Origin of the sequence: Pseudomonas sp. PS02288 (assembly GCF_029959715.1) — a bacterium.
GTDB classification, from domain to species: Bacteria; Pseudomonadota; Gammaproteobacteria; order Pseudomonadales; family Pseudomonadaceae; genus Pseudomonas_O; species Pseudomonas_O kuykendallii.
On record NZ_JASCPA010000033.1, the window covers coordinates 1 to 52,831 of the forward strand.

Annotated in this window: 49 protein-coding genes; 26 read left to right on the top strand and 23 right to left on the bottom strand. The window is 68.3% G+C overall.

Annotated features, from left to right (window positions below):
- From QMX85_RS14000 to QMX85_RS14050, 11 genes are all read right to left on the bottom strand, one after another.
- A partial coding sequence (locus QMX85_RS14000; RefSeq protein WP_282341824.1) for an alpha-hydroxy-acid oxidizing protein occupies nucleotides 1-260 on the bottom strand: 260 nt, incomplete at its 3' end.
- Between the two features lie 75 nt (nucleotides 261-335).
- Nucleotides 336-1,805, bottom strand: a complete 1,470-nt coding sequence (locus QMX85_RS14005; RefSeq protein WP_282341826.1) for an aldehyde dehydrogenase family protein — start codon at nucleotides 1,803-1,805, stop codon at nucleotides 336-338.
- A 33-nt stretch (nucleotides 1,806-1,838) separates the two neighbouring features.
- The gene (locus tag QMX85_RS14010) at nucleotides 1,839-2,648 is read right to left on the bottom strand and encodes an ABC transporter permease (protein ID WP_282341828.1); all 810 of its coding nucleotides are present in this window, start codon (nucleotides 2,646-2,648) and stop codon (nucleotides 1,839-1,841) included.
- 1 nt (nucleotide 2,649) lies between these two features.
- Complete coding sequence (locus tag QMX85_RS14015) at nucleotides 2,650-3,543, bottom strand: ABC transporter permease (protein WP_282341830.1); 894 nt, start codon at nucleotides 3,541-3,543, stop codon at nucleotides 2,650-2,652.
- Nucleotides 3,544-3,615: 72 nt separating this feature from the next.
- Nucleotides 3,616-4,758: a spermidine/putrescine ABC transporter substrate-binding protein gene (locus tag QMX85_RS14020; RefSeq protein WP_282341832.1), complete on the bottom strand. Its 1,143-nt coding sequence runs from the start codon at nucleotides 4,756-4,758 to the stop codon at nucleotides 3,616-3,618.
- 49 nt (nucleotides 4,759-4,807) lie between these two features.
- Entirely contained in the window at nucleotides 4,808-5,926 is a 1,119-nt protein-coding gene (locus tag QMX85_RS14025) for an ABC transporter ATP-binding protein (RefSeq protein ID WP_282341833.1), read from the bottom strand.
- An 85-nt stretch (nucleotides 5,927-6,011) separates the two neighbouring features.
- Complete coding sequence (locus QMX85_RS14030; protein WP_282341834.1) at nucleotides 6,012-6,833, bottom strand: LuxR C-terminal-related transcriptional regulator; 822 nt, start codon at nucleotides 6,831-6,833, stop codon at nucleotides 6,012-6,014.
- 574 nt (nucleotides 6,834-7,407) lie between these two features.
- A complete protein-coding gene (locus QMX85_RS14035; protein WP_282341836.1) occupies nucleotides 7,408-8,757 on the bottom strand; it encodes a DEAD/DEAH box helicase in 1,350 nt (449 codons plus the stop codon).
- A 91-nt stretch (nucleotides 8,758-8,848) separates the two neighbouring features.
- Entirely contained in the window at nucleotides 8,849-9,730 is an 882-nt protein-coding gene (yedA, locus tag QMX85_RS14040; protein ID WP_282341838.1) for a drug/metabolite exporter YedA, read from the bottom strand.
- Between the two features lie 96 nt (nucleotides 9,731-9,826).
- Nucleotides 9,827-10,303 (bottom strand): NYN domain-containing protein, encoded by a 477-nt coding sequence (locus QMX85_RS14045; RefSeq protein WP_282341839.1) that lies wholly within the window; start codon nucleotides 10,301-10,303, stop codon nucleotides 9,827-9,829.
- Between the two features lie 75 nt (nucleotides 10,304-10,378).
- Entirely contained in the window at nucleotides 10,379-11,095 is a 717-nt protein-coding gene (locus tag QMX85_RS14050) for a DUF2076 domain-containing protein (RefSeq protein ID WP_282341841.1), read from the bottom strand.
- Nucleotides 11,096-11,290: 195 nt separating this feature from the next.
- Between QMX85_RS14050 and QMX85_RS14055 the strand changes: the two genes are divergently transcribed.
- Nucleotides 11,291-11,944 carry a YciC family protein gene (locus QMX85_RS14055; RefSeq protein ID WP_282341843.1) on the top strand — a complete coding sequence of 218 codons (654 nt, stop codon included), beginning with the start codon at nucleotides 11,291-11,293 and terminating at the stop codon, nucleotides 11,942-11,944.
- A 118-nt stretch (nucleotides 11,945-12,062) separates the two neighbouring features.
- The gene (locus tag QMX85_RS14060; protein WP_282341844.1) at nucleotides 12,063-12,821 is read left to right on the top strand and encodes a transporter substrate-binding domain-containing protein; all 759 of its coding nucleotides are present in this window, start codon (nucleotides 12,063-12,065) and stop codon (nucleotides 12,819-12,821) included.
- Between the two features lie 68 nt (nucleotides 12,822-12,889).
- Here the strand turns inward: QMX85_RS14060 and hrpB are convergent, their stop codons facing one another.
- Entirely contained in the window at nucleotides 12,890-15,409 is a 2,520-nt protein-coding gene (gene hrpB, locus QMX85_RS14065; protein WP_282341847.1) for an ATP-dependent helicase HrpB, read from the bottom strand.
- 208 nt (nucleotides 15,410-15,617) lie between these two features.
- Here hrpB and QMX85_RS14070 point away from each other — a divergent pair, with 208 nt between their 5' ends.
- From QMX85_RS14070 to QMX85_RS14090, 5 genes are all read left to right on the top strand, one after another.
- Entirely contained in the window at nucleotides 15,618-16,037 is a 420-nt protein-coding gene (locus QMX85_RS14070; protein ID WP_090226064.1) for a polyribonucleotide nucleotidyltransferase, read from the top strand.
- A gap of 49 nt (nucleotides 16,038-16,086) precedes the next feature.
- Nucleotides 16,087-16,980, top strand: coding sequence for a cation diffusion facilitator family transporter (locus QMX85_RS14075; RefSeq protein ID WP_282341853.1), 894 nt, complete (start codon nucleotides 16,087-16,089; stop codon nucleotides 16,978-16,980).
- A gap of 66 nt (nucleotides 16,981-17,046) precedes the next feature.
- On the top strand, nucleotides 17,047-18,579 hold the full coding sequence (locus QMX85_RS14080) for an apoptosis inducing factor family protein (protein WP_282341855.1): 1,533 nt from the start codon (nucleotides 17,047-17,049) through the stop codon (nucleotides 18,577-18,579).
- A 347-nt stretch (nucleotides 18,580-18,926) separates the two neighbouring features.
- Entirely contained in the window at nucleotides 18,927-19,406 is a 480-nt protein-coding gene (locus QMX85_RS14085) for an Lrp/AsnC family transcriptional regulator (protein WP_090226057.1), read from the top strand.
- Between the two features lie 153 nt (nucleotides 19,407-19,559).
- Nucleotides 19,560-19,766: a DUF2788 domain-containing protein gene (locus tag QMX85_RS14090; RefSeq protein WP_090226054.1), complete on the top strand. Its 207-nt coding sequence runs from the start codon at nucleotides 19,560-19,562 to the stop codon at nucleotides 19,764-19,766.
- Nucleotides 19,767-19,952: 186 nt separating this feature from the next.
- On the opposite strand, the gene QMX85_RS14095 is transcribed toward QMX85_RS14090, so the two are convergent.
- Nucleotides 19,953-20,522, bottom strand: coding sequence for a pseudouridine synthase (locus tag QMX85_RS14095; RefSeq protein WP_282341906.1), 570 nt, complete (start codon nucleotides 20,520-20,522; stop codon nucleotides 19,953-19,955).
- 177 nt (nucleotides 20,523-20,699) lie between these two features.
- Between QMX85_RS14095 and QMX85_RS14100 the strand changes: the two genes are divergently transcribed.
- Both QMX85_RS14100 and QMX85_RS14105 read left to right on the top strand, forming a co-directional pair.
- The gene (locus tag QMX85_RS14100; protein ID WP_282341859.1) at nucleotides 20,700-21,734 is read left to right on the top strand and encodes an NAD(P)-dependent alcohol dehydrogenase; all 1,035 of its coding nucleotides are present in this window, start codon (nucleotides 20,700-20,702) and stop codon (nucleotides 21,732-21,734) included.
- A 60-nt stretch (nucleotides 21,735-21,794) separates the two neighbouring features.
- Nucleotides 21,795-22,250: a GNAT family N-acetyltransferase gene (locus QMX85_RS14105; protein ID WP_282341908.1), complete on the top strand. Its 456-nt coding sequence runs from the start codon at nucleotides 21,795-21,797 to the stop codon at nucleotides 22,248-22,250.
- A 21-nt stretch (nucleotides 22,251-22,271) separates the two neighbouring features.
- Here QMX85_RS14105 and amn read toward each other — a convergent pair whose 3' ends face one another.
- Nucleotides 22,272-23,747: an AMP nucleosidase gene (amn, locus tag QMX85_RS14110; protein ID WP_090226042.1), complete on the bottom strand. Its 1,476-nt coding sequence runs from the start codon at nucleotides 23,745-23,747 to the stop codon at nucleotides 22,272-22,274.
- A gap of 99 nt (nucleotides 23,748-23,846) precedes the next feature.
- On the bottom strand, nucleotides 23,847-25,181 hold the full coding sequence (locus QMX85_RS14115) for a PLP-dependent aminotransferase family protein (protein ID WP_282341860.1): 1,335 nt from the start codon (nucleotides 25,179-25,181) through the stop codon (nucleotides 23,847-23,849).
- A gap of 77 nt (nucleotides 25,182-25,258) precedes the next feature.
- Between QMX85_RS14115 and QMX85_RS14120 the strand changes: the two genes are divergently transcribed.
- On the top strand, nucleotides 25,259-26,209 hold the full coding sequence (locus QMX85_RS14120; RefSeq protein WP_282341862.1) for a threonine dehydratase: 951 nt from the start codon (nucleotides 25,259-25,261) through the stop codon (nucleotides 26,207-26,209).
- Nucleotides 26,210-26,349: 140 nt separating this feature from the next.
- Here the strand turns inward: QMX85_RS14120 and ppnN are convergent, their stop codons facing one another.
- Both ppnN and QMX85_RS14130 read right to left on the bottom strand, forming a co-directional pair.
- The gene (gene ppnN, locus QMX85_RS14125; protein ID WP_282341863.1) at nucleotides 26,350-27,723 is read right to left on the bottom strand and encodes a nucleotide 5'-monophosphate nucleosidase PpnN; all 1,374 of its coding nucleotides are present in this window, start codon (nucleotides 27,721-27,723) and stop codon (nucleotides 26,350-26,352) included.
- Nucleotides 27,724-27,906: 183 nt separating this feature from the next.
- Nucleotides 27,907-28,809 (bottom strand): LysR substrate-binding domain-containing protein, encoded by a 903-nt coding sequence (locus QMX85_RS14130; protein WP_282341865.1) that lies wholly within the window; start codon nucleotides 28,807-28,809, stop codon nucleotides 27,907-27,909.
- Nucleotides 28,810-29,035: 226 nt separating this feature from the next.
- Between QMX85_RS14130 and QMX85_RS14135 the strand changes: the two genes are divergently transcribed.
- Genes QMX85_RS14135 through QMX85_RS14155 form a run of 5 tightly spaced genes read left to right on the top strand, consistent with a single transcriptional unit; the run spans nucleotide 29,036 to nucleotide 33,493 of the window.
- Nucleotides 29,036-29,881: a transporter substrate-binding domain-containing protein gene (locus QMX85_RS14135; RefSeq protein WP_282341867.1), complete on the top strand. Its 846-nt coding sequence runs from the start codon at nucleotides 29,036-29,038 to the stop codon at nucleotides 29,879-29,881.
- Between the two features lie 13 nt (nucleotides 29,882-29,894).
- Complete coding sequence (locus tag QMX85_RS14140) at nucleotides 29,895-30,557, top strand: amino acid ABC transporter permease (RefSeq protein WP_282341869.1); 663 nt, start codon at nucleotides 29,895-29,897, stop codon at nucleotides 30,555-30,557.
- A gap of 7 nt (nucleotides 30,558-30,564) precedes the next feature.
- Nucleotides 30,565-31,254 (top strand): amino acid ABC transporter permease, encoded by a 690-nt coding sequence (locus QMX85_RS14145; RefSeq protein WP_090226027.1) that lies wholly within the window; start codon nucleotides 30,565-30,567, stop codon nucleotides 31,252-31,254.
- Nucleotides 31,251-32,756 (top strand): argininosuccinate lyase, encoded by a 1,506-nt coding sequence (gene argH / locus QMX85_RS14150; RefSeq protein WP_282341872.1) that lies wholly within the window; start codon nucleotides 31,251-31,253, stop codon nucleotides 32,754-32,756. The genes QMX85_RS14145 and argH overlap by 4 nt, the downstream gene beginning before the upstream one ends.
- Entirely contained in the window at nucleotides 32,753-33,493 is a 741-nt protein-coding gene (locus QMX85_RS14155; RefSeq protein WP_282341874.1) for an amino acid ABC transporter ATP-binding protein, read from the top strand. Before argH ends, QMX85_RS14155 begins: the two co-directional genes overlap by 4 nt.
- Nucleotides 33,494-33,521: 28 nt before the next feature.
- Here the strand turns inward: QMX85_RS14155 and QMX85_RS14160 are convergent, their stop codons facing one another.
- The 3 genes from QMX85_RS14160 to QMX85_RS14170 all read right to left on the bottom strand — a co-directional run bounded on the left by QMX85_RS14160 (nucleotide 33,522) and on the right by QMX85_RS14170 (nucleotide 38,343).
- Nucleotides 33,522-35,186, bottom strand: coding sequence for an acyl-CoA dehydrogenase family protein (locus QMX85_RS14160; RefSeq protein ID WP_282341875.1), 1,665 nt, complete (start codon nucleotides 35,184-35,186; stop codon nucleotides 33,522-33,524).
- Nucleotides 35,183-35,824 (bottom strand): TetR/AcrR family transcriptional regulator, encoded by a 642-nt coding sequence (locus QMX85_RS14165; protein ID WP_090226020.1) that lies wholly within the window; start codon nucleotides 35,822-35,824, stop codon nucleotides 35,183-35,185. Before QMX85_RS14165 ends, QMX85_RS14160 begins: the two co-directional genes overlap by 4 nt.
- A gap of 98 nt (nucleotides 35,825-35,922) precedes the next feature.
- Nucleotides 35,923-38,343, bottom strand: coding sequence for a 7TM diverse intracellular signaling domain-containing protein (locus tag QMX85_RS14170; RefSeq protein WP_282341876.1), 2,421 nt, complete (start codon nucleotides 38,341-38,343; stop codon nucleotides 35,923-35,925).
- A gap of 188 nt (nucleotides 38,344-38,531) precedes the next feature.
- Here QMX85_RS14170 and QMX85_RS14175 point away from each other — a divergent pair, with 188 nt between their 5' ends.
- From QMX85_RS14175 to QMX85_RS14190, 4 genes are all read left to right on the top strand, one after another.
- Nucleotides 38,532-39,326, top strand: a complete 795-nt coding sequence (locus QMX85_RS14175) for a hydroxymethylpyrimidine/phosphomethylpyrimidine kinase (RefSeq protein WP_282341878.1) — start codon at nucleotides 38,532-38,534, stop codon at nucleotides 39,324-39,326.
- Between the two features lie 10 nt (nucleotides 39,327-39,336).
- Nucleotides 39,337-39,966, top strand: a complete 630-nt coding sequence (thiE, locus tag QMX85_RS14180; RefSeq protein WP_282341882.1) for a thiamine phosphate synthase — start codon at nucleotides 39,337-39,339, stop codon at nucleotides 39,964-39,966.
- Between the two features lie 56 nt (nucleotides 39,967-40,022).
- Nucleotides 40,023-41,312, top strand: a complete 1,290-nt coding sequence (hemL, locus tag QMX85_RS14185) for a glutamate-1-semialdehyde 2,1-aminomutase (RefSeq protein WP_282341884.1) — start codon at nucleotides 40,023-40,025, stop codon at nucleotides 41,310-41,312.
- A gap of 116 nt (nucleotides 41,313-41,428) precedes the next feature.
- On the top strand, nucleotides 41,429-41,980 hold the full coding sequence (locus QMX85_RS14190; RefSeq protein WP_282341886.1) for a tetratricopeptide repeat protein: 552 nt from the start codon (nucleotides 41,429-41,431) through the stop codon (nucleotides 41,978-41,980).
- 33 nt (nucleotides 41,981-42,013) lie between these two features.
- Here QMX85_RS14190 and QMX85_RS14195 read toward each other — a convergent pair whose 3' ends face one another.
- Nucleotides 42,014-42,340 carry a DUF1820 family protein gene (locus QMX85_RS14195; protein ID WP_090226002.1) on the bottom strand — a complete coding sequence of 109 codons (327 nt, stop codon included), beginning with the start codon at nucleotides 42,338-42,340 and terminating at the stop codon, nucleotides 42,014-42,016.
- A gap of 169 nt (nucleotides 42,341-42,509) precedes the next feature.
- Between QMX85_RS14195 and miaB the strand changes: the two genes are divergently transcribed.
- From miaB to lnt, 5 genes are all read left to right on the top strand, one after another.
- Nucleotides 42,510-43,850 carry a tRNA (N6-isopentenyl adenosine(37)-C2)-methylthiotransferase MiaB gene (gene miaB, locus QMX85_RS14200; protein WP_282341889.1) on the top strand — a complete coding sequence of 447 codons (1,341 nt, stop codon included), beginning with the start codon at nucleotides 42,510-42,512 and terminating at the stop codon, nucleotides 43,848-43,850.
- 146 nt (nucleotides 43,851-43,996) lie between these two features.
- The gene (locus QMX85_RS14205) at nucleotides 43,997-45,022 is read left to right on the top strand and encodes a PhoH family protein (RefSeq protein ID WP_090225997.1); all 1,026 of its coding nucleotides are present in this window, start codon (nucleotides 43,997-43,999) and stop codon (nucleotides 45,020-45,022) included.
- Entirely contained in the window at nucleotides 45,015-45,488 is a 474-nt protein-coding gene (gene ybeY / locus QMX85_RS14210) for an rRNA maturation RNase YbeY (RefSeq protein WP_282341892.1), read from the top strand. The genes QMX85_RS14205 and ybeY overlap by 8 nt, the downstream gene beginning before the upstream one ends.
- A gap of 10 nt (nucleotides 45,489-45,498) precedes the next feature.
- On the top strand, nucleotides 45,499-46,338 hold the full coding sequence (locus QMX85_RS14215; RefSeq protein ID WP_282341894.1) for an HlyC/CorC family transporter: 840 nt from the start codon (nucleotides 45,499-45,501) through the stop codon (nucleotides 46,336-46,338).
- Nucleotides 46,339-46,476: 138 nt separating this feature from the next.
- A complete protein-coding gene (gene lnt, locus QMX85_RS14220) occupies nucleotides 46,477-47,997 on the top strand; it encodes an apolipoprotein N-acyltransferase (RefSeq protein ID WP_282341896.1) in 1,521 nt (506 codons plus the stop codon).
- 78 nt (nucleotides 47,998-48,075) lie between these two features.
- Here lnt and QMX85_RS14225 read toward each other — a convergent pair whose 3' ends face one another.
- Both QMX85_RS14225 and QMX85_RS14230 read right to left on the bottom strand, forming a co-directional pair.
- Nucleotides 48,076-48,849: a YdcF family protein gene (locus QMX85_RS14225; RefSeq protein ID WP_282341898.1), complete on the bottom strand. Its 774-nt coding sequence runs from the start codon at nucleotides 48,847-48,849 to the stop codon at nucleotides 48,076-48,078.
- A 25-nt stretch (nucleotides 48,850-48,874) separates the two neighbouring features.
- Entirely contained in the window at nucleotides 48,875-49,177 is a 303-nt protein-coding gene (locus QMX85_RS14230) for a hypothetical protein (RefSeq protein ID WP_282341900.1), read from the bottom strand.
- Between the two features lie 295 nt (nucleotides 49,178-49,472).
- Between QMX85_RS14230 and leuS the strand changes: the two genes are divergently transcribed.
- Entirely contained in the window at nucleotides 49,473-52,079 is a 2,607-nt protein-coding gene (leuS, locus tag QMX85_RS14235; protein WP_282341902.1) for a leucine--tRNA ligase, read from the top strand.
- A 56-nt stretch (nucleotides 52,080-52,135) separates the two neighbouring features.
- On the top strand, nucleotides 52,136-52,747 hold the full coding sequence (gene lptE / locus QMX85_RS14240) for an LPS assembly lipoprotein LptE (RefSeq protein WP_282341904.1): 612 nt from the start codon (nucleotides 52,136-52,138) through the stop codon (nucleotides 52,745-52,747).
- The last annotated feature ends 84 nt before the right edge of the window (nucleotides 52,748-52,831 follow it).

The window sequence follows — 52,831 nt, forward strand, 5'->3', positions numbered from 1 at the left end:
TGCGCCGCCACCGGCGCCAGCAGCAGCGGCATCGACAGCGTCTGGCCGAGCAGATCGCAGCGCGTGCTGGCCCCGCCCAGGTCGGCCAGCACGCGCCCTTGCAGGCGAATCTCGGCGAAGGCTTCGCGGTTGCGCCGCAGCGTCGCCTCGTCCGCCGCACCACCTTGCAGGTACGCCCAATAGCCCGGCTCGATGCAGGCGGCGGCGCGCTGCTCGAAGTCGTCGAGGCTGTACACGGCAGGAATCAGCGACACGGACATGGGAATGGCTCGCAACGGGACGGAAGGCGCATCCTGCCCGCCGCGCCCGCGCCTGTCGATGACCTGCGGCAGCGCCTACTTCAGGTACCAGCCCCAGGGCTCGGGGCTGATGTACTCGGTGACCTGTTTCACTTCCAGGTAGTTGTCCAGCCCCCAGCGGCCCAGTTCACGGCCGATGCCGCTCTGCTTCATGCCGCCCCAGGGCGCCTCGCTGAAGGTCGGCTGCGAGCAGTTGATCCACAGAATGCCAGCGCGCAGCCGGTTGGCGACCCGCGCGGCGCGCGCCGGGTCGGCCGACATCACCGCCGCGGCCAGGCCGAAGCGGCTGTCGTTGGCCAGGCGAATCGCCTCCTCTTCGCTACGGAAGCGCTTCACGCAGAGCACCGGGCCGAAGATTTCCTCGCGCCAGACGATGCTGTCCACGTCTGGCTCGTCGAAGATCGCCGGCTCGACGAAGTAGCCGCGCTCCAAGCCGCTCGGCCGGCGCCCGCCGGTGAGCAGTCGGGCGCCGCTGGCCTGGCCCTGGGCGATGAAGCCGAGCACCTTGTCGTACTGGCCGCGGCTGACCAGCGGGCCGAGCAGCACGCCCTCCTCCAGACCGTTGCCGATGCGGATCTTGCGGGTTTCCTCGACCAGTCGCTCGAGCAGGCGCGGCGCCAGCCGTTCGTGCACCAGCAGGCGCGAAGTGGCGCTGCATACCTGGCCCTGGTTCCAGAAGATGCCGAACAGGACCCACTCCACCGCGGCCTCGACGTCAGCATCCTCGAAGACGATGAACGCCGACTTGCCGCCCAGCTCCAGGCTGATGTTCTTGATGTCCGCGGCGGCCGCCGACATGATTTTCGAGCCGGTCGGAACGCTGCCGGTGAAGGCCAGCTTGTCCACCCCGGGATGCGCGGCCAGCGCGCTGCCGGCCTCGCCGCCGAGGCCGGTGACGACGTTCAGCACGCCGGCCGGCAAGCCGATGCGGTCGGCCGCGGCGGCCAGTTCCAGCGCGCTCAGCGAGGTCAGCTCGGACGGCTTGAGCACCACCGTGGCGCCTGCCGCCAGGGCCGGCGCAACCTTCCAGGCGGCCATCAGCAACGGGTAGTTCCAGGGGATGATCTGGCCCGCCACGCCGACCGGTTCGTAGCGCAGCGAGCAGCGGAAGCGCTCGTCGGGTAGCGCCAGCGGCTCGTTCTGGCGGCCGTCCAGCTCGCGGGCGAGGCCGGCGTAATAGCGGAAGCAGCCGATCGCGTCGCCGACGTCCCAGCGCGCTTCCGGCAGCGGCTTGCCGTTGTCGCGCACTTCCAGCACGGCGAGCTCTTCGTGGCGCGCCTCCAGGCCGTCGGCGAGCAGGTCGAGCCACGCCGCGCGCTCGGCGCCGCGGCTCTCGCCCCAGTTGCGGAACGCCTGGCGGGCCGCGCGCACGGCGTGGTCGATGTCTTCCTCGGTCGCCGCCGGCAGGCTGTGCAGCGGTTCCTCGGTGGCCGGATCGAGGGTCTCGAAGCGGCCACCCAGGTCGGGGCCGACCCATTGGCCGTTGATGTACAACTGGTCGCGCATGGCGTTCACCTTCAGGGCAGTAAGCAGGACGGATCAGGCGCCGGGCTGGCGGTTCTGCAGGTAGCGCGAGGCCACCAGCAGCGCCAGCGAGGCGGCGATGATCACCGTGGACAGCGCGTTGATCTCGGGCGTGATGCCGCGCCGGATCGAGGAAAAGATGTAGATCGGCAGGGTGGTTTCGGAGCCGGCGACGAAGAAGGCGATGATGAAATCGTCGAAGCTGAAGGTGAAGGCGAGCAGGAAGCCGGCGAGGATCGCCGGGGCGATCTGCGGCAGGATCACCCGGAAGAAGGTCGACAGCGGCGGTGCGTAGAGGTCCGCCGACGCTTCCAGCAGGGCCTTGTCCAGCGCCTCGACGCGGGTCCGCACGATGACCATGACCAGCGCCATGGTGAACAGCGAGTGCGCCGCCACCACCGTGCCGAAGCCCATGCGCAGCCGCGGCAGCGCTGGATCGATGGCCTGCAGCAGCGGGTTGAGCAGGTCGAACAGGGTGATGAAGGCGATTAGCGTGGCGATGCCGATGACGATTCCCGGCACGATGATCGCGCAGTAGGTCAGCGCGTCGAAGAAGCGCCGCACGCGACCGCCGACACGCTGCAGGCCGAACACCGCGAGGGTGCCGAACAGCGTCGAGAGCAACGCCGAGCAGAGGGCGATCAGCGCGCTGTTGCCCAGCGCCTCCATGATGAACGGGTTGCCGAAGGCGCGGCCGAACCACTGCACCGAGCAGCACTGGAAGGACAACCCGCTACGCCCGGCGTTGAAGGCGAACAGCATGATCAGCGCGATGGGCGCGTAGAGGAACAGGTACAGCGACGTCGAATAACTGCGCAGCCACATCTCACAGCACTCCGTCGCGGCTGGCGCCGCCGAAGCGCGCCGCGAGTTTCAGGTAGACCAGGATGATCGCCAGCATCAAGGCCACCAGCGTCATCGCCAGGGCGCTGCCGAACGGCCAGTTGCGCGACTGCAGGAACAGGTCGACCAGCGCGTTGCCGACGAAGAACACCTTGCCGCCGCCGAGGATCGCCGGAATCAGGAACTCGCCCATCAGCAGGATGAACACCAGCATCACGCCGGTGATCATCCCCGGCGCCGACAGCGGCAGGGTGACGCGGCGGAAGGTCTCGAAGCGGCTCGCGCCGAGGTCGCCGGAGGCTTCCAGCAGGCGCTTGTCGAGTTTCTCCAGGCTGACGTAGAGCGGGAACACCATCAGCGGCAGGTAGCCGTAGACGATCCCCACCAGCACCGCGGTGGGCGTGTTGATCAGCCGCACGCCTTCCAGGCCGAGGCTCGCCAGCAGCGCCGGGATGCCCTTGCCGCCGAGGATGAAGATCCAGGCGTAGGTGCGGATCAGGAAGCTGGTCCAGAACGGCACGATCACCAGGGTCAGCAGCAGCGAGCGGTTGCGCCGCACCTTCACCGCCAGGAAGTAGGCCAGCGGATAGGCCACCAGCAGGCACACCAGGGTGCCCAGCGGCGCCAGCACCAGGGTGTTGCTGAAGGCGCCGGCACGCGAGCCCAGCGCCAGGTAGTTGTCGAGGGTGAAGCCGCCGCCGTAGCCGCCCACCGAGCTGCGTTCGCCGAAGCTGAACACCAGGATGACCAGCAGCGGGATCAGCAACAGCAGCAGGAACCACAGCGTCGAGGGCAGCAGCAGGAGCCAGGTGACGCGCCGGCCGAGGCCCGGCGCTGGCGCCACCCCGGCGGGCGGCGCATTGACGGCGGTGTTCATTGGCGAATCCCCGTGCATAGGCAGGACCTCAGGCATTCGGCTCCCCTTCCCCGGCGGAAATAGCAGGCATCGTCACGCCGCCTTGAAGCGCGCCATCAGCTCGGCGCGCACGGGGCTGGTGAGGGTCGCCGCGGCGCCGAACTCCAGGTGGCTGAGCAGCTCGGCGGCCGGGTACATGATCGGGTCCTCGAGCATTTCCTTGGGCAGCAGCGCGTCCACGCGCTTGTCGCCGCTCGGGTAGCCGTGGGCCTCGACCTCCAGCTTGTTGTGCGCCGGATCGAGCAGGTAGTTGATCAGCGCGTAGGCCGCATCGCGGTGCTCGGCGCCCTTGGGAATGGCGAAGAAGTCGCTCCACAGTTCGCCCCCCTCGCGGCCCAGGGCGAACTGCATGTCGGGGTTGTCGCGGTGCAGCTGCGAGGCGTCGCCGGTCCAGCACATGGCCATCCAGGCATCGCCGCTGCGCATCGACGGCTGGATGTCGGAGTTGATCGCGAACAGGTGCGGCTTGCAGTCGATCAGCAGCTTCTCGGCGTCGGCCAGCTCCTTGGGATCCAGCGAGTTGAAGCTGTAGCCGAAGTACTTGAGCGCGTTGCCGATGGCGGTGAGCTGGTAGTCGTGGACGATGGTGCGGCCCGAGGCGCTGGTCTTGGTCAGGTCCCAGAACTGCTTCCAGCTGTCCACCGGGGTCTTCAGCGCGCTGGAGTCGTAGACGATGCCGGTGGTGCCCCAGTTCTTCGGCACCGCATAGACCTTGCCGTCCACCGTGCCCTGGGCCATGAAGCGCTGCTCGAAGGCCTTGGGATCGAAGTTGGGGATGCGCGCGAGGTCCAGCGGTTCGATCAGGCCCAGCTCGACGTAGGTGCTGATGGTGTAGTTGGTCGGCACGAACAGGTCCCAGCCGCTGCCGCCGGCCTGCAGCTTGGCGAGCATCTCCTCGTTGGAGCCGAACACGTTCATCTGCACCTTGGCGCCGGTGGCTTCGGCGAAGGCGGCGAAGTTTTCCGGGTTGTGGTAGTTCGGCCAGGTCGCCAGGTTGACGCGGTCGCCCATACTGCCCTTCTCGGCGGCGAAGGCGCGGCTGGTCAGCAGCCCCGGCATGTTCGCCGCCATCACCGCGGCGGCCAGGCCGAGGCCGGTGCGGCCGAGGAAGTCGCGGCGGGTGATCGAGCCGTTCTGCCAGCTGCGTAGGGTCTTGATGAAAGTCTTCTTGTCCATCGTCCGTCTCCTGGTCGTCGTGTCGTTCTAAAAGGGTCGAAGCGTCAGTTCAGACGGCCATCGCCAGGCCCTTGGCCTGGTCCCAGCCGATGCTCACCGCCGCGCCGTGCTCGAAATCGCCCTGCGGCGCGCCGCCCTGGCGTGGAACGCGCACGCAGACGACGCCGAACGGGCCGGTGCGCACGCGGTACTCGGTGAGGTTGCCGAGGTAGATGCGGTCTTCCACCACGCCGTCCAGGCGCACCTCGGCGCTCGGCGGGGCGCTCAGCGCGCCGATGGCGATCAGTTCCGGGCGCACCGCGATGCACGCGGCGCTGCCGGCGAACAGCCGCGCGCCGCTGCCGCTCGCCGGGCTGGCGAGCTCCAGGCCATTGCCGGTGTCGAGCACCACGCGGTCGCCGTCGAGGCGTCGCACGGTGCCGTCGAAGAGGTTGGATTCGCCGATGAAGTCCGCCACGTAGCGGTTCGCCGGGGTCTCGTAGAGCGCCTCCGGGCTGGCGGTCTGGATGATCTTGCCGTCGCGCATGATGCTGATCGAGTCGCTCATCGAAAGCGCTTCTTCCTGGTCGTGGGTGACCAGCACGAAGGTGATGCCGACCTCGCGCTGCAGGCGCAGCAGTTCGGACTGCATCTCCTTGCGCAGCTTGCGGTCGAGCGCCGCCAGGGGTTCGTCGAGGAGCAGCACGGTGGGCTTGTTGACCAGCGCGCGGGCCAGCGCCACGCGCTGCTGCTGGCCGCCGGACAGTTCGTGCGGCTTGCGCGCGCCGAAGCCGGACAGGCGCACCATCTCCAGCGCTTCGTCGGCCAGGCGGCGCTGCTGCGCGCGATCAGGACGCGGCGTGCGGTAGCGCAGGCCGTAGGCGATGTTCTCCGCCACCGACAGGTGCGGGAACAGCGCGTATTGCTGGAACACCATGTTCACCGGGCGCTGGAACGCCGGCACGCCGACTACGTCGCGGCCGGCCAGCAGCACCTGGCCTTCGCTGGGCTGCTCGAAGCCGGCGATCATCCGCAGGGTGGTGGTCTTGCCGCAGCCGGAGCCGCCGAGAAAGGTGTGGAAGGCGCCGCGCGCGACACGGAAGTTCAGGCCATCGACGGCGGTGACGCCGCCGTAGCGCTTGACCACGCCGTGGAACTCGATATCGAAGGACTGCCCGTACTCGCTCACGCTTCTTCCCCTGCGGTTGCATTGCAGGGTTCACGCTATCAACCGGCTTCGCGCCGCGTATATATCCCCCGGGGGATAGAGGCGATCAGCCGGTGGCGCGCAGGTCCGCCGCACGCTCGGGCAGCGTCAGCTCGCGGATGAACAGGCCGAGCAGCTCCGACTGGCTGCCGATGCCGAGGCGGGCGTAGAGGTTCTTGCGGTGGATCTTCACCGTGCCGGGGCTGATCGCCAGCAGCTCGGCGATGGACGCGCTGGAGTGCCCGCGCAGCAGCAGACGCACGATCTCCTGCTCGCGCGCGGTTAGCACCCCGGCGCCGAAGCGGGCGAAGGCTTCGTGGACGCTGTAGTCCAGGTCCTGCGCCGGGCGCGGCCGCTCGGCGCGACGCAATTGCCAGGCTTCGCGGACCACCTGTTCGACCACCGGCCGGGCGCATTCGAGGATCTGCATCTCGTCGCGCGAGTAGGCCGGGCTGGACACGCTGCGCATCAGCGAGAGCACCGCCTTGGCGCCGCAGTCGAGGTCGACGAAGAAGGCGATTTCCTCGGTCTGGCCGGTTTGCTGGTAGTAGGTCAGGTAGTACTCGCCGAGGTAGAAGTGGTCCGGCGCCAGCTGCCGCAGCCGCCACAGCCCGGCGGGCTGGTTGCGCGTGCAGGCCAGGTAGAAGGGATCGAGCAGGTAGGGGCCGGCCTGGTAATCCTCGACGTAGATGTGCCGGGTGTCGGCGGGAAAGGTGTCGAACAGCGCCAGCGGCCGGTGATTGCCCTCATAAACGAACAGCACGAAGTGATCCACCGGGCAGACCTGCCGCAGCCACTGGCTCAACCCGCGCAGGCGCGCACGACCGGGTTCGAGCGACAACAGGTGGGCGATGCCGCAGCTCCAGTGCTTGAGGAATTTATGGGGCATGGGCGATCTCGCTCGGCCGCTGGACGAAGGTGCGGCGAAAAAATGCACGATCTGCGCCAGCCCTCCGCAAGCCCCGTGGCAGCGCGATCCACCCTTGCGCTGCGACCGACCCGCGCACCGCTTTGGGTCATCCGACCCCAATCGAGGTAACGCAACCGTCCCACCCCACAGATGCGCCCCCTCGACCGTGGGGTGGGTTAGCGGCGATATGCAAAGGAATCAACCACACCACCCACCTCCACCGCCGCGTAACCCACCAGGTGGTGGTTGGCGATACCTCGCTTGGTGGGTTACGGCCCGGAAGCACCGCGATTGCCCGGCCCCACACGGTGCGCCTAACCCACCCTACGGATGCGCCAAGCCCGACCGTAGGGTGGGTTAGCGGCGATGTGAAGAGGAATCGACCCCACCCCCACCTTCACCGCCGCGTAACCCACCGGGCGGTGGTCGGCGATAGCTCGCTTGGTGGGTTACGGCCCGGAAGCACCGCGATTGCCCGGCCCCACACGGTGCGCCTAACCCACCCTACGGATGCGCCGACCTTGACGGCGGCGATGTGCCGAGAACGCCTGCGTTACGGCTTCTTCGGCTTGCCGCCCTTGGGCGCGCCCTTCGCCGGGCCTTTGCCGAAGGCCGGTGCCTTGCGCACGGCCTTGGCGGCGGGCTTTTCGTCGTTGTCGAACCAGCGCCCGAGGTGGACCTTGCCGCCGGGGCCGGGGTCCTTCTTCTGCTTGGGCTTCTTCGGTTTCTTCAGCACCTGGCCGCTAGCGTCGGTCGCCGGAACCCGGTGATCCGGCTCGAAACCGGGCTCTTCGACGCGCTTGAGGGTCTGCTTGGTCAGCACTTCGATAGCCGCGAGCAACTGCACCTCGTCGGCGCAGACCAGCGACAGCGCCTCGCCAGAAGCCCCGGCACGACCGGTGCGGCCGATGCGATGCACGTAGTCCTCGGCAACGATCGGCAGGTCGAGGTTGACCACCAGCGGCAGGTCGTCGATGTCCAGGCCGCGCGCGGCGACGTCGGTGGCGACGAGGATCTGCACCTCGCCGTCCTTGAACCGCTGCAGCGCACGCAGACGCGTCGGCTGCGGCTTGTCGCCGTGGATCGCGTCGGCGCGGATGCCGTTGCGCAGCAGTTCGCCCTCCAGCTCGTCGACGCCCTTGCGGGTCTTGGCGAACACCAGCACCTGGCCCCAGCGGTTCTTGCGCAGCAGGTGCAGGAATAGCTCCGACTTGCGCTTCTTGTCCACCGTCACCAGCCACTGGCGCACGCTCTTCGCCGCCGCGTTGCGCGGGCTGACCTCGATCGACAGCGGATCGCGCAGCAGCTCGCCGGCCATCTGCCGGATCGCCTCGGAGAAGGTCGCGGAAAACAGCAGGGTCTGGCGTCTCGATGGCAGCGCGGCGAACAGGTCGTCCAGCTCGCGGGAGAAGCCGAGGTCGAGCATGCGGTCGGCTTCGTCGAGGATCAGCGTCTGCAACTGGGCGAACTTCACCGCGTTCTGCCGGTACAGGTCGAGCAACCGCCCAGGGGTCGCCACCAGCACGTCGATGCCCTTGCGCAGCTTCATCATCTGCGGGTTGATGCTGACCCCGCCGTACACCGCGTAGCTGCGCAGCGGCAGGTGCTCGCCGTAGGCGAGGAAACTCTGCTGCACCTGCTCGGCCAGCTCGCGGGTCGGCACCAGCACCAGCGCGCGGATCGAGTTGGGCGCCACCTGCGGGCCTTCCAGGGTCAGCCGCTGCAACAGCGGCAGGGCGAAACCGGCGGTCTTGCCGGTGCCGGTCTGCGCGGCCGCCATCAGGTCGCGACCCTTGAGCACGGCGGGAATCGCCTCGGACTGCACCGGCGTGGGCGTCTGGTAGCCGAGGGCCTCGAGGGTGCGCAGCAGGGGTTCGATCAGGCCGAGGGAAGCGAAGGTCATGGGAAAAACCGGGAAGCGGAACGAGGCGCGCAGTTTAACCCCAGAGGTGTCGTAGGGTGCGCCGCGCGCACCGTCAGTATTTCCGATGGGACTACGCCCCACGCCGCCATTGCGGCAACCCGATCAGCACCACCGCGCCGACGATCAGGCCCATCGCCAGCCACTCCTCATGGCCGATGCGCTCGCCGGCGAAGGCGATGCCCAGCAGCACAGCGACCACCGGATTGACGTAGGCGTAGCTGGTGGCCGCCGCCGGACGCACGGTCTTCAGCAGGTAGAGGTAGGCGCTGAAGGCGACGATCGAGCCGAACAGCACCAGATAGGCCAGCGCCGCCCAGCCGGCCAGCGTCGGCGCCTGGGTCATGCGCTCGCCACTGGCGACGCTGCCAACCAGCAGCACCGCGCCGCCGACCAGCATCTGCGCAGCGCTGGCCATCGGCCCGGCCGGTTGCGTGAGGCTCTTGCTCCATACCGAGCCGAACGCCCACGCCGCGGCGGCGAACAGCACCAGGGCGGCGCCCAGCGGGCTGGCCTGGAGGTTGGAACCGAGGTTGAGCAAGCCGATGCCGACCAGCCCGAGGATGATCCCGGCCCATTCCAGGCGCGTGTTGCGATGTCCCCAGAACAGGCCGAATACCAGGGTGAACAGCGGCATCGTCGCCACCGCCAGGGCCGCCACGCCGGACGCCACGCCGCCGTGCTCGGCCAGGGTCACGCCGCCGTTGCCGCAACTGAGCAGCAGAAAACCCACGGCCCCGGACGCCAGCCACTGGCGCCGTGTCGGCAGCGGCGCGCCGCGCCAGCGCTGCCAGACGAACATCAGGCTGCCGGCGATGAGGAAGCGCACCGCGGCCATCAGCAGCGGCGGCCAGGATTCGACGCCGATGCGGATTACCAGGTACGTGGAGCCCCAGACCAGGTAGAGCGCGGCGAAGGCGCCGACCAGCAGCAGGGGAAAACGAGGCGCGGACATGCTCGGAGCTCACGGCGAAGGGCCGCCGATTCTGCGTCAGCGCCACGCGCGCCGACAGATACAGAAGCCGAGCGGAGCACCGATACAGGCGCCCGTTCAGTGACGCAGCAGCAGTGCCCCCTCGATCGGGTGGTAGTGGCCGGCGGAACGGATCAGCGATTGCGCGGTGAGGCCGGGCACGCCGTAGACGCGGGTGGTCACGCCGTTACGGGCGACGCGCTCGAGCAGCAGGTCGAAATCGCCGTCGCCGGAGGCCAGCACCACTTCGTCGACGCGCGGCGCGGCGTCGAGCATGTCGATGGTGATGCCGACGTCCCAGTCGCCCTTGGCCGAACCGTCGCTGCGCTGGATGAACGGCTTGAGCTTCACCGTGAAACCCAGGTTGCGCAGGATCTGCTGGAACTGCTGCTGCTTGGGATCGCCACGCTCGATGGCGTAGGCGTAGGCCTCGACGATCTCGCCGTGGCCGGCTACCGCACGCCACAACGCGGTGTAGTCGAAGTGGCAGCCGTGGATCTGGCGCACGGTGTAGTAGAGGTTCTGCACATCGGCGAACAGCGCGATTCTTTTCAACGGATGACCCACGGCAGCGGCAAAGGACCGCGATTATGCGCGCTTCGCCGCCGCCCTGCGGTGCGTTGGTCGCGCTCAGACGAAGCTGTCGTCGTCATCGAAGAAGCCGCCACCGCTGTCGTCCAGGCCCGCGTCCTGGTAGCCGTCATCGCTCGGATAGTCGTTGCCGCCCGAGTAGTCGGCGCTGTCGCTGGCGGCGTAGTCCTGGGTCTGCGCGCTGTCCGCGGCGGCCGGCTGCTCCTTGATGATCTCGACGATTTCCTGCGGCTGCGAATGCTGGAACAGGCCGGTGAGCATGTTGCCCAGCATCATCCCACCGGCCACGCCCGCGGCGGTCTGCAGCGCGCCGCCGAGGAAGCCGGTGCCGCGCGAGGACGCCTGGGGCTGGGCATAGCCCTGGCCGAAACCACCCGCCGCCGGGTTCGCCGGCGGCACGGCGGACGAGCGTGGCCCCGGCTCGCTCCAGCCGCGCGCCTCCGCGCCCGGCGACGCGGAGCGCGACGGACCGGCGCCAAACAACCCGGCGAGGAAACCGCCACCGCCCTGCGCCTGGCGCTGCCGCTGCGCCTGTTCGAGCTGCGCCTCCAGCTCGCGAACACGTTGGTCCAGGCGCTTGAGGCCGGCCTCCTGAATCAGGATGACCTGGGCCATGTAGTAGGGCGCGGCGGGTTGCCGGGCGATGTGTTCGTTGATCAGCGCCTCGGCCTGGGCGTCACGCGCAGCGGACTGCGCCTCGGCGTCCTTCAGGCGGTTGAAGAGTCCGTCGATCACCTGCTGTTCTTCGGATTGCATGGCACGTCTCCGATCTGTGGAAATTCGGTGTCTGCGGGTGGGCCCGCCACCTGTTCAATGTGCGACTGGCCGTGGCGATTTCAACGCCGGCGCGCGTAAAGGTTGAGTAAACCCGCCCGCTGCACCGAGGCCGTTTGGCCTGTTCCGGGTCTTCCGCTACAGTGGCGGCCCTTCCCTGCATGCCCGTCGAGTTCGATGAATCCGCTTCCGATCCTGCGTGACTCCTGGTTCTTCTTCAGTCGCCACCTGGGCGCCATCGCCCTGCTCTGCCTGCCGCCGCTGGCCCTCGAATCGCTCAGCCGCCAGGCGCTGCGGGCGGTCGACGGCACGCAACCGTCGGCCGGTTACGAGGTGCTGCTGGGGCTGCTGTTCTACCCGCTCTACACCGGATCGCTGATTCTCTTCCTCGACAGCCGCAGCCGTGGCGAAACGCCCGGCACCACCCGGCTCTGGGCCGGCGCGCTGGGCTTGTGGCCGCGGCTGGCACTGCTCACGGCGATCACCAGCCTGCTGATCATGCTCGGTATGTCGCTGCTGGTGCTGCCGGCGATCTTCGTGATGGTCAAGCTGGCGTTCTCCGAGTACCTGCTGGTGCTGCGCGGGATGCCGCCGCTGCCGGCGCTGCGCGACAGCTATCGCCTGACCCAGGGGCACTTCCTGCAGATTCTCGCGCTGGTGCTCAGCACGATGCTGCCGCTCTGGCTGCTCGGCGCCTGGTCGTCCGGCTGGCTCGGCGACGATCCGGCGTTCCTGCCCAGCGTGCTGCTCGATTGCGCGATCGGCTTCGTGCAGCTGTTCGCCAGCGTGGCGATGTTCCGGCTCTTCATGCTGATCGAAGAAAAAAGCTGACCGATCCGATAGCAAAACGCCGCTACCGACGCGAAAACCGAATTACACTGCGGTCGATACGACGGCGCCTTCCGCTGTCGATGGATGACAAGACGGCCCCAGGCCGCAGCGAAAACCGATGGCGAAACCTCCACGACTGCTTCTGTCCCTGCTCGGCGCGCTGTTCTGCGGTGCCAGCTTCGCCGGCCGCGCGCCGGAACCGCCGCAACAGCTGGTCAAGGTGGGGTACTACAACTCGCCGCCGGCGATCTACGCCGACGCCCGCGGCGAAGCCCGGGGCTCTCTGGTCGACCTCACCCGCCTGCTGCTGCACAACGCCGGCTACCGCGTGAGCTTTCGCGAACTGCCCAGCGCGCGCCTCTATGCCGGGCTGGTCGACGGCAGCATCGACATCTGGCCGGGCTCGCCGGGCAAGCCCAACCTTCAGGGCCAAACCCTGGAAGCCAACGAGCAGCTGGCGGAAATCAGCCTCAACCTCTATTACCGTCCCGGCGGCCCGACCCCGGCGTTTCCCCGCGACCTAGCCGCCCGCGATGTCATTCTGATCACCGGCTACACCTATTGGCCGCAGATCAACGCGGCGCTGCAGGACCCCGCGCTGCAGTTGCGCCAGCACCGCACCAGCACGCACACCGCCGCGCTGCTGATGCTCGACCGCGGGCGCGGGGACTTCCTGCTCGACTACGACCAGTCGGTGAACCAGGCGGCGAAGGAACTGGGTATCGCGCCACCGCCGTCTGTGCCGCTGGCGCGGGTGCCGATCAAGTTCATCATTTCGGCGCGCAGCGCCAACGCGCAGAAACTGCGCGACGACCTCGACCGGGCCTATCGGGCGCTGCGCGCGACCGGCGCCGATCTGCAGCTGCGCAAGGAATGACGGCGTTCCCACCACCCCGCGAGCGGCCATAGCCCTGTACGGGTCGGGCGCGACGCTCGAACGGGTTCCTAGCGCCGCGGCTTGGCCCGCGCGGTGGGCTCGGCGATCAGCGGGTCGTCTGGCCAGTAGTGCTTCGGATAGCGGCCCTTGAGGTCCTTCTTCACGTCCAGATAGGTGTTGCTCCAGAAGCTCGCCAGGTCCTGGGTGACCTGCACCGGGCGCCGCGCCGGCGACAGCAGGTGCAGCTTCACCGCCAGCCGGCCCCCGGCGATGCGCGGCGTGTCGGCCAGACCGAACAGCTCCTGCAGACGCACCGCGAGCACCGGAGGAAAGTCCGTGTAGTCCAGGCGGATGCGCGAGCCGGACGGCACCTCCAGGGCTTTCGGCGCCAGTTCGTCGAGGCGCTGCGGCAGCGGCCAGGGCAGCAGCCCCTGAAGTATCCCGGCCAGGTCCAGCGCGGCGAAATGGCTGAGCCGCGAGACCTTGCCCAGGTATGGCGCCAGCCAGTCTTCCAGGCTCGCCAGCAGCGCCGCATCGCCGACATCCGGCCATTCGCTGGCGCCGCCGGCCTGGAGGTCCAGCTCGCGCAGCAGGCCGATGCGCGCCTGCCACTGGCGTAGCTCGGGGGTCCAGGCCAGCAGTTCCAGACCCTTGCGCCGCACCAGGCCGACCAGTGCGCGCGCCCGCGCGGCGTCCTCCAGGCCGCTCAGCGCCTCGCTACCCAGCACCAGCTCGCCGACGCGCCGCTGGCGTTCGGCGCGCAGCACGCCTTCGCGCTCGTCCCAGTCGAGCACTTCCAGCGTGGCGACCTGCTCGGCCAGCGGCCCCTCGAACAGCGTCGGGTCGAGCGCGGCCGCCAGGTAGATGCGTTCCTCGCGCTGGCCTTGGCGACTGCCGAGGTCGGCGACCACCAGCCAGGGCTCCTTCATCAGCGCATCGGCCTCGCCGAACTGCGCCGCGCGGCCATTGGCCAGGCGGTACTCGGCGCCACCGGCCCGGCGCTGGCGGGCGATGCGGTCGGGATAGGCGAAGGCCAGCAGACAGCCGAGCCAGCGCGGGTCCTGCGCATCCTCGCGCGGCTCGACCGGCGCCCGCCGCAACAGGCCGCGAAACTGCCTGGCCAGTTGCCGCGCGCGCTGCACGCCGTGCTGCGCCGAGCGCGCGGCGCGGGTTTCCCCGGCTAGCAGGGCCAGACGGTGGTGCAGGTCGGCGCCTTCGCCACGCAGGATGTCGCGCTCGCCAAGCAGCGCGGCAAGGTCGCAGGACAGATCGGTAAGCCCCAGCTCCTGGCCGCGCAGCAGCAGATGGGCGATGCGCGGGTGCGCCGGCAGTTCGGCCATGGCCTGGCCGTGGCGGCTCAGCGCACCGTTGTCGGCCAGCGCACCGAGCCGCCCGAGCAGTTCGCGGGCCTGGGCGTAGGCCGCGGCGGGCGGACGGTCGAGCCAGGCCAGTTGCTCCGGCTCGACGCCCCAGCGCGCCAGTTGCAGGGCCAGGCCGGCGAGGTCCGCCTGGAGGATTTCCGCGGTTGCGTGGGCGGCCAGTTGCTCATGCTGCGCCTGCGACCAGAGCCGGTAGCAGACGCCCGGCTGCAGCCGTCCGGCGCGACCGCCGCGTTGCGTGGCGGAGGCCCGCGAGATGCGCTGGGTGTCGAGGCGGGTCATGCCGCTGGCCGGGTCGAAGCGCGGCACCCGCGCCAGGCCGGCATCCACCACCACGCGCACGCCGTCGATGGTCAGGCTGGTCTCGGCGATGTTGGTCGCCAGCACCACCTTGCGCTGCCCGCTCGGCGCCGGCTCGATGGCGCGGCGCTGGGCGGCGAGGTCGAGTTCGCCATGCAGCGGACAGAGCAGCACATCGGCTCGCCCGTGCAGTTGCTCGCCAAGCTGCTCGGCGACCCGGCGGATCTCGGCCTGACCGGGGAGGAACACCAGCAGGCTGCCGGGCTCGTCGTCCAGCGCCTGCAGCACCGTCTGCACCACCCGCGGCTCCAGCCACTCGCCCGGCTGCGCGGGACGCCCCCAGCGCGTGTCCACCGGGAACATGCGGCCATCGCTGCTGACCACCGGCGCGGCGCCGAGCAGCGCCGACAGCCGCTCCCCCTCCAGCGTCGCCGACATCAGCAGCACCTTCAGCGGCGGCTCCTCGCGCAGCAGCTCGCGGCCGTTGAGGGTCAGCGCCAGGGCCAGGTCGGCGTCGAGGCTGCGCTCGTGGAACTCGTCGAAGATCACCAGGCCGACACCCTCCAGCGCCGGATCGTCCTGCAGGCGCCGCGCAAGAATGCCTTCGGTGACCACCTCGATGCGGGTGCGCGGGCCGACCTTCGACTCCAAGCGGATGCGGTAGCCGACGGTTTCACCTACCGCTTCGCCCAGTTCGGCGGCCAGCCGCTCGGCCGCCGCGCGCGCTGCCAGGCGACGCGGTTCGAGCATCAGGATGGTCTGCCCGGCGAGCCAGGCTTCGCCAAGCAGCGCCAGCGGCACGCCGGTGGTCTTGCCGGCGCCGGGCGGCGCCTCCAGCACGGCTTCGTGGCGCTGGCTCAGCGCCTCGCGCAGGGCGGGCAGAATGGCATCGATGGGCAGGGCGTGCATGGCGGCTCCGGAACGGGGGAGCGGATTATAAGCGCGCCGCGCGGGTATGCGGCGCGGCCGTGGGTTCGTCCACCGGCGAAGAAACGCTGGCGCGCCGCCGCGGTCTCACAGGGGGCGACACAGGTTGCAGGAAAACCTTTGTACGGCCTGCGGAAAACGCCCCCCGGCGCTTGATATAGTGGCGCACTGCTTTCCCTGGAGGTCCTTCATGCTCATGCGTAACCGCATCATCGGCGGCGCTCTCGCCGTCACCCTGCTCACCCAGCTCAGCGCCTGCGGCACCCTGTTCTTCCCCGACCGCCGTGGCCAGATCGAAGGCCGGATCGATCCGCTGGTCGCCGCGCTCGACGCCGTCGGCATCCTCTTCTACGTGATCCCCGGGCTAATCGCCTTCGGCATCGACTTCGCCACCGGCGCGATCTACCTGGCACCGAACGAGCACTACTCGGTGGCGCCGGAAAAACTGCAGGACGCGATCAGCGCCGACGGCAGCGTCGACAAGCAGAAGCTCAAGGCGATCATCGCCCGCGAAACCGGCCGCACGCTGCCGCTCGACGACCCGCGGCTGATCCAGCACAGCGGCAGCCTCGAACAACTGGCCGCCTACGGCCTGCGCCCGGCCGCGTGATGCCGCAGCGAGCCGCGCGGCGACGGGCCGCCCTGCCGACCGAACGCCGATGATCATCGACGCACGCCATGCCCGGCTGATGCGCCTGGCGACCCGCGCCGCGCTCGCCGTGGCGCTGTCGCTGGCCCTCGCCAAAGCCGTCGCGTGGTGGTTCAGCGGTTCGGTGAGCCTGCTCGCCGGCCTTACCGACTCGCTGCTCGACGGCGCCGCCTCGCTGCTCAACCTGCTCGCCGTCGCCTACGCGCTGCGCCCGGCGGACGACAACCACCGCTACGGCCACGGCAAGGCCGAGGCGCTGGCGGGGCTCGGCCAAGGCGTATTCATCGGCGCCAGCGCAGTCTTCGTCGGCTACCAGGGCGTGCAGCGCCTCGCCCACCCGCAGCCCCTGGAAGCCACCGGCGCCGGCCTGGCGGTGATCGTCGTGTCGCTGCTGGCGACGCTCGCCCTGCTGCGCTTCCAGCGGCACGTGGTGCAGGTCACCGGCTCTACCGCGATCACCGCGGACGCCCTGCACTACCGCTCCGACCTGCTGCTCAACGGCAGCATCCTCGCCGCGCTGCTACTCGCCCAGGCCGGCCTGCACCGGGCGGATGCGCTGTTCGGGCTGGGCATCGCCGCGTACATCCTCTACAGCGCCACGAGCATCATCCGCGGTGCCTGTTCGGTGCTGATGGACGAGGAACTGCCGGTCGAGATCAGCCAGCGCATGCACGAGCTGGCCTGCGCGGTGCCCGGCGTGCTCGGCACCCACGACCTGCGCACGCGGATGTCCGGCACCCACTGGTTCGTCCAGTTGCACCTGGAGCTGCCCGGCGGGCTGTCGCTGGACGAAGGCCATGCGCTCTGCGACCAGGCCGAAGCGGCGATCCGCCAGGAGTTTCCGCGCGCCGAGGTGCTGGTTCACGCCGACCCGCCGAACGCGGCGCGCCAACGGCGGCACTGAACCCCTCCGACGCGGGCGGACTCCAAACAGGCATACCTCATGAGAACGCCCGCTGAGGGGAAGCCCATGTCACTCCATCCCGTCGCCCGCCTAGCCGACCTGCGCGAGGACCGAGGCACACGCGTCGAAATCGGCGAAACCAGGATCCTCCTGCTGCGCACCGGCGAGACGGTGCACGCCTACCAGGCCGAGTGCCCGCACGCCGGCGCGCCGCTGGAACAGGGCGCGGTGTGCAACGGCCGGCTTACCTGCCCCTGGCACAAGGCGGCCTTCGCCGTGGCCGACGGCAGCCTCTGCGAGCCGCCCGCCCTCGATGGCCTGAAGCGCTATCCGGTGGAGGTGGTCGACGGGGAAGTGCGCGTCGGTAGCCAGGCGCTGGCGGAAACGCCGGTCGAACCCACCGAGGACGCACGCCGCTTCATCGTCATCGGCGCCGGGGCGGCCGGCACCGCCGCGGCCGCGGCACTGCGCGAGAAGGGTTTCGCCGGCGAACTCTTGCTGATCGACCGGGAGCGGCGACCCGGCTACGACCGCACCGCACTGAGCAAATTCGTCCTCTCCGGCGAGGTGCCGCCCGCCGAGGTGCCGGCGCTGCGCGACGAAGCATTCTTCGCCGCACAGGACATCCAGCGCATCCACGGCGAAGTCGTGCAGCTGGACGCCGCCGCGCGCCGGGCCAGCCTGCTCGATGGCCGCCACTTCGACTACGACGCCGCGCTGCTGGCCACCGGCGGCGAGCCGCAGCGCCTGCCGCTGCCGGGTGCGACCCTGGACAACGTGCTCCTGCTGCGCTCGCGCGAGGACGCCGAGGCCATCCTGCAGGCGGCCCGGCCAGGCACCCGCGCGGTGATCGTCGGCGACAGCTTCATCGGCCTGGAAGCCGCGTCGGCATTGCGCCAGCGCGGCCTGGTGGTGAGTGTCATCGCGCGCCATCGGGTGTCCTTCGCCAGCGCGTTCGGCGAACGCATCGGCGCGGCCATCGGCCAGTTGCACGAGGACAACGGGGTGATCTTCCACCGCGGCGCCGAGGTGCTGCGCTTCGACGGCGACGAGCGGGTGCACGGCGTGCTGCTGGACAACGGCGAACAGCTGCCGGCCGAGCTGGTGCTGCTCGGTGTGGGCGTCAGCCCGGTCACTGCGATGCTCGATGACGCCCTGCTCGACGAGGACGGCGCGCTGCCGGTCGACACCGGCATGCGCGCCGCCGACGGGCTGTGGGCGGCCGGTGACATCGCGCGCTTTCCCTACGCCGGCGAGCCGACACGCATCGAGCACTGGCGCCTGGCGCAGCAGCACGCGCGCATCGCCGCGCAGAACATGCTCGGGGGCGATGCGCGCTATAACGATGTGCCGTTCTTCTGGACCTTCCACTTCGGCAAGCGCATCGATTACCTCGGCCATGCCAAGCGCTGGGACGAGCTGGTCTACGAGGGGGAACCGGAACGCCTCGAGTTCCTCGCCCTGCTCCGCCAGGGCGACCAGGTCGCCGCCGCCGTCGGCTGCGAGCGCCAGCGCGCCATGGCCCTGCTGGCCGAACGCATGCGCCGGCCGCTCGGCGTGGAGGAGGCGCTGCGGCTGATTCGCGCGAATCCGGACTGAGGGCGAAGGTTTCGCCCCGAACGCCGCCCAAACAAAAGGGGGAAGACCGTCCGGTCTTCCCCCTTTTACTGCGCGTCCGGTACTGGCGAGGATATCGCCGCTTTCGTCGCCCGCCTGGTTGGGCAGTGCGGACCCGGGTGCCAGAGCGGCCCGGTGGGACCGTCGGCGCCAACCCGCCTGATTGAGCGGGCCGGATGGACATTTCGTCCGGGCCTTGAAACTGAGGTAAAGCGTACGCCCGCGGCGGCGACAGGTGATTGCTAAAATTGCCCATCTCGCCACCACTTGCGCAATTAAAGCTCGCACATGCATGATCACGAGCAATAAAACCAAAGAGCCCCTAAAAAATGGACAAGCTGGACCGCTACGACCTGCGCATCCTCGCCGAATTGCAGCGCGACGCGCGCATCTCCAATCAGGAGCTGGCCGAGCGCATCGGCCTGTCGCCGTCGCCCTGTTCCAGACGCGTCAAGCAACTGGAGGACGACGGCTACATCAGCCGCCAGGTGGCGCTGCTGGATCGCAAGAAGCTCGGCCTGACGCTGACCGCCTACGTGCAGGTCGGCATGGACCGGCACACGCCGGAGCGCTTCGAGCATTTCCAGGACATCATCCGCAAGTGCCCGGAGGTGCTCGAATGCAGCCTGGTCACCGGGATGGACGCCGACTACCAGCTCAAGGTGGTGGTGCAGGACATGGAGCACTACCAGAAATTCCTGCTCGGCCAGCTCACCCGCATCGAAGGCGTCACCAGCGTGCGCTCCGCCTTCGTGCTCGATCAGGTGCTCGGCAGCACCGAGCTGCCGCTGGGCCACCTGCGCGGCTGAGCCGATGACCGCGGGCTTGCCGTATAATCGCCGCGCTTCGCCGTGCCGGCGTGGTCCATGACGCGTTGCGCCGGCCGCGCGCCAGGCGCCGCGCCGAGGGCATGAGCGCCGCGCCTGCCGAGCGCGGGCGAGGCACACCTCCCGGAGATCCCGATGCAACCCGAACTGTTCGAAGAAATAATGATGTACAGCCTGGTCACGGCGCTGATCGCGTTCATGGCCTTCATCGTCTGGGACCTGGCGAAGAAGTCCAAGGCGGGACGTTTCGGCACCATGATCCTGTTCCTCGCCCTGGGCCTGGGCGTCGCCGGATTCCTGATCAAATCGCTGGTGGTCGCCGGCCTCGAAGGCGGCTTCTAGCCCCCGGTGCGCATGGCGCGCCCTACGGTTGTGCGTGTGCGTTTCGCTATCCGTGGGCGGCTTGCCCCGGGTGCGCTCTGAGGGTCGCGGTCTCGACAGAGCGTTCTGGCCCTTGGTGCGCATGGCGCACCCTATGTCGGTTCGCCAGGCCTCGCGTAGGGTGCGCCCCGCGCACCGCCGGCACGCTCAAGCCTTCGGCAGCGGCAAATCCTTCCACTCTCCTGGCTGCAAGCCGTCCAGCGTCCACTCGCCGATCCGCACGCGCACCAGCCTGAGGGTCGGCAGGCCGACCGCCGCGGTCATCCGCCGGACCTGGCGATTGCGCCCCTCGCGGATCACCAGTTCGAGCCAGGCGGTGGGCACGCTCTTGCGAAAACGTACCGGCGGATGGCGCTCCCACAGCGTCGGCTCGTCGAGGCGCCGCGCCTCGGCAGGGAGCGTGGGGCCATCGTTCAGCGCAACGCCGTCGCGCAGACGCTGCAGCTGCTCCTCGCTCGGCTCGCCCTCCACCTGTACCCAGTAGGTCTTCGCCAGCTTGTGCCGCGGATCGGCAATGCGCGCTTGCAAGCGGCCGTCGTTGGTCAGCAGCAACAGGCCTTCGCTGTCGCGATCCAGGCGACCGGCCGGGTACACGCCGGGCACCGTGACGAAATCCTTCAGGGTCGCGCGGCCGGCTTCGTCCTGGAACTGGGTGAGCACGTCGAACGGCTTGTTCAGCACGATAAGGCGCGGCTCGGCGGGCGGCGTTTTGGCCACCCGTCGGGGAGTCGCGCGCGAGCGGGGCGGACGGGGCATGCACATTCCAGGGGGCGATGGGAGGCGAAGTGTAACCGAGGCACGCCCCGACTATTGCCGCCGCTTATGCTGCTGCCCAGTGCGCCTGGCAGCCGGCTATGCTACCCCGGACGTTCCAATCCACCGCGAGGGCCTGGCATGAGCACTTCCGAATCCGTACTCGACACCTTCACCGGCTGGGCCGCGATGGCCGCCGGCGAGCCGCTGCAACGCCATGAATTCAGCCCCGGCCCGCTGGGCGCCGAGGACGTCGAAGTCGCCGTGGAATACTGCGGCATCTGCCATTCCGACCAGTCGATGATCGACAACGAGTGGGGCAACGCGCGCTATCCCTTCGTGCCCGGACACGAAGTGGTCGGCACCGTCGTCCGCCTCGGCGAGCAGACCCGCGGCCTGAAGCTCGGCCAGCGCGTCGGCATCGGCTGGTACAAGGGCAGCTGCATGCACTGCAGCTCGTGCATGGAGGGCTCGCACCAGCTCTGCCGCACGGTGAAACCGACCATCGTCGGCAGCAACGGCGGCTTCGCCAACCGGGTGCGCGCGCACTGGGCCTGGGCCATCGCCCTGCCCGACAGCCTCGACCCGAGCCTCGCCGGCCCGCTGTTCTGCGCCGGCTCCACGGTCTTCAGCCCGCTGCTGGAGTTCGGCGTGAAGCCCACCGACCGCGTCGGCGTGGTCGGCATCGGCGGCCTCGGCCACCTGGCGCTGCGTTTCCTCAACGCCTGGGGCTGCGAAGTCACGGCGTTCACCTCGTCGCTGAGCAAGCAGGAAGAAGCGCAGCGCCTGGGCGCACACAAGGTGGTGGCCTCCACCGACAGCCAGGCGATGAAGTCGATCGCCGGCAGCCTGGATTTCCTGCTGGTCACCGCCAGCGCCGACCTGGACTGGAACGCCCTGCTCGGCACGCTCAACGCCAAGGGTCGCCTGCACTTCGTTGGCATCGTGCCTAGCGCCATCCCGGTACACGTGTTCAGCCTGATCCCGCAGCAGAAGAGCCTGTCCGGCTCGCCGGTCGGGTCGCCGGCGACCATGGCCAGCATGCTGGAATTCTGCGCCCGCCACGGCATCGTGCCGCAGGTCGAGCACTTCCCGATGAGCCAGGTGAACGTCGCCATCGACCACCTGCGCGCCGGCAAGGCGCGCTACCGCGTGGTGCTCGACGCCAGCAAATGACAGAAGGGGGCGGACCGCGGCATGATCCGCCCCCTTGTTTTCCACCCTGCGTTGCACGCCATGCCGAACCCGATCGAAACGCCCGCCGCCGACGACTTCCCGCACATGCTCGAGATCTGGGAGGCCGCGGTGCGCGCCACCCATGACTTTCTCGACGAGGCCGACATCCAGTTGCTCAAGCCGCTGTTGATTGGGCAGTACTTCCCGCAGCTGCGCTTGAGCTGCATCCGTGCCGCGGATGGCCGGGTCGCCGGTTTTCTCGGTTATGCCGAGGGCAAGGTGGAGATGCTTTTCGTCGACCCGCGTGTGCACGGCCATGGCATCGGCACGGCATTACTGCGCGACGCCATCGAACGCCTGGGCGCGACCGAGGTCGACGTCAACGAACAGAACCCCCGCGCGCTGGGGTTCTACCTGAGCCAGGGGTTCGTCGTCGCAGGCCGTTCGCCGCTGGACGGCGGCGGGCGGCCCTTCCCGATCCTGCATCTGCGCCTCGAGGAAGCGCCGGCCCGCTGAGGGGACTCCGGCGCGGGCCGGCTAGCGGAACGGCGGCTCATCGAAGCTGCGCAGCTTGCGCGAGTGCAGCGAGTCGAGCTGGCTGCGCAGCAGATCGAGCGCGGCGATGCCGATCTTCAGGTGCTGGCTGACCGCGCGTTCGTAGAACGCGCCGGCCGCCCCGGGCAACTTGATCTCGCTGTGCAGCGGCTTGTCGGAGACGCACAGCAGCGTGCCGTAGGGCACCCGCAGTCGGTAGCCCTGGGCGGCGATGGTGCCGCTTTCCATGTCCACCGCCACCGCCCGCGAGAGGTTGATCAGCGCCCGCTCGTGGGCCCAGTGCAGCTCCCAGTTGCGGTCGTCGTAGGTCAGCACGGTGCCGGTGCGCAGGCGTCGCTTGAGCGCTTCGCCCTTGTCGCCGGTGACCTGGGCCGCGGCCTCCTGCAGCGCCTGCTGCACCTCGGCCAGCGCCGGGATCGGGATGTGCGGCGGCACCACGCGGTCGAGGATGCCGTCGCGGCGCATGTAGGCATGCGCCAGCACGTAGTCGCCGATGGTCTGCGACTGCCGCAGGCCGCCGCAGTGGCCGATCATCAGCCAGCAGTGCGGGCGCAGCACGGCGAGGTGGTCGGTGATGTTCTTCGCGTTGGACGGGCCGACGCCGATGTTCACCAGGGTCACGCCGTGGCCGTCGCTGGCGATCAGGTGGTAGGCCGGCATCTGGTAGCGGTGCCAGACCACCGCGTCGGCCACCGCCTGGGCGTCTTCCTCGGGCGTGCCGCGCTCGATGATCACGTTGCCCGGCAACACCATGCGCACGAAGCGCGGATCGTCGCGCAGTTGCTCAAGACCGTGGCGAATGAACTGGTCGACGTAGCGGTGGTAGTTGGTCAGCAGGATCCACGGCTGCACGTGCCGCCAGTCGCTGCCGGTGTAGTGCTGGATGCGCTTGAGCGAGAAGTCGGTGCGCGCGGCGTCGAACAGCGACAGCGGCAGCGCCTCGGTGTCGGTCCAGTCGTACAGGCCGTCGGCCACCGAGTCGGTGGCGGCGGACAGGTCGGTGCTGGGGAACACCCGCGCCAGTTCGGCGGCGGTCACGCCGCTGCCGGCCAGCTCGTCGCCCTGCTCGACGACGTAGGGATAGGGGATGTTCTGCGCGCTGGAGCCGACCTCGACGCGCAGCGTGTAGTCGCTCATCAGCGGGCGCAACTGGTCGAGCAGGTAGCCGCGGAACGCCTCGGGATGGGTCACGGTTACCCGGTACACGCCCGGCACCTGGACCTTGGCGTAGGCGCGCGTGGTGGACGCCGCCTCGCCCTGGGTGGCGTAGGTCAGGCGCAGTTCCGGGTAGCGAAACAGCGCGCGCTGCGCGGCATCGGGCTCGGCGCGCTCCTTGAGGTAGCGCTTGAGCGCCTGACTCAGCGAGGTGGCGGCGCGCTGGTGCAGTTCGGTGAGCAGGTCGACCGCCTGTTCGGCAGTGGAAGCGACGACGTATTCGTCGGCAACGTGATCGGTCATGCGAGATTCCTTGTCTTGCGATTCGAAGCGATGCCCGCACGCTGCCACCGATTGCCGCTGCTTCGCAAGCGCGCTCGTCCGGGGACGGCCAGCGCGCCTCTACGGCCAGTGCTCGACCAGCCGCTCCAGCGCCCGCTTCAGTTCGGTGCGGCTGCGGGCGGCGGCCAGGCTGATGCGCACGGCGTTCAGCGGCGTGTGGCCCACCGCGAACACCTCCGTCGGCGCGCTCTCGACCCCGGCCGCACGACAGGCCGCTGCCAGCGACTCGCTGTCCGAGGTGTGCAGCCACAGGTGCGGCGCCGCGTGCTGTTGCGGCATGCGCGGGCCGAGCAGGCGCGTCGCCAGGCGCCAGCGCTGGCGCACTTCCTCGCGCTGCCAGTCGAGACGCCGCTGCGCGGTGCCGTCCTCGATCCACTCGCAGGCGATCGCCAGGCACAGCGGCGAGACCGCCCAGTTGGTCGCCTGCGCCTCGCGGTCGATGCGCGCCAGCACCTGCTCCGAGCCGGCGATGACACCCAGGCGCAGCCCCGGCGAAACGGTCTTCGACAGGCTGGTGACCAGCAGGCTGCGCTCGGGCAGCAACTGTGCCAGCGGCGGCTGGTCGCTCAGTGCACCGTACACGTCGTCCTCGATCAGCCACAGGCCGTGGCGCTCGATCACTTCGGCGACGCGCGCGCGCCGCTCGGCATCCATGCAGGCGCCGGTGGGGTTCTGCAGGCACGGCGTGAGCACCAGCACTCGCGCCCCGGTGGCGCGCACCTGGCGGTCCAGGTCCTCCGGCAGGATGCCGTGGCGATCCATCGCCACGCCGTGCAACGGCAGGCGCAACTGCCGCGCCGCGCCCTTGATGCCGGGTGCGGTGAACGCCTCGGAGAGCAGCGGTTCGCCGGCCTCGCAGAGCGACAGCAGCGCCGCGGACACGCCCTGCTGGGCGCCGGCGCAGAGCAGCACGCGCGACGCCGGCCAGTCCAGTCCGCGCCCTTGCAGCCACTGGCTGGCGGCGATTCGCCCGCGCATCACCAGGGCCGCCGGTGCATAGCTCTGCAGCGCGTCGAGTTCGCCGCGCGCGGCCAGCCGGGCGAGGGTTTGCGACAGGTCGCGGTTGTCGGCATCGGTCACCGGCACGTTGGTCGACAGGTCGATGCGTTCGCTGTCGGCCGGCGGCTGCTTGAGCAGGAACAGGCTCGCCTCGCGGCTATCGGCGAGCACGTAGGTGCCACGGCCGACCTCGCCGGACACCAGGTGCCGGCGCGCCGCCTCGCGGTAGGCCTGCATCACCGTGCTCGGGTTGATGCCGAGCGCCCAGGCCAGCCGCCGTTGCGGCGGCAGGCGCGCGCCAGAGACGAGCTCGCCGCTGCGGATCGCCGTGGAGATCGCCTCGACCAGCGCCAGGTAGGTCGGCTGGTTGGCGGTATCGAGCTTAGGAAGCCACATTGTCTGCCATGCAATATAAGGATTTACCCATACAATGCGCGCGCCGTAGCATCGGGTCAAACCCACGGAGAAAACCGATGTTCGACCTGCCGCAATTGCGCGATGCCGCCCGCCTGATCCAACCCCTCGTCCCGCCCACCGCGCAGATCGCCTGGCCGTTGCTGGCAGAGCGGACCGGCTGCGAGGTCTGGGTCAAGCACGAGAACCACAACCCCACCGGGGCCTTCAAGCTGCGCGGCGGGCTGGTCTACGTCGACAGCCTGCGCCGCCGGCAGCCGGAGCTTCGCGGGCTGATCACCGCCACCCGCGGCAACCACGGCCAGAGCCTCGCGCTGGCCGCCCGCCACGCCGGGCTGGCGCTGCGCATCCTGGTGCCGGAGGGCAATGCACGGGAGAAGAACGCGGCGATGCGCGCGTTCGGCGCCGAGGTGATCGAGCAGGGTCGCGACTTCGACGAAGCCCGTGCGCTGGCCGCGCGCATGGCCCGCGACGAAGGCCTGCATTTCGTGCCCGCGCTGCACCCGGACCTGGTGCGCGGCGTGGCCACCTACGCGCTGGAGCTGTTCGAGGCGGCGCCGCCGCTGGACCGTGTGTACGTGCCGATCGGCATGGGTTCGGGCATCTGCGGGCTGATCCGCACCCGCGACCTGCTCGGCCTTCGCAGCGAGATCGTCGGAGTCGTCGCGCGCGGCGCGGACGCCTACGCGCAGAGCTTCGAGGCCGGGGAGATTCGCCGCACCGAGCGTGCCGAGACCTTCGCCGACGGCATGGCCTGCCGCGACCCGCAGGCCGAGGCGCTGGAGATCATCCGCGCTGGCGCCGCGCGCATCGTACGGGTCGACGACGAGGAAATCCGCACGGCGATCCGCGTGCTTCACGAGGACACCCACAACCTGGCCGAAGGCGCCGGCGCCGCCGCCCTCTCCGCACTGATGCAAGAACGCGAGATCAACCGCGGCGGCCGCGCCGCGGTGATCCTCAGTGGCGCCAACATCGACCGGCAGATGCTGGCGGAGATCATTCGCTGAGGGTCGGCTGAAGGCCCTCTCCCCTGGCCCCTCTCCCGTGAACGGGAGAGGGGAGCGAAGCGCCCGGCGCCGCGGAGGCTGCCGATGCTGTGGCGGTACCGTCAGAGACCTTGTTCAAGGACGCACGGCAGAGCCTTCTCTCAGGTCACCACGCGGTAACAGGGCACGTAGGCGCTGCCGCCCGGCAGCTTCATGCGGTGCTGTTCGACGAAGGCCTGCAGCAGGCGGTCGAGGGTTTGCATGATGTCCTTGTCGCCGCTGATCTCGTAGGGACCATGCTCCTCGATCAGGCGGATGCCGTGGGCCTTGACGTTGCCGGCGACGATGCCGGAAAAGGCCCGGCGCAGGTTCGCGGCCAGTTCGTGCAGCGGCTGGTTGCGAGTCAGGTTGAGGGCGGCCATGTTGGCGTGGGTCGGCTCGAACGGATGCTGGAAGCTGCCGTCGATCTTCAGCAGCCAGTTGAAGTGGAAGGCGTCGTTGCGCTCGCGACGGAACTGCTGGACCGCCTTGATTCCCGCCGCCATCTGCCGGGCGACTTCCGCCGGGTCGTTGACGATCAGCGCGTAGCGCTTCTGCGCCGCCTCGCCGAGGGTGTCGCCGATGAACGCGTGCAGTTGCTGCAGGTAGGTCGCGGCGCTCTTCGGCCCGGTGAGGATCAGCGGGAACGGCAGCTCGGCGTTGTCCGGGTGCATGAGGATGCCCAGCAGGTAGAGGAATTCCTCCGCCGTGCCGGCGCCGCCGGGGAAGATGATGATGCCGTGACCGACACGGACGAAGGCCTCCAGGCGCTTCTCGATGTCCGGCAGGATCACCAGCTCGTTGACGATCGGGTTCGGCGCCTCGGCGGCGATGATGCCCGGCTCGGTCAGGCCCAGGTAGCGCCCGCCGAGAATGCGCTGCTTGGCGTGGGAGATGGTCGCGCCCTTCATCGGCCCCTTCATCACGCCGGGGCCGCAGCCGGTGCAGATGTCCATCCCGCGCAGGCCCAGCTCGTGGCCGGCGCGCTTGGTGTACTTGTATTCCTCGCTGCTGATCGAATGCCCGCCCCAGCACACGACGATCTTCGGCTCGACCCCGGCGCGCAGCGTGCGGGCGTTGCGCAGCAGGTGGAAGACGTAGTCGGTGAGGCCCTGCGAGGTCTCGGTGTCGACGCGCTGGTTCTCCAGTTCGCTCTGCGTGTAGACGATGTCGCGCAGCGCGCTGAAGAGCATCTCGCGGGTGCTGGCGATCATCTCGCCGTCGACGAAGGCATCGGCCGGGGCGTTGAGCAGCTCCAGGCGAATGCCGCGATCCTGCTGGTGGATCTTCACCTCGAAGTCCGGATAGGCCTCGAGGATGGTCTTGGCATTGTCGCTGTGCGACCCGGTGTTGAGGATCGCCAACGCGCACTGGCGGAACAGCGCGTACACGCTGCCAGAGCCGGTTTCGCGCAGTTGCTGCACTTCACGCTGGGAGAGGGTTTCCAGGCTGCCTTTCGGCGATACGGAGGCGTTGATCGTGTTTCGTAGGGACATTGAGCTTTCCGAGGCGCGTGATTCCGGCGAAGTCGACGGAACCAGGGGTTGGGGGCATGCGATGACGTTACCTGAAGCGGAGGGTCCTGCGCACGGCCGGTTTTGATCGGCTCGCGGGCGGGCTCGCGCGGACGAGGGCTTTGGACGCCGGCACGGCCATTTCATTCCCCGCCGGCGCCCGCTTCACAGCCAGTCTTTCGACGCGGCGGTGAGCATTTCGTGGATCAGTTGCGCGAAGCGCTGGCTCAGCACGCTCTGCGGCCGGTCCACCGGCAACAGCAGGTAGGTCGGAAAGCGTATCTGCGGGTGAAACGGGCGGGTCTCGATATCCCGGTGCAGGTATTCCATCGCCACCATCGGGTTGACGATGCTCACGCCCAGGCCGAGCGCGACGAGCGAGCAGATGGTCGCCGCATAGGGCGTTTCCAGGTTCAGCTTGCGCTGGCCCTTGCCGTCCGGGAACACCCGGTCCACCCGCGCGCGCGCGCCGTCGTTCTGCGACAGCGAAATGAACGCCTCGCCTTTCAGGTCCTCCGGCCGCACCACCTCGAGGTCGCCCAGCCGGTGTCTCTTGGGGAACACGCACACCCCCGGCACGTCGCAGATGGCCTGGCTTTTCACGCCGGGAAGCTCCTTGCCCACATAGGACGCCAGCCCCAGGTCGCAGAACTGCGAAGCGGCCCAGTGCGCGACCGTCGGCGAATCGTTGGTGTGGATCGAGATCGCCACGTCCGGGTTCTCCGCGCAAAAGCGCTGGATCACCCGCGGCAGCAGGGTCAGCGAGAGCGAGGGCACGGCGGCGATGCGCAGGCGCCCGGTGCCGGCGCGGCGGATGTTCTGCGCCGACTGCTCCAGGCTGTGCAGGCCGATGAAAGCGCGCTCGACATCTGCGAACAGCGCCGTTCCCTCGTCGGTGGGCATCAGCCGTCCGCCCAGGCGCTCGAACAGGCGGAAGCCGCTCTGCCGCTCCAACTGCGCGATCAGCCGGCTGATGTTGGGTTGCGAGGTGTGCAGAGACTCGGCGGCGGCCGTCATCGAGCCGCTCAACATCACGGCGCGGAAGGCTTCGACTTGCTTGAAATTCATGGGCAGACCATATCAATTCCGTATGAGCCCCCACTGTATTGTCATTTGTTGGCATGAACCAGAGGCCTTATAACTGTTCTCGGCAGCGATGCAACCGCGCAGATGGATGCGCTGTCCGGAGAAGTACGAGCCCGTCCCTTGCACCGAGTCCCGTCTCGGTTCCTGCCCTGAAATCATGTGTCGCAGTGCCGGTGCACGCGATGCTGAACGTTGACCAGGAGGCACCATGTCGTTTTCCTTCAAGATCCTTCGCACCGTATTGGCCTTTTCCTGCGTGTCCCTGACAGGGCTGGCGCCACTGCATGCCGCCGAGCTGCCGGCCGTTCCCGATGACATCAAGGAAGCCGGCCAGCTGCGCGCGGGCGTGCGCTGCGACCAGCCTCCCTACGGCTTCCAGGATGGAAGCGGCGAGTTCGCCGGGGTCGAGGTGGAGATGTCCAGGCAAATCGCGCTCTGGGCGCTGGGCTCGAAGGACAAGGTGACCTTCACCTGCGTCACCGCCGAGAACCGGGTGCCCCAATTGCTTGGGCGCAAGGTCGACTTCCTGATCGCGACCCTCGGCGTGACCCCCGAGCGCCAGCGCGTCATCGACTTCACCACGCCCTATCGCTGGGGCGCCAGCGACGTGGTGGTGAAGAAGGACAGCCCGATCAGGAAGATCACCGACCTGAACGGCAAGACCCTCGCCACCCTGAAGGGCTCGGTGCAGGCCAAGTGGTTCGAGGACCACATGCCCGAGGTGAAGACCCTGCGCATGAACAGCGCCGCCGATGCGCTGCAGACCTTCCGCCAGGGACGCGCCGACGCCTACACCCACGACGCGGCGACCCTGGTCGTGGTGGCCGACAACGACAAGAATGCGCGCCTGCTCAACGAGCCGTTCCAGATATCCGACGCCGCCATCGGCGTGCGCAAGAACGAGGCGGCCTGGCGCGACTACCTGAGCGCCGCGGTGGCGCGCATGCACGAGGAAAAACTGTTCCGCGTCTGGGTCCAGCAGTACGTGCCGGAAAACATCCAGAGCTACTACCTGAGCGTCTTCGAGCAGGCTAAACCTGCCGAAGCGCTCTGAGCGTCGGCCGCCGATGGACTTCGATTTCGACTACCTGCTGGCGCAATGGCCGGCGCTGCTGGACGGCGTGCTGATGACCCTGCGGGTGTCGCTGCTGGCCATCGCCGCCTCGCTGGTCATCGGTGTCCTCGGCGGCGCCGCGCGGGTGATGAAGATTCCGCTGCTGGCGCAGTTCGTCGCCCTGTACGTGGAGTTGATCCGCAACACGCCGATCCTGGTGCAGCTGTTCTTCATCTTCTACGGCCTGCCGGCGATCGGCATGGAGCTCTCGCTGTTCTGGTCGGGGGTGCTGTGCCTGTCGCTGTGGGCCGGCGCCTACCAGGTGGAAAACGTGCGCGGCGGCCTGGCCACGGTCGAGCACGGCATGCGCGAGGCGAGCATGGCCCTGAGCCTCAAGCCGATCCATTACTTCGGCCTGGTGGCCCTGCCCATCGCGTTCCGCACCAGCCTTCCGGCGATGCTCAACACGGCGATTTCGCTGTTGAAGAACTCCTCCTACCTGCAGGCGATCGGCCTGGCGGAGCTGACCTTCGTCGCGGTGGACCGCATCGCCACGGACTTTCGCGCGATCGAGATGTTCAGCGCGATCTGCGTCATGTACCTGGCGCTGGTAGCGGTTTTGGCGGCGCTGACCGGGCGCCTGTCCGCCCACCTGCAACGTCCTTTCCAGAACTGAGGCCGCCATGAACATCCTCATCGAGAACTGGGGGTTCGTCTCCAAAGGGTTATGGATGACGCTGCGCCTGGCGCTGGTGGTCCTGCTGTTCACCACCCTGATTTCGTCGGTGTTCGGCGTGCTGGCGACCCTGCGCAACCGCGTGCTGCGCACGCTCATCCATGCCTACGTCGAGCTGTTCCGCTCGATCCCGCTGATCGTCAACGTGTTCTTCATCTTCTTCGGCGCGCCGATGCTGGGCCTGGACCTGAGCCCGTTCGCCGCCGTCACCACCGGGCTGACCCTGTGGGGCAGCGCCAACGGCATCGAAATCGTCCGCGGCGGCCTCGAATCGGTGCCCCGCCACCAGTGGAAGAGCGCCTGGACGCTGGGGCTGCGACCCTGGCAGATCTACCTGCACGTGATCGCGCCGCAGTCGATGCGGGCGATCCTGCCGGCCTACACCGGCCTTCTGACGATGCTCGTCCAGGCCACCTCGCTTGGCGCCCTGGTGGGGGTCAGCGAGTTCCTCAAGGTCGGCCAGATCATCATCGAACGCGCCACGGTGATGACCGGCGTCAGCCCGGCGTTCACCGTCTATGGCGGCGTTCTGCTGGTGTACTTCGTCATCTGTTCGTCGCTGAGCTGGCTCAGCCGCTATCTCGAACGCCGCCTGGGCCGCCCGGCGATGCGTACCAAAAACCAGGGGGTTTCATGATGCAAGAATCCAAAGTCAGTCGGCGCCTGAAGGAAGCCACCGCCCCGGAGGTCAACGAGTACATCTACCGGCCGCGCCTGGAAGGTTTCGCCGACGGCTTCGCCAATCTGGGCGACGTCAATAAGGCGCACATCGTCATGCTCGCCGAGCGCGGCCTGATTCGCGAAGAACATGCGGCGGTGCTGGCCAGGGGCGTGCTGGACATGGAGGCGGCCGGGCCGGCCGCGGTGACCCTCGACCCCTCCCGCGAGGACGCCTATTTCAACTACGAGGCGCACCTGATCGAGCAGATCGGCGCCGACATCGGCGGCCGCCTGCACACCGGGCGCAGCCGCAACGACATGCTCGCGACCCTGGACCGCCTGCGTTGCCGGGAAGTCCTGATGGACCTCATCGACGCGCTGATCCAGGTACGCCAGACCGCGTTGGAAAGGGCCGAGGCGTTCGCCAGCGTGGTGATGCCGGGCTACACCCACCTGCAGCCGGCCCAGCCGATCACCTACGGGTTCTACCTGTCGGCGGTCGAGCAGGCGCTGGAGCGCGATTGCCGGCGACTGACCCAGACCCTCGAATCGATGAACCAGAGCCCGCTGGGCGCCGCCGCCTTCGCCGGCACTCCGTTCGCGATCGACCGGGCGCGCACCGCCGAGCTGCTGGGCTTCGACGGTTATCTGGACAACGCCCTGGACGCCGTGGGCTCCCGCGATTTCATTCTCGAAAGCCTGTCCCACCTGAGCCTGCTGTCGGTGTTCTGGAGCCGCGTGGCGCAGGACTACTTCGTCTGGAGCACCCACGAGTTCAGCCTGATCGACTTCCCCGATAGCGTCGCGGCGACCTCCAGCATCATGCCGCAGAAGAAGAACCCGACCGTCCTGGAATACCTCAAGGGTCGCAGCGGGCACATCGTCGGCCTGCTGATGGGCGCCAGCACCACCATCAAGGGCAGCAACTTTTCCCACACCGGCGACGCCAACCGCGAAGGCACCCGCAGCTTCTGGGAGGCGGCGGAAGAGAGCCTGCGCTGCCTGAAGCTGCTCAATCTGGTGCTGCGCACGGCGACGCCGAACGCGCGACTGGGGGTGCAACGGGCCGGCGAGGACTTCTCCACCGCCACCGCTCTGGCCGATCTGATCGTGCGTGAGGCGGACCTGTCGTTCCGCGAGGCGCACCACGTCGTCGGCGGCGTGGTGCGCCTGGCGATGGACGCGGGGATTCCGGCGCACCGCATCGACACGGCGATGGTGGACGTCTGCGCGCTGGAGCAGCTCGGTCACCCGCTGAACCTGGCCGCGGACAAGGTGCGCGACTGCCTCGACCCCACCGCCAACGTGCAGGCGCGCACCTCCGCTGGCGGCCCCTCGCTGCTCTCGCTGGAGCCCAGCCTGATCCGCGCCAATCAACGCATCGGGCTGGAGCGCCAGGCCAACCAGGCCCGCCGCGACCGCCTCGCGGCGGCCCATGAGCGGCTGCAGGCGGCGACCCGGGCGCAGGCCGGCCTATGAAGCCGATGCTCACCGTGCGTGACCTGCACAAGCACTTCGGGGAGCACGAGGTGGTCAAGGGCGTCGACCTGGACGTCAGCGAGGGCGAGGTGGTGGTGATCATCGGCCCCAGCGGCTCGGGGAAGTCGACCTTCATCCGCTGCCTGAACAGCCTCGAAGAGCCCACCGCCGGCAGCGTCGTCATCGACGGCGGCGAATCGATCCAGGCGGGAAACCGCAGGGCGCTGGCCCGCCTGCGCGAGGACGTCGGCATGGTGTTCCAGGACTACACCCTGTTTCCGCACATGACGGTGCTGGCGAACATGACGCTCGCGCCGGTCAAGCTCAAGCGGGCGTCGCGCGCGGATGCCGAGCGCGAGGCGCTGGCGTTGCTGGAGCGGGTGGGCCTGCAGCACAAGGCCGACGGCTACCCGTCGGAGCTTTCCGGCGGCCAGCAGCAGCGCGTGGCCATCGTCCGCGCGCTGGCGATGAAGCCGCGCCTGCTGTTGTTCGACGAGCCGACCTCGGCGCTCGACCCGGAGACCGTCGGCGACGTGCTCAACGTCATGAAGGGCCTGGCCGCGGAAGGCATGACCATGATCGTGGTGACCCACGAGATGGGCTTCGCCCGCGAAGTGGCGGATCGGGTGGTGTTCTTCGCGGACGGCCGCATCGTCGAAATGGGGCCGCCTTCGCAGATGTTCACCGCGCCGAAGGAGGCCCGCACGCAGCAGTTCCTCCACAGCGTCCTGCATTGACGTCTCGCGCCCGAGACGTCCGCTGCGCTCAAATCAGATGCGGGGTGCTGCGCGCCAGCAGCGCCTCGGTATCCACGCCGCGTGGCAGGGTGCCGTATTCGCGGCCGCCGTCGCCCAGACGGCTGGCGATGAAGGCATCGGAGACCACGGCGTTGCCGGCTTCCAGCAGCAGCTTGGCCTGCAGACCGACGGCCACGTCCTCGGTGAGCTGGCGGGCGCGGTACTGGATGTCGTCGGTGTCGCGGAAGTTCTTCGCCAGGCGTTCGATGTGCGCGCGCAGGCGGGCATCGCCGTGGCCGTCGCCGAGTTCGGCGAACAGCGCGTCGAGCACCCCGGCCTCTTTCGACAGAGCGCGCAGCACGTCCAGGCACTGCACGTTGCCGGAGCCTTCCCAGATCGAGTTGACCGGTGCCTCGCGGTACAGCCGCGGCAGGATGGTTTCCTCGACGTAACCGGCGCCGCCCAGGCATTCCGAGGCTTCGGCGATCATTCCCGGCGCGCGCTTGCAGATCCAGTACTTGCCGACCGCGGTGACCAGGCGGGCGAAGGTCGCTTCCTGGGCATCGTCGGCGTTGTCCAGCGCGTGCCCCATGCGCAGGCTCAGCGCCAGCGCGGCTTCGCTTTCCAGGGCGAGGTCGGCCAGCACGTTGCGCATCAGCGGCTGTTCGGCGAGCAGGCGGCCGCCGACCTGACGGTGCGCGCAGTGGTGCGTGGCCTGGCTCAGCGCCTGGCGCATCAGGGCGCTGGAACCGACCATGCAGTCGAAGCGGGTCATCCCGACCATCTCGATGATGGTCGGCACGCCGCGGCCTTCCTCGCCGATCATCCAGGCCAGCGCGCCGCGGTATTCCACTTCGCTGGAGGCGTTCGACCAGTTGCCCAGCTTGTTCTTCAGACGCTGGATGTAGAAGGCGTTGCGCGTGCCGTCCGGGCGGTGGCGCGGCAGCAGGAAGCAGGTCAGGCCCTTGTCGGTGTAGGCCAGGGTCAGGAAGGCGTCGCACATCGGCGCCGAGCAGAACCACTTGTGGCCGACCAGCTCGTAGGCCTGGCCTGGCCCGCCGGCACCGAGGGCGTGGGCGCGGGTGGTGTTGGCGCGCACGTCGGTGCCGCCCTGCTTCTCGGTCATGGCCATGCCGAGGGTGACGCCGGCCTTGCGCTCCATCGGCAGGTTGCGCGGGTCGTATTCACTGGCGAGGACGCGCGGCAGCCACTGCGCGGCGATGTCCGGCTGCAGTTGCAGCGCCGGCACGCTGGCGAAGGTCATGGTCAGCGGACAGCCGCTGCCGGACTCCGCCTGCGAGTGCAGGTAACTCAGTCCGGCCCGCGCCACGTGGGCGCCGGCGCGCGGGTCGGTCCAGGGCAGCGACGGGATGCCGTGCTCGATGGCCGTGCGCATCAGCTCGTGATAGGCCGGATGGAATTCCACCAGGTCGATGCGCTGACCGTAGCGGTCATGGCTCTTGAACACCGGCTTGTTCTCGTTGGCGAGGAAACCCGCCGCCATCAGCGGCCCGCCGGCCAGCGCGCCGTATGCCTGCAGACGGTCCTCGGCCCAGCCGCCCTGGAAGCGGTGCACCCACTCCTGTAACGGCAGGTCGACGCGGTAGAGGTTGGCGCCGTCCAGCGGCGGCACCTGGTTGAAGACCTCGTGGGTTTCGCCGAGGGCACTGAACGCGGACTGAGGGGAATTCACGGATGGGGCTCCTTGGCGCCGACAGCGCGCAGACAGAAAGTGGTCAGGGCATCGCTGACCACGGCCAGTTCAACGGACGGCCGACCGGCCTCGCGCGCCGCCCAGGCGGGCGGCGACAGTGGACCGACCAGCGATTCGGCAATCGCGCCCACCAGGCACGCGGCGATCACTCGCGGTTGCGCGACCTGGAACGCGCCCTGCGCCGCGCCTTCCTCCAGCAACTCGCAGAACAGCTCGCCATAGGCTTCGCGGTAGAGCAGGCGTTGCTCGTCCACCTCCGCCTCCACCGGCTCGGCGATCAGGGCGAAGGCCAGCGAACGGCTGCTCCAGGCCCGCGCGGCGAACTGCCGGACGCCGCGCGCCAGGCGTGTCGCCGGATCGCCGTCGCCCCTCAACACCTCGCGCAGCGCCTCGACCTCGCGGCCGCTGGCGCTGGCGAACACCTCCGCCGCCAGCTCGCCCTTGCTGTGGAAATGGCGGTACAGGCTGCCGGTGGCGATGCCGACGTCGTCGGCCAGGGCGACCATGGTCAGGCTGGCGAAACCGCCGCCGGCCACCCGGCTCAGGGCGCAGTCGAGAATGCGCTGGCGCAGTTGCTCATCGCGATCCATGCGGGCGGGGGTGGTGCGGTAGGCCATGGGTGGCTCCCGATTGCTTCACAAGAAGTGAACCAACGTTCAGATGTTTGCGAAAGCGGGAAATCGGCCAAAGCGCAGGCCTTACTCCGCCAAGGCGCTCATCCCGACGTACGGCAGAGGGCGTCGCCGCCGGCCGATTGTTCTTCTGACCGCACCCGGTTGGTTCGGTTGAGCAGCGCGCGACGAAGAAGCCGCTGCAGCTCCTCGAAGCGCATCGGTTTGCCCAGGCAATCGTCCATCCCCGCCGCCAGGCAATGCTCGCGGGCAGCGGCCTGCGGCGCGCCGACCATGCCCAGCAGCACCAGCCCGGCGTACTCCGACCGCTGGCGCAGGCGCCGACAGGTGGCATAGGCGTCATCGCCGGGGGCGGCGCAATCGATCAGCAGCGCATCCACCGGCTCCAGCGCGAGCAGCTCGAAGGCCTGCTCGCCGTTGTCGACGGTGAACACCTGGTAGCCCAGCTTGAGCAGCATGCCGCGCGACACCAGGCGGCTGACCGTGTCCTCTTCCACCAGCAATACCCGGCAGTCGGCCGGGCGCCGCGGCGCGACGGCGCCGGCTGCCGTGCCGGTCGTGTGACGGACGCCGGACGCCAGCGGCAGCCTCAGCTCGAAGCGGCTGCCGCGGCCCGGCAAGGACTGGTGGCGCAGTTCGCCGCCGAGCAGTCCGGCGAGCTGGCGGCATAACGCCAGGCCGATGCCCAGGCCGCCGTGGGTGCGGGTCAGCGATCCGTCGAGCTGCTTGAAATGCTGGTACAACGAGCCATCGGCTGGCGTGACGAAGCCGATCCCACTGTCGCTGACGACGAAGCTCAGGTGGCCCGCGGCGTCGCTTTCGCGCGCCACGCGCAGCACCACGCCGCCGCGTACAGTGAACTTGATCGCGTTGTCGAGCAGGTGGCCGAGGCACTGGGCGATCTTCTGCGCGTCGCCCTCGAGCACCTCTTCGAGGCCAGGCTGACGCTCGAGGGAAAAGCGCAGGCCCTTGTCCTCGGCACGCGCCGCGTAGCTGCCGCGCAGCGCCTCGAGCAGCCCGCCGAGGCTGAACGGCTCGCGCACGGCGCGCAGGCGCCCGGCCTGCAGCTCGGTGAGTGCCAGCAGGTCGTCGATCATGCCCAGCAGCGCGCGCGCCGAATCGGCCGCGGTCTTGCGGTAAAGCGCCGACTCGGTGTCCAGCGGCATGGTCTGCAACAGGTCCAGCGAACCGATCACGCCGTTCATCGGCGTGCGCAGCTCATGGGTCAGGGTGGCGAGGAATTCGTCCTTGAGGCGATTGCCCGCCGCCAGCTCGGCGTTGAGCGCCTGCAGTTTCCGCTCGGCCGCCTGCAGGATGCCGGTGCGTTCCTCCTTCAGCGCGTTGATCCGGTCGGCCAGGGCCAGCGACAGCAGGCCGACCTCCAGCGCCGAACCGATCTGGCTGGCGTACATGGTGAAGAAGACGTTGGGCAGGTAGCCGAGCACCATCAGCGTGTTGATCAGTCCGCCGCCGAGGAAGGCGCTCCAGGCTAGGGTGAAATAGCGCGCCACCTGCATCCCGCGCACCCAGGCCAGCACGCCGGCGGCGAACACCGTGACGGTGAACGCCAACGCCAGCAGCGTGGCCAGGCGCAGGGCGATGGCGTAGCTGCTGCACAGCGACAGCAGCATGACCAGGGCGGCGCTGACCATGAGCACACGCAGCAGGCGATCGAGCGGCAGCGAATACTGCAGGATACGCAGGAAACGCCGGGCGAACTGGCCGCCGAACAGCGCCGTGGCACCGATGAAGAACGGCGTGGACGCGTTCGCCCACCAGGGGTTGTCCGGCCAGAGATACTGGATACCGGCGCCGTTCACCGACACCTGATAGAGGCCGAACGAGGCGATGTAGAGGATGTAGTAGAGGTAGCTGACGTCGCGGACGCTGAGGAAGATGAACAGGTTGTAGAAGAGCATCACCAGCAGCACGCCGTAGATGATTCCAAGCATGTAGACGCGGCCGGTCTGGCCTTCGAGATAGGCATGCGGCGCCCACAGCGTCAGCGGCGCCTGGATTGAACCCTCGCTTTTCAGCCGCAGGTAGACGCGCATGGGCTGACCGGGCTGCAGGCCGAGGCGGAACAGGTAGTTGTTCTGCTTCAGCTCGCGGCTGGCGAACGGCAGGCCGTCGCCCGTGTGGCGCGCCAGCCGGTAGCGGCCTTCGGCGTCGGCCAGGTAGAGCTGCAGGTCGTCGAGCGGCGGATAGGCCAGTTCCAGCAGCCAGTCGCGCGCATCGCCGGCGCCGTGCGGCTGGTATTCCAGGTCCACGCGCAGCCAGAACGCCGAATGCGAATAACCGGCGTTGAGCACGTCCTGGTCATGCGGGCGGAATTTGCCGTCGAAGGCGGACGAGCTGATCTCTTCGATGCCAACCTCGCCGCGCGGGTCCTCGAAAACCGCCATCGCGCGCCCCAGCGGGACGCTCTCGGTTCGTTCGTCGAAGCTGATCGCCGTTGCCAGGCTCGGCAACAGGCAAAGGATAGAGAGGAGGAGTTGCCGCATACGCCCTGCACAAAACGGCCGGTGACAGGAGCGCTTCCTGGAGGAGCGCAGCCGGCCGATCGGGTGAGAAAGCGGCGAACTGTACCAGTCCGCCGCCGACGGCGCAGGCCCGCGCGCGGGCACTGGACCCTGTCGCTGCAGCCGCCTGGAGGTCCTCCGGCGAGCGTTTAGTGATAAGCTCGCGCACCATGAATATGCCCTCTCGCCCCGTTGTCCTCTGCCTCTCCGGGCATGACCCCAGTGGTGGTGCCGGCCTGCAGGCCGACATCGAAGCCCTGCTCGCCCAAGGCTGCCACGCCGCCCCGACCGTCACTGCGCTGACCGTGCAGAGCACCGTCGATGTCGTCGATTTTCGAGTGCTCGACCGCGAATGGGTGCTCGCCCAGGCGCATGCGGTGATCGCGGATCTGCCGGTCGCCGCGGTCAAGCTGGGCATGCTCGGCTCGGTGGAGATGGTCGAAACCGTGCTCGAAGTGATGCGCTCGCTGCCGGGCGTGCCGCTGGTCTGCGACCCGGTGCTGCGCGCAGGCGGCGGTGGAACCCTGGGCAAGGACGACGTCGGCTTCGCGATGCGCGAGCGGCTGCTGCCGATCGCCGCCATCGCCACGCCCAACCTCCCCGAAGCGCGCATCCTCGCCGAATTGCCCGACGGCAGCGCCGACGAATGCGCGGAAAAGCTACTGCCCTATTGCCGCCACCTGCTGATCACCGGTGGACACGGCGACGAGCAGCAGGTGCACAACCGCCTTTACTCCCGAGACGGCTCCCGCCACAGCTTCACCTGCGAGCGCCTGCCGGGCAGCTACCACGGTTCCGGCTGCACCCTCGCCAGCGCCCTGGCCGGGCGCCTGGCCCTTGGCGAAGACCTCGCCAGCGCGGTGCAGACGGCGTTGACCTACACCTGGCGCACGCTGCGCGACGCCGAAGCGCCGGGCAAGGGCCAGTACGTGCCGCGCCGCCTGCCGCTGGATTTCTGCTCGTGAGCCGGACGTCATGAAATTGCGCGGCCTCTACGCCATCACCGACAGCCAGTTGCTCGCCGGCGGCAAATTGCTGCCCTACGTCGAAGCGGCGCTCAAGGGCGGCGCACGGCTGCTGCAGTACCGGGACAAATCCAGCGACGACGCCCGCCGCCTGCGCGAAGCCGAGGCGCTGCGCGAACTCTGCGCCCGCCACGGCGCACAGCTGATCATCAACGACGACGCCGAGCTCGCCGCACGCTTGGGCGTCGGCCTGCACCTCGGCCAGGGCGACGGTTCCCTGGGCGCGGCGCGTGCCCTGCTCGGCCGCAAGGCGATCATCGGCGCGACCTGCCATGCGCGCCTCGACCTCGCCGAGCAGGCCATCCGCGAAGGCGCCAGCTACGTCGCCTTCGGTCGTTTCTTCGATTCCAATACCAAGCCGGGCGCACCGGCTGCCAGCCTCGAGCTGCTGGCCCAGGCCCGCCAGCTCGCCGGCCTGCCGATCGTCGCCATCGGCGGCGTGACGCTCGACAACGCCCCCTCGCTGATCGCCCACGGCGCCAACCTGGTGGCGGTGATCCACGCCCTGTTCAGCGCCGAAAACGCCGCGGAAGTCGAGCGTCGCGCCCACGCCTTCAGTGCCTTGTTCGCAACCCCCTGACCATTTCGGCGGATGAGCGACGCTGATCCGCCCGCCGACCTCCGAGAGGCCCCCGCATGTCCCGCTCCGAAACCCTGTTCGCCAACGCCCAGAAACACATCCCCGGCGGCGTCAATTCGCCGGTCCGCGCCTTCAGGAGCGTCGGCGGCACCCCGCTGTTCTTCAAGCACGCCGCCGGCGCCTACGTGATCGACGAGGACGACAAGCGCTACGTCGACTACGTCGGCTCCTGGGGGCCGATGATCCTTGGCCACAGCCATCCGGACGTGCTCGACGCGGTGCGCAGGCAGCTCGAGCACGGCCTCTCCTACGGCGCGCCGACCGCCATGGAAACCGAGATGGCCGACCTCGTCTGCCGCCTGGTGCCGTCGATGGAGATGGTCCGCATGGTCAGCTCCGGGACCGAGGCGACCATGAGCGCGATCCGCCTGGCACGTGGCTTCACCGGCCGCGACAGCATCATCAAGTTCGAAGGCTGCTACCACGGCCACTCCGACAGCCTGCTGGTGAAAGCCGGCTCCGGCCTGCTGACCCAGGGCGTACCGAGTTCGGCAGGCGTTCCGGCCGCCTTCGCCAAACACACGCTGACCCTGCCGTTCAACGACATCGAAGCGGTGAAGACGATGCTCGCCGAGGTCGGCCAGGAGGTCGCCTGCATCATCGTCGAGCCGGTCGCCGGCAACATGAACTGCGTGCCGCCGGCACCCGGCTTCCTCGAAGGCCTGCGCGCGCTGTGCGACGAGCACGGCGTGGTGCTGATCTTCGACGAAGTGATGACCGGCTTCCGCGTCGCCCTCGGCGGTGCCCAGGCGCACTACGGCATCGTTCCGGACCTGACCACCTTCGGCAAGATCATCGGTGGCGGCATGCCGGTCGGCTGCTTCGGCGGCAAGCGCGCGATCATGCAGCGCATCGCCCCGCTCGGCCCGGTGTATCAGGCCGGCACGCTGTCCGGTAATCCGCTGGCGATGGCCGCCGGCCTGACCACCCTGCGGCTGATCCAGCGCGAAGGCTTCCACGCCGAGCTGAGCGAGTACACCAGCCGCATGCTGCAGGGCCTGCAGGACCGCGCCGATGCGGCCGGCATTCCCTTCGTCACTACCCAGGCCGGCGGCATGTTCGGCCTGTACTTCAGCGGCGCCGACGACATCGTCACCTTCGACGACGTGATGGGCAGCGACGTCGAACGCTTCAAGCGCTTCTTCCACCTGATGCTCGACGGCGGCGTTTACCTGGCGCCCAGCGCGTTCGAGGCCGGTTTCACGTCGATCGCCCATGGCGATGCGGAGCTGAAGATCACCCTCGACGCCGCCGAACGCGCGTTCGCCGAATTGAAGAAAAGCTGACACAAAAGCGGGTAAAGGCTTTGTAAGCGAGCTACGGGTTATTCCATAATGAACGTGCCGACACGCTTGTCGGCCGGGCATGGGCCCGTCTCTGCTTCTGAGGCGTTTCGACTCGCATGAACCGCACCGGCCGCGGCCGAATTCTGGGCTGCCTGCTGCTTCTGCTTCCCGCGCTGGCCACGGCGGGGGGCAACTCCCTGCTGATCCCGGCCAACGGGCGCTGCTCGCTGAACACCGCGCCGGAAGACATGCCCGAAGCCCTCGCGGCCTGCCAGCAGGCGGCGCAGAGTGGCGACAGCGAAGCGCAGTTCGAACTCGGCGAGTATTACTACGACGGCCAGCGCGCCCCGCGCGACCTCAAGCAGGCGCTCAACTGGTTCGAGCAGGCATCGCTCAAGGGCCACGCCAACGCGCAGCTGCGTCTGGGCAGCATGTTCTTCCGCGGCGAAGGCGTGCCGGCGAACAACATGCAGGCGTTCATCGTGCTGAAGATGGCGGCGGTGAACGGTTCGGACGAAGCGCTGGATACCGCCGACCTGGTCGCCGCGCAGATGCGTCGCGACGAGCTGGACATCGCCACCCAGGTGCTCGGGCAGATCTTCCGCAACTACCTCACCGACCTGCAGACGGTCGACGGCAACAACTCGCCGTTCGCACCACTTCCGTAGCTCGCCGCGCGGCGGGCGCCCTCGATTGGTCGCTTACTTGTCCGGCATCGGCATGGGGAACGGCATCACGTTGCCGCCACCCTTCGCTTCGCTGATCTTCGGCGTACCGAGACGCTCCACTTCGTCGATGCGGACGATCGCGTGCATCGGCACGAAGCTGCGCACCACGCCCTCGAACTGCGCCTTGAGCTTTTCCTCGCTGGGGTCGACGACCACCTGAGTGCGTTCGCCGAAGACGAATTCCTCGATTTCCAGGAAACCCCAGAGATCGCTCTGGAAGATCTGCTTGGCGTACATCTCGTACACCTGGCCCTGGTTGAGGAAAATCACCTTGTAGATCGGGGTATCGCGCTTGCTCATGCTGACGGGGCGGCTCGGGGAGGAGAAACGGGGCGCGCATCGTAGCACAGGCGGCCCGCCTGACTGGCGCGGTGAAATCGAACGCCGCCTCGCCTTCCGCAGCGCTGTAGCCTGATCAAGGCGGCGCCCTTATAATCGCCGGTCATTTTTTAACCACCCTGACGTTGCCATGACCAAGAAGCTCTATATCGAAACCCACGGTTGCCAGATGAACGAGTACGACAGCTCGCGAATGGTCGACCTGCTGGGCGAGCACGAGGCCCTGGAAGTCACGGCGAACCCCGCCGAAGCCGACGTGATCCTGCTCAACACCTGCTCGATTCGCGAGAAGGCCCAGGACAAGGTGTTCTCCCAGCTCGGCCGCTGGCGCGAGCTGAAGCTGGAGAACCCCGGCCTGGTGATCGGCGTCGGCGGCTGCGTGGCCAGCCAGGAGGGCGCGGCGATCCGTGACCGCGCGCCCTATGTCGACGTGGTGTTCGGCCCGCAGACCCTGCACCGCCTGCCGGAAATGATCGATGCCGCGCGCAGCACGCGCACGCCGCAGGTGGACATCTCCTTCCCCGAGATCGAGAAGTTCGACCGCCTGCCCGAGCCGCGCATCGACGGCCCCAGCGCCTTCGTCTCGATCATGGAAGGCTGCAGCAAGTACTGCACCTTCTGCGTGGTGCCCTACACCCGCGGCGAGGAAGTCAGCCGGCCGTTCGACGACGTGCTCGCCGAAGTCATCCACCTCGCCGAGCACGGCGTGCGCGAAGTCACCCTGCTGGGGCAGAACGTCAACGGCTATCGTGGCGAGACCCATGACGGGCGAATCGCCGACTTCGCCGAACTGATCCGCGTGGTCGCCGAGGTCGAGGGCATCGAGCGAATCCGCTACACCACTTCGCACCCGCTGGAATTCTCCGACGCGCTGATCGCCGCCCATGCCGAAGTGCCGGAGCTGGTGAAGTTCGTCCACCTTCCGGTGCAGGCGGGCTCGGATCGCATCCTCGCGGCGATGAAGCGCAACCATACGGCGCTGGAATACAAGTCGCGCATCCGCAAGCTGCGCGCCGCGGTGCCGGACATCTGCATCAGCTCGGACTTCATCATCGGCTTCCCCGGCGAGACTGAGAAGGACTTCGAGCAGACCATGAAACTGGTACAGGACGTCGGTTTCGACTTCTCCTTCTCCTTCGTCTACAGCGCGCGCCCCGGCACGCCGGCCGCCGATCTGCCCGACGACACGCCCGACGAGGTGAAGAAGCAGCGCCTGTCGATTCTGCAGACGCGGATCAGCCAGCAGGGCTTCGAGATCAGCCGGCGGATGGTCGGCAGCACCCAGCGCATCCTCGTCAGCGACTTCTCGAAGAAGGACCCGGGCATGCTCCAGGGGCGTACCGAAAACAACCGCATCGTCAACTTCCGCAGCGCCAACCCGCGGCTGATCGGCCAGTTCGTCGACGTGCATATCGACGACGCGCTGCCGCATTCGCTGCGCGGCAGCCTGATCGAAAACACCGCTCACTGACGCCCGCCGGGTCGAAGCGGCCCGGGGGCCGTGCATCGCCGTCGCGCCGCCGGCCCGATGCACGGCCGGGCGGCGGCTTTCACCCTCGCCCGCATGGGGTTATCCTTTCTTCCACCTTCACTGCCTCCGGCGGCCATAAAAAGACATTGAACGCTCCCACCGAACCCCATCGTTTCACCCTCGAACCCTTTGAAGCGCGCCGCTTCGCCAACCTCTGCGGACAGTTCGACGAGCACTTGCGGCTGATCGAACAGCGCCTCGCCCTGGAAATCCGCAACCGCGGCAACCAGTTCGAGATCGTCGGCAACAGCGAGCGCGCCCGCGCCGCGGAAAATCTGCTGCGCCGCCTGTACCGCGAGACCCAGAGCAGCGAGCTGTCGCCGGACATGGTCCACCTGTTCCTGCAGGAGTCGGGGATGGACGAGCTGGTCAACCCGAGCGCGCAGAACGCCTCCAGCGTCGCGCTGCGCACCAAGAAGGGCATGATCAAACCGCGCGGTGCCAACCAGCAGCGCTACGTGCGTTCGATCCTGGACAACGACATCAACTTCGGCATCGGCCCGGCCGGCACCGGCAAGACCTACCTCGCCGTGGCCTGCGCGGTGGACGCGCTGGAGCGCGAACAGGTGCGTCGCATCCTGTTGGTGCGTCCGGCGGTGGAAGCCGGCGAGAAGCTCGGCTTCCTGCCCGGTGACCTGGCGCAGAAGATCGACCCCTACCTGCGCCCGCTGTACGACGCGCTCTACGAGATGCTCGGCTTCGAGACCGTGGCCAAGCTCATCGAGAAGCAGGTGATCGAGATCGCCCCGCTCGCCTACATGCGCGGACGCACGCTTAACAACAGCTTCATCATCCTCGACGAGAGCCAGAACACCACGCTGGAACAGATGAAGATGTTCCTCACCCGCATCGGTTTCGGCTCCACCGCGGTGATCACCGGCGACATCACCCAGGTCGACCTGCCGCGCGGCACCAAGTCCGGGCTGACCCATGTGATCGAGGTGCTGCGCGACGTGCCGGGCATCAGCTTCACCCACTTCATCTCCAAGGACGTCGTGCGCCACCCGCTGGTGCAGCGCATCGTCGAAGCCTACGACCGCTTCGAGCAGCGCCAGCAGGCGCCTCTTCAACGCGACGACAACGACCCGGGTGCCCGCGCCGACGATGCTTGAACTCGACCTGCAGAACGCCAGCCAGGGCGCTGTTCCCGACGAGGCGGCGCTGCGCCGCTGGTGCGAACTGGCGCTGCGCCAGCGCACCGCTGATTCCGAGCTGACCATCCGCCTGGTCGACGAGGACGAGGGCCACGAACTGAACGCCACCTGGCGGCACAAGGATTACGCGACCAACGTGCTGTCCTTTCCCGCCGACATTCCCGAAGGTCCGGGCGGCGAACCGCTGCTGGATATACCGTTGCTCGGCGATCTGGTGATCTGCGTGCCGGTGGTCGAGCGCGAGGCCGCCGAACAGGGCAAGGCCCTCGAAGCCCACTGGGCACACCTGGTGATCCACGGCTGCCTGCACCTGCTGGGCTATGACCATCTGGAAGACGACGAGGCCGAGGAAATGGAATCGTTGGAACGAGAATTGCTCGCCGAGCTGGGTCATCCCGACCCTTATGCCGGCGATGAAAACTGAGCAAGGAAAAATGAGCGAAGACCGATCGAGCAATGGACACAGATCCTGGTTGGAGAAAATTACCCAGGCCTTTGTCCATGAACCGAAGAATCGCCAGGAACTGCTTGAACTCCTGCGCGAAGCCCACCAGAACAACCTGCTCGACAGCGAAGCGCTGTCCATCGTCGAGGGTGCGATCCAGGTTGCCGACCTGCAGGTTCGCGACATCATGGTGCCGCGCTCTCAGGTGATCAGCATCCGCGCCAACCAGTCTCCCGAAGAATTCCTCCCGGCGATCATCGAGGCGGCCCACTCGCGCTACCCGGTGGTCGGCGAGACCCTCGACGACGTGGTCGGCATCCTGCTGGCCAAGGACCTGCTGCCGCTGATCCTCAAGCCGGGCCGCGAGAACTTCAACGTCAGGGACATGCTGCGCCCGGCCACCTTCGTTCCCGAATCCAAGCGCCTCAACGTGCTGCTCAAGGAATTCCGCGCCAACCACAACCACATGGCGGTGGTGATCGACGAATACGGCGGCGTCGCCGGCCTGGTGACCATCGAGGACGTGCTGGAGCAGATCGTCGGCGACATCGAGGACGAGCACGACGTCGAGGAAGACAGCTATATCAAGCCGCTGCCCAGCGGCGACTTCCTGATCAAGGCACTGACGCCGATCGAGAACTTCAACGAGTGCTTCCACAGCGCCTTCTCCGACGACGAGTTCGACACCGTCGGCGGCCTGGTGATGAATGCCTTCGGCCATCTCCCCAAGCGCAACGAGATCACCGAGATCGGCGCCTTCCGTTTCCGCATCCTCAATGCCGACAGCCGGCGCATCCACCTGCTGCGCCTGACCCCGCTGGAGCGCTGAGCCCTGGCGGGATGGGTCGAGGCGCCGGACCCATCCCGCCAGCGGCACACCGGCGCCGCCGGGCGCTGCGCCCGCGCTTTCTCCCCCCTCCCGCTTCCAGTACCCTTGCCCGCCTGAATTTACGTTCAAGGACTCACGATGCGCTGGATCACACGCCCCGGCTGGCCGGGCAACCTGCTGGCCCTGGCCGCGGGCGCCCTCACCCCGCTGGCGTTTGCCCCGTTCGATTTCTGGCCCCTGCAACTGCTCTGCATCGGCCTGTTCTACCTCGGCCTGCGCGATCTGACGGCGAACGCCGCGTTCCGCCGCGGCTGGTGTTTCGGCCTCGGCCTGTACCTGGCCGGCACCGGCTGGATCTACGTCAGCATCCACGACTACGGCGCCGCCTCCGTGCCGCTGGCCGGCTTCCTCACCGTGGGTTTCTCGGCCTGCGTGGCGCTGTTCTTCGCGCTTCCCGCCTGGCTCTGGGCGCGCTGGCTGCGCCGTAGCGAGGCACCGCTGGCCGATGCGCTGGCCTTCGCCGCGCTGTGGCTGGCCCAGGAAGCCTTTCGCGGCTGGTTCCTCACCGGCTTCCCCTGGCTGTATGCCGGCTACACCCAGCTGGACGGCCCGCTGTCCGGGTTGGCACCGCTGGGTGGCGTCTGGCTGCTGTCCTTCGTCCTGGCGCTGAGCGCCGCGCTGCTGGTCAACCTGCCGCGCCTGCGCGAACGCCGGACGTTCTTCGTCGGCGCGCTGGCGTTGTTGCTGGCGCCCTGGCTGGTCGGGGTGCTGCTCAAGGGCCACGCCTGGACCCTCGCTCTGGGCACCCCGCTGCAGGTGGCGGCGGTACAGGGCAACGTCGCCCAGGAGATGAAGTGGGACCGCGAACACCTCAACGCCCAGCTCAAGCTTTACCGCGACCTCAGCGTCGAGGCGCGCCCGGTTGACCTGCTGGTCTGGCCGGAAACCGCGGTGCCAGTGGTCAAGGATTATGCCGAGCCCTACCTGCAGAGCATGGGCCGCTTCGCCGATGAGCGCCGCAGCGCACTGATCACTGGCGTGCCGGTGCGCCAGGCCAATGAACGCGGCGAGCTGCGCTACTACAACGGCATCACCGTGGTCGGCCAGGGCGAAGGCACCTACCTGAAACAGAAGCTGGTGCCGTTCGGCGAGTACGTGCCGCTGCAGGACCTGCTGCGCGGGCTGATCGCCTTCTTCGACCTGCCGATGTCGGACTTCGCCCGCGGCCCGGCCGACCAGGCGCTGCTGCAGGCCAAGGGTTACAGGATCGCCCCGTACATCTGCTACGAAGTGGTCTACCCGGAATTCGCCGCGGGCCTCGCCGCCCGCAGCGACCTGCTGCTCACGGTGAGCAACGACACCTGGTTCGGCCGCTCCATCGGCCCGCTGCAACACCTGCAGATGGCCCGGATGCGCGCCCTCGAGGCCGGCCGATGGATGATCCGCGCGACCAACAACGGGGTCAGCGCGCTGATCGATCCGTTCGGCCGGATCACCGAGCAGGTTCCGCAGTTCCAGCAGGTCGTGCTTTACGGCGAAGTGACGCCGATGCAGGGCCTGACGCCGTACCTGCGCTGGCGTGCCTGGCCGATGGTGATCCTCTGCGGCCTGTTGTTCGGCTGGGCACTGCTGGCCAGCCGCTGGGCGAAGACGCTCTAGCGCGGGCGGATCGGCGCCAGGCGCCGCCGCGCAGGGCGGGTCTACCCCGCGAGCCGAGCGTGTCTTGTGACGATCCGCTCATTGGCGACCGTAGGCCAGCGGATAGGCCAGCAGGCCAATGGCTTCGTTGAGCAATTGCCCGCTTTGCCACACCGCGGTGCCTTCCGGCAGCCAACCTCCGGTCGGGCGTCCGTTCGGCATCCCCAGGAAACCGGAGGGCGCACCGATCACCTGCAAGCCCTGCTGCTCGAAACTCCAGCGCGCGCGAGGCATGTGCCAGGCCTGGGTCACCAGCACCACGCGGGTGATGCCCTGCTCGCGAAGGAGTTTCGCGGTGAACAGCGCGTTTTCCCAGGTGGTGCGGCTGGCCGGCTCCTGCCAGCGCACCGGCGTGCCGAAGTCGCGGGCGAGCGAGTCGGCCATCATCTGCGCCTCGCTGAGCGGCTGGCCGTAGGGCGAGCCACCGGACGTCAGCAGAGGCAGCTTCGAGGCTCTCGCCAGTCGCGCGGCGTAGCGCATGCGTTCGATGGCCATCGGCGCCGGCTGGGCGACGCCACCCCAGGCCGGGTCGTCCGGCACCTGCCCGGCGCCCAGCACCACGATCACCTCGGCCTGCTGCGCCAGCGCCGGCCAGTCGGCTTCCGCCAACGGCTGCTCGTGGCGCTCCAGCCACTGCGCGCCCTTCTCTACCGTAACGGGCAGGCTCATGGCCCAGAGCCCGCCGAAGCCGAGCAACAGGCACAACGCCGACAGCCGGGGAGCACGCCGGCGCAGGTACCAGCCGAGCAGCAACAGCAGCAACAGGCCGCCTGGCGGCATCAGCAGTTGTTTGAAGATGTAGCGGATCGACATCGGGCACCTCCTGGGTGCCCGCAGCCTAACGGGGAAGCACGCGCGGCGAAAGCGGGCCGGGAGCTTGCCCGGACGCGCGCGGGAAACGCGGATCGCCTCCCTCCCGGCCAGACGCGGCGGCGAGCCCCTCGGACAGGCCGCCATGCAGTTCGGGGTCGTGCTGCAGATAGGCTTGAATCAGCGCCATCTCGATTCCCGACAGCCCGCTGATCTCCAATTCGACCGAACTGCGATTGCGGAAGGCGCGGTCGATTTCCGCCCCTTCCAGCGCCAGCGCGATACGCTGCAGCAGATGCGCGTAGATGTCGCTTTCGTGTTGCGCAGTCATCGTGCCTCCCGGTACCGGAGATCGGCATCCGAGGTATCAGTCTAGGCGCGGCCCGCACCCGCTTCCAGCAGGGCGACAGGCGGACGGGCAATCTGGGTTTCCCACGGTCAAGGCCGGTCATGTATGCTACGGCGTTTCCCGCAAGAGCCTGTTCGGTATCGAAAAGTGCGCAGGCCAGGTACGACGAGTAAACGGATTGGACGCCTCCCGCGGGTCCGTTTTTCATGCTCTGCCCGGACGCCTTCGCCGTCGATCGTAAACCGGCTCCCCGCCCTCATCTCCAGCGCCAGTAGCCATGCACGAACAGTATCAGCCCCGCGAAATCGAAGCCGCCGCGCAATCCTTCTGGGATCAGAACCAGTCCTTCCTCGCCACCATGAAGCCCGGCCAGGAGAAGTTCTACTGCCTGTCGATGTTCCCCTACCCCAGCGGCAAGCTGCACATGGGGCACGTGCGCAACTACACCATCGGCGACGTGATCGCCCGCTACCAGCGCATGCAGGGCAAGAACGTGTTGCAGCCGATGGGCTGGGACGCCTTCGGCATGCCGGCCGAGAACGCGGCGATGAAGAACAACGTCGCGCCGGCGCAGTGGACCTACGACAACATCGCCTACATGAAGACCCAGCTGAAGAGCCTGGGCCTGGCGATCGACTGGTCGCGCGAAGTCACCACCTGCAAGCCGGACTACTACCGCTGGGAACAGTGGCTGTTCACCCAGCTGTTCGAGAAAGGGATCATCTACCGCAAGAACGGCACGGTGAACTGGGACCCGGTCGACCAGACCGTCCTGGCCAACGAGCAGGTCATCGACGGCCGCGGCTGGCGTTCGGGCGCGCTGATCGAGAAGCGCGAAATCCCGATGTACTACTTCAAGATCACCGCCTACGCGGATGAACTGCTGAGCAGCCTCGACGACCTTCACGGCTGGCCGGAGCAGGTCAAGACCATGCAGCGCAACTGGATCGGCAAGTCGCGCGGCATGGAAGTCAGCTTCCCCTACGACGTCGCCAGCATCGGCAGCGAAGGCGCACTGAAGGTCTTCACCACCCGCGCCGACACGCTGATGGGCGCCACCTACGTCGCGGTCGCCGCCGAACATCCGCTGGCGACCCTGGCCGCCCAGGGCGATGCCGAGCTGCAGGCGTTCATCGACGAATGCAAACGCGGCGGCGTGGCCGAGGCCGATATCGCCACCCAGGAAAAGAAAGGCTATGCCACCCGCCTGCGCGTACAGCACCCGCTGACCGGCGAGCTGCTCCCGGTGTGGGTCGCCAACTACGTGCTGATGCACTACGGCGACGGCGCGGTGATGGCGGTCCCCGCGCACGACGAGCGCGACTTCGAGTTCGCCAGCAAGTACGGGCTGCCGATCAAGCCGGTGGTGCGCACCTCGGCCGGCGATGAAACGCCAGCTCCCTGGCAGGACGCCTACGGCGAGCACGGCCAACTGATCAATTCCGGGGCCTTCGACGGGCTCGACTTCGCCGGCGCCTTCGATGCCATCGAAGTCGCCCTGCGCGACAAGGGCCTGGGCCAGGCGCGCACGCAGTTCCGCCTGCGCGACTGGGGCATCAGCCGCCAGCGCTACTGGGGCTGCCCGATCCCGATCATCCACAGCGAAGACGGCGACGACATCCCGGTGCCAGCCGACATGCTGCCGGTGGTGCTGCCCGAAGACGTGGTGCCGGACGGAGCCGGTTCGCCGCTGGCGCGCCTGCCCTCGTTCTACGAAACCACCGACCCGCGCACCGGCAAGCCGGCGCGCCGCGAAACCGACACGATGGACACCTTCGTCGAGTCGTCCTGGTACTTCGCCCGCTATGCCTCGCCGAATTTCACCGGCGGCATGCTGGACAAGGAAGAAGCCAACTACTGGCTGCCGGTCGACCAGTACATCGGCGGCATCGAGCACGCCATCCTGCACCTGCTCTACGCGCGCTTCTTCCACAAACTGATGCGCGACCAGGGGCTGATCGACTCCAGCGAGCCGTTCGAGAACCTGCTGACCCAGGGCATGGTGGTCGCCGAGACCTACTACCGCGTGCTCGCCAACGGCGGCAAGGACTGGTTCAACCCGGCCGACGTCGAAGTCGAGCGCGATGCCAAGGCCAAGGTCATCGGCGCCAAGCTGAAGAGCGACGGCCAGCCGGTGGAAATCGGCGGCGTCGAGAAGATGTCCAAGTCGAAGAACAACGGCGTCGATCCGCAATCGATGATCGATGCCTACGGCGCCGACACCTGTCGCCTGTTCATGATGTTCGCCTCGCCGCCGGACATGAGCCTGGAATGGTCCGACTCCGGCGTCGAAGGTTCCAGCCGCTTCCTGCGCCGCGTCTGGCGCCTGGCCCACACCCACGTCACCGGCGGACTGCCGGGCGCGCTGGATGTGGCCAGCCTGAACGACGCGCAGAAAGAGGTCCGCCGTGCCATTCACCTGGCGATCCGCCAGGCCAGCCAGGACGTCGGCCAGCACCACAAATTCAACACCGCCATCGCCCAGGTGATGACGCTGATGAACGTGCTGGAAAAAGCCGCCCAGGACAGCGACCAGGATCGCGCGCTGCTGCACGAGGGCCTCGAGACCGTGACCCTGCTGCTGGCGCCGATCACGCCGCACATCTGCCATGAACTCTGGAACCGGCTGGGCCACGATGGCGCGGTGATCGACGCAAAATGGCCGGCGCTGGACGAGTCCGCGCTGGTTCAGGACAGCCTGCAACTGGTCATCCAGGTCAACGGCAAGCTGCGCGGACAGATCGAGATGCCGGCCAGCGCCGGTCGCGAGGAAATCGAAGCGGCGGCGCGGCAGAACGAGAACGTCCTGCGCTTCACCGAAGGGCTGACGATCCGCAAGGTGATCGTGGTTCCGGGTAAATTGGTCAACATCGTCGCCAACTGAACACCATCCGGCGCCGACCAGAAGGCGCCGGAATGCCTGCCAAGGGGATAGAAGAAATGCTCAAACGGAACCTGCTGCTCGTCGGCCTGACCTTGCTCCTGAGTGCCTGCGGCTTCCAGCTGCGCGGCACCGGCGACACCCAGTTCGCCCTCAAGGAACTCGACCTGCAGGCGCGCGATGCCTACGGCGAGGTCGCCAAGCAGCTCACCGCCCTGCTGGAACGCAGCGACGTGAAGGTCTACCAGGGCGCGCCCTACAAGCTGATCATCGCCCGCGAGGAAGAGAAGCAGCGTACCGCCAGCTACACCAGCTCCGCGCGCAGTGCCGAGTACGAAATCAGCCGCACGCTGCACTACCAGATCCGCGCCGGCAAGGACCTGGTCCTGCTCGAGGACAGCGTCGAAGTCCAGCAGACCTACGTGCACGACCAGAACAACCTGATCGGCTCGAGCCAGGAAGGCCAGCAACTGCGCGCCGAGATGACCCGTGAGCTGGTTCAGCAACTGGCCCTGCGCCTGCAACTGCTCAGCCCGGATCGCCTGGCCCAACTGCAGGAAACCGCCGAAGCCCGTGCCCGCGCCGAAGCCGAAGCGGCGGAAGCCGAACGCCGCGCGCGCGCCGCGGTGCCGCAGCAGTCGCCGATCGAACTGCCGATCCCGACCAAGTGATCGCCACGGGCCGCCTCGGCGGCCCGATTCCCTTCCGATGAAACTCAACGTCGCCCAACTCGGCAAGCCCCTGCAGGGCCGCCT

Coding starts and splice junctions, on each gene's coding strand:
- QMX85_RS14130 (WP_282341865.1), bottom strand. CDS start 28,809: ATGAATTTCAAGCAAGTCGAAGCCTTCCGCGCCGTGATGTTGAGCGGC.
- leuS (WP_282341902.1), top strand. CDS start 49,473: ATGCACGAACAGTATCAGCCCCGCGAAATCGAAGCCGCCGCGCAATCC.
- QMX85_RS14195 (WP_090226002.1), bottom strand. CDS start 42,340: ATGAGCAAGCGCGATACCCCGATCTACAAGGTGATTTTCCTCAACCAG.
- QMX85_RS14035 (WP_282341836.1), bottom strand. CDS start 8,757: ATGACCTTCGCTTCCCTCGGCCTGATCGAACCCCTGCTGCGCACCCTC.
- QMX85_RS14050 (WP_282341841.1), bottom strand. CDS start 11,095: ATGCAATCCGAAGAACAGCAGGTGATCGACGGACTCTTCAACCGCCTG.
- QMX85_RS14165 (WP_090226020.1), bottom strand. CDS start 35,824: ATGGCCTACCGCACCACCCCCGCCCGCATGGATCGCGATGAGCAACTG.
- thiE (WP_282341882.1), top strand. CDS start 39,337: ATGAAATTGCGCGGCCTCTACGCCATCACCGACAGCCAGTTGCTCGCC.
- QMX85_RS14020 (WP_282341832.1), bottom strand. CDS start 4,758: ATGGACAAGAAGACTTTCATCAAGACCCTACGCAGCTGGCAGAACGGC.
- lptE (WP_282341904.1), top strand. CDS start 52,136: ATGCTCAAACGGAACCTGCTGCTCGTCGGCCTGACCTTGCTCCTGAGT.
- yedA (WP_282341838.1), bottom strand. CDS start 9,730: ATGTCCGCGCCTCGTTTTCCCCTGCTGCTGGTCGGCGCCTTCGCCGCG.
- QMX85_RS14090 (WP_090226054.1), top strand. CDS start 19,560: ATGCAACCCGAACTGTTCGAAGAAATAATGATGTACAGCCTGGTCACG.
- QMX85_RS14190 (WP_282341886.1), top strand. CDS start 41,429: ATGAACCGCACCGGCCGCGGCCGAATTCTGGGCTGCCTGCTGCTTCTG.
- QMX85_RS14080 (WP_282341855.1), top strand. CDS start 17,047: ATGTCACTCCATCCCGTCGCCCGCCTAGCCGACCTGCGCGAGGACCGA.
- QMX85_RS14070 (WP_090226064.1), top strand. CDS start 15,618: ATGCTCATGCGTAACCGCATCATCGGCGGCGCTCTCGCCGTCACCCTG.
- QMX85_RS14010 (WP_282341828.1), bottom strand. CDS start 2,648: ATGTGGCTGCGCAGTTATTCGACGTCGCTGTACCTGTTCCTCTACGCG.
- QMX85_RS14055 (WP_282341843.1), top strand. CDS start 11,291: ATGAATCCGCTTCCGATCCTGCGTGACTCCTGGTTCTTCTTCAGTCGC.
- QMX85_RS14105 (WP_282341908.1), top strand. CDS start 21,795: ATGCCGAACCCGATCGAAACGCCCGCCGCCGACGACTTCCCGCACATG.
- argH (WP_282341872.1), top strand. CDS start 31,251: ATGATGCAAGAATCCAAAGTCAGTCGGCGCCTGAAGGAAGCCACCGCC.
- QMX85_RS14175 (WP_282341878.1), top strand. CDS start 38,532: ATGAATATGCCCTCTCGCCCCGTTGTCCTCTGCCTCTCCGGGCATGAC.
- QMX85_RS14145 (WP_090226027.1), top strand. CDS start 30,565: ATGAACATCCTCATCGAGAACTGGGGGTTCGTCTCCAAAGGGTTATGG.
- ybeY (WP_282341892.1), top strand. CDS start 45,015: ATGCTTGAACTCGACCTGCAGAACGCCAGCCAGGGCGCTGTTCCCGAC.
- QMX85_RS14115 (WP_282341860.1), bottom strand. CDS start 25,181: ATGTGGCTTCCTAAGCTCGATACCGCCAACCAGCCGACCTACCTGGCG.
- QMX85_RS14015 (WP_282341830.1), bottom strand. CDS start 3,543: ATGAACACCGCCGTCAATGCGCCGCCCGCCGGGGTGGCGCCAGCGCCG.
- QMX85_RS14155 (WP_282341874.1), top strand. CDS start 32,753: ATGAAGCCGATGCTCACCGTGCGTGACCTGCACAAGCACTTCGGGGAG.
- QMX85_RS14085 (WP_090226057.1), top strand. CDS start 18,927: ATGGACAAGCTGGACCGCTACGACCTGCGCATCCTCGCCGAATTGCAG.
- QMX85_RS14225 (WP_282341898.1), bottom strand. CDS start 48,849: ATGTCGATCCGCTACATCTTCAAACAACTGCTGATGCCGCCAGGCGGC.
- QMX85_RS14060 (WP_282341844.1), top strand. CDS start 12,063: ATGGCGAAACCTCCACGACTGCTTCTGTCCCTGCTCGGCGCGCTGTTC.
- amn (WP_090226042.1), bottom strand. CDS start 23,747: ATGACCGATCACGTTGCCGACGAATACGTCGTCGCTTCCACTGCCGAA.
- QMX85_RS14230 (WP_282341900.1), bottom strand. CDS start 49,177: ATGACTGCGCAACACGAAAGCGACATCTACGCGCATCTGCTGCAGCGT.
- QMX85_RS14030 (WP_282341834.1), bottom strand. CDS start 6,833: ATGCCCCATAAATTCCTCAAGCACTGGAGCTGCGGCATCGCCCACCTG.
- QMX85_RS14005 (WP_282341826.1), bottom strand. CDS start 1,805: ATGCGCGACCAGTTGTACATCAACGGCCAATGGGTCGGCCCCGACCTG.
- lnt (WP_282341896.1), top strand. CDS start 46,477: ATGCGCTGGATCACACGCCCCGGCTGGCCGGGCAACCTGCTGGCCCTG.
- ppnN (WP_282341863.1), bottom strand. CDS start 27,723: ATGTCCCTACGAAACACGATCAACGCCTCCGTATCGCCGAAAGGCAGC.
- miaB (WP_282341889.1), top strand. CDS start 42,510: ATGACCAAGAAGCTCTATATCGAAACCCACGGTTGCCAGATGAACGAG.
- QMX85_RS14120 (WP_282341862.1), top strand. CDS start 25,259: ATGTTCGACCTGCCGCAATTGCGCGATGCCGCCCGCCTGATCCAACCC.
- QMX85_RS14100 (WP_282341859.1), top strand. CDS start 20,700: ATGAGCACTTCCGAATCCGTACTCGACACCTTCACCGGCTGGGCCGCG.
- hrpB (WP_282341847.1), bottom strand. CDS start 15,409: ATGCACGCCCTGCCCATCGATGCCATTCTGCCCGCCCTGCGCGAGGCG.
- QMX85_RS14215 (WP_282341894.1), top strand. CDS start 45,499: ATGAGCGAAGACCGATCGAGCAATGGACACAGATCCTGGTTGGAGAAA.
- QMX85_RS14170 (WP_282341876.1), bottom strand. CDS start 38,343: ATGCGGCAACTCCTCCTCTCTATCCTTTGCCTGTTGCCGAGCCTGGCA.
- QMX85_RS14140 (WP_282341869.1), top strand. CDS start 29,895: ATGGACTTCGATTTCGACTACCTGCTGGCGCAATGGCCGGCGCTGCTG.
- QMX85_RS14135 (WP_282341867.1), top strand. CDS start 29,036: ATGTCGTTTTCCTTCAAGATCCTTCGCACCGTATTGGCCTTTTCCTGC.
- hemL (WP_282341884.1), top strand. CDS start 40,023: ATGTCCCGCTCCGAAACCCTGTTCGCCAACGCCCAGAAACACATCCCC.
- QMX85_RS14075 (WP_282341853.1), top strand. CDS start 16,087: ATGATCATCGACGCACGCCATGCCCGGCTGATGCGCCTGGCGACCCGC.